At 52.0% G+C, this 57,671-nt stretch carries 52 protein-coding genes (1 of these 52 running past the window's edge); 22 read left to right on the top strand and 30 right to left on the bottom strand.

All coding sequences use genetic code 11. The annotated features are described in order from the left end of the window. Positions 1-759: the 5' portion of a replicative DNA helicase gene (gene dnaB / locus OGX98_RS00305; protein WP_045438554.1), read on the bottom strand. It extends 657 nt beyond the left edge of the window; the window shows 759 of its 1,416 coding nt (coding positions 1-759); it begins with the start codon at positions 757-759; its stop codon lies beyond the left edge, outside the window. An 81-nt stretch (positions 760-840) separates the two neighbouring features. Between dnaB and OGX98_RS00300 the strand changes: the two genes are divergently transcribed. Beyond that, positions 841-1,824 (top strand): quinone oxidoreductase, encoded by a 984-nt coding sequence (locus tag OGX98_RS00300; protein ID WP_045438543.1) that lies wholly within the window; start codon positions 841-843, stop codon positions 1,822-1,824. 284 nt (positions 1,825-2,108) lie between these two features. On the opposite strand, the gene pspG is transcribed toward OGX98_RS00300, so the two are convergent. From pspG to OGX98_RS00285, 3 genes are all read right to left on the bottom strand, one after another. Further along, entirely contained in the window at positions 2,109-2,351 is a 243-nt protein-coding gene (pspG, locus tag OGX98_RS00295; protein ID WP_045438538.1) for an envelope stress response protein PspG, read from the bottom strand. A gap of 132 nt (positions 2,352-2,483) precedes the next feature. Then, positions 2,484-3,482, bottom strand: coding sequence for a tRNA dihydrouridine(20/20a) synthase DusA (dusA, locus tag OGX98_RS00290; RefSeq protein ID WP_286594677.1), 999 nt, complete (start codon positions 3,480-3,482; stop codon positions 2,484-2,486). Between the two features lie 105 nt (positions 3,483-3,587). After that, positions 3,588-4,076 (bottom strand): cupin domain-containing protein, encoded by a 489-nt coding sequence (locus OGX98_RS00285; RefSeq protein ID WP_286492220.1) that lies wholly within the window; start codon positions 4,074-4,076, stop codon positions 3,588-3,590. A gap of 114 nt (positions 4,077-4,190) precedes the next feature. Here OGX98_RS00285 and zur point away from each other — a divergent pair, with 114 nt between their 5' ends. Further along, complete coding sequence (zur, locus tag OGX98_RS00280) at positions 4,191-4,709, top strand: zinc uptake transcriptional repressor Zur (protein ID WP_045438532.1); 519 nt, start codon at positions 4,191-4,193, stop codon at positions 4,707-4,709. A gap of 40 nt (positions 4,710-4,749) precedes the next feature. Here zur and OGX98_RS00275 read toward each other — a convergent pair whose 3' ends face one another. The 4 genes from OGX98_RS00275 to OGX98_RS00260 all read right to left on the bottom strand — a co-directional run bounded on the left by OGX98_RS00275 (position 4,750) and on the right by OGX98_RS00260 (position 7,623). Then, on the bottom strand, positions 4,750-4,959 hold the full coding sequence (locus OGX98_RS00275; RefSeq protein ID WP_045438529.1) for a CsbD family protein: 210 nt from the start codon (positions 4,957-4,959) through the stop codon (positions 4,750-4,752). Positions 4,960-5,095: 136 nt separating this feature from the next. Next, positions 5,096-6,415: an MATE family efflux transporter DinF gene (gene dinF / locus OGX98_RS00270; RefSeq protein ID WP_045438526.1), complete on the bottom strand. Its 1,320-nt coding sequence runs from the start codon at positions 6,413-6,415 to the stop codon at positions 5,096-5,098. A 121-nt stretch (positions 6,416-6,536) separates the two neighbouring features. Beyond that, positions 6,537-7,145 carry a transcriptional repressor LexA gene (gene lexA, locus OGX98_RS00265; RefSeq protein WP_045438524.1) on the bottom strand — a complete coding sequence of 203 codons (609 nt, stop codon included), beginning with the start codon at positions 7,143-7,145 and terminating at the stop codon, positions 6,537-6,539. A gap of 109 nt (positions 7,146-7,254) precedes the next feature. Continuing rightward, on the bottom strand, positions 7,255-7,623 hold the full coding sequence (locus OGX98_RS00260; RefSeq protein ID WP_045438520.1) for a diacylglycerol kinase: 369 nt from the start codon (positions 7,621-7,623) through the stop codon (positions 7,255-7,257). Between the two features lie 171 nt (positions 7,624-7,794). Here OGX98_RS00260 and plsB point away from each other — a divergent pair, with 171 nt between their 5' ends. After that, entirely contained in the window at positions 7,795-10,215 is a 2,421-nt protein-coding gene (gene plsB / locus OGX98_RS00255) for a glycerol-3-phosphate 1-O-acyltransferase PlsB (protein ID WP_286594676.1), read from the top strand. A 57-nt stretch (positions 10,216-10,272) separates the two neighbouring features. On the opposite strand, the gene ubiA is transcribed toward plsB, so the two are convergent. From ubiA to malK, 5 genes are all read right to left on the bottom strand, one after another. After that, the gene (gene ubiA / locus OGX98_RS00250) at positions 10,273-11,145 is read right to left on the bottom strand and encodes a 4-hydroxybenzoate octaprenyltransferase (RefSeq protein ID WP_045438512.1); all 873 of its coding nucleotides are present in this window, start codon (positions 11,143-11,145) and stop codon (positions 10,273-10,275) included. A gap of 12 nt (positions 11,146-11,157) precedes the next feature. Further along, positions 11,158-11,655: a chorismate lyase gene (gene ubiC / locus OGX98_RS00245; RefSeq protein WP_045438508.1), complete on the bottom strand. Its 498-nt coding sequence runs from the start codon at positions 11,653-11,655 to the stop codon at positions 11,158-11,160. Between the two features lie 180 nt (positions 11,656-11,835). After that, positions 11,836-12,786 (bottom strand): maltose operon protein MalM, encoded by a 951-nt coding sequence (gene malM / locus OGX98_RS00240; protein WP_045438502.1) that lies wholly within the window; start codon positions 12,784-12,786, stop codon positions 11,836-11,838. A 113-nt stretch (positions 12,787-12,899) separates the two neighbouring features. After that, positions 12,900-14,258, bottom strand: a complete 1,359-nt coding sequence (locus tag OGX98_RS00235; protein WP_045438497.1) for a maltoporin — start codon at positions 14,256-14,258, stop codon at positions 12,900-12,902. A gap of 176 nt (positions 14,259-14,434) precedes the next feature. Further along, complete coding sequence (gene malK / locus OGX98_RS00230; protein ID WP_045438493.1) at positions 14,435-15,544, bottom strand: maltose/maltodextrin ABC transporter ATP-binding protein MalK; 1,110 nt, start codon at positions 15,542-15,544, stop codon at positions 14,435-14,437. A 360-nt stretch (positions 15,545-15,904) separates the two neighbouring features. Here malK and malE point away from each other — a divergent pair, with 360 nt between their 5' ends. From malE to malG, 3 genes are all read left to right on the top strand, one after another. Continuing rightward, the gene (malE, locus tag OGX98_RS00225; RefSeq protein ID WP_045438487.1) at positions 15,905-17,095 is read left to right on the top strand and encodes a maltose/maltodextrin ABC transporter substrate-binding protein MalE; all 1,191 of its coding nucleotides are present in this window, start codon (positions 15,905-15,907) and stop codon (positions 17,093-17,095) included. Between the two features lie 129 nt (positions 17,096-17,224). After that, positions 17,225-18,769 (top strand): maltose ABC transporter permease MalF, encoded by a 1,545-nt coding sequence (malF, locus tag OGX98_RS00220; RefSeq protein ID WP_045438484.1) that lies wholly within the window; start codon positions 17,225-17,227, stop codon positions 18,767-18,769. Positions 18,770-18,783: 14 nt separating this feature from the next. Then, the gene (malG, locus tag OGX98_RS00215; RefSeq protein ID WP_045438481.1) at positions 18,784-19,674 is read left to right on the top strand and encodes a maltose ABC transporter permease MalG; all 891 of its coding nucleotides are present in this window, start codon (positions 18,784-18,786) and stop codon (positions 19,672-19,674) included. A 111-nt stretch (positions 19,675-19,785) separates the two neighbouring features. Here malG and psiE read toward each other — a convergent pair whose 3' ends face one another. From psiE to pgi, 6 genes are all read right to left on the bottom strand, one after another. Beyond that, positions 19,786-20,196 carry a phosphate-starvation-inducible protein PsiE gene (gene psiE / locus OGX98_RS00210; RefSeq protein WP_003031674.1) on the bottom strand — a complete coding sequence of 137 codons (411 nt, stop codon included), beginning with the start codon at positions 20,194-20,196 and terminating at the stop codon, positions 19,786-19,788. Between the two features lie 158 nt (positions 20,197-20,354). Next, entirely contained in the window at positions 20,355-22,451 is a 2,097-nt protein-coding gene (locus tag OGX98_RS00205; protein ID WP_286594700.1) for a YjbH domain-containing protein, read from the bottom strand. After that, positions 22,451-23,188: a capsule biosynthesis GfcC family protein gene (locus OGX98_RS00200; protein ID WP_048222463.1), complete on the bottom strand. Its 738-nt coding sequence runs from the start codon at positions 23,186-23,188 to the stop codon at positions 22,451-22,453. Before OGX98_RS00200 ends, OGX98_RS00205 begins: the two co-directional genes overlap by 1 nt. Next, positions 23,185-23,823 (bottom strand): YjbF family lipoprotein, encoded by a 639-nt coding sequence (locus OGX98_RS00195; protein ID WP_200012931.1) that lies wholly within the window; start codon positions 23,821-23,823, stop codon positions 23,185-23,187. The genes OGX98_RS00200 and OGX98_RS00195 overlap by 4 nt, the downstream gene beginning before the upstream one ends. A 122-nt stretch (positions 23,824-23,945) precedes the next feature. Then, positions 23,946-24,188, bottom strand: a complete 243-nt coding sequence (gene yjbE, locus OGX98_RS00190) for an exopolysaccharide production protein YjbE (protein WP_045438470.1) — start codon at positions 24,186-24,188, stop codon at positions 23,946-23,948. 373 nt (positions 24,189-24,561) lie between these two features. Beyond that, on the bottom strand, positions 24,562-26,208 hold the full coding sequence (gene pgi, locus OGX98_RS00185) for a glucose-6-phosphate isomerase (protein WP_045438468.1): 1,647 nt from the start codon (positions 26,206-26,208) through the stop codon (positions 24,562-24,564). 310 nt (positions 26,209-26,518) lie between these two features. Here pgi and lysC point away from each other — a divergent pair, with 310 nt between their 5' ends. Next, complete coding sequence (gene lysC / locus OGX98_RS00180; protein ID WP_048222471.1) at positions 26,519-27,868, top strand: lysine-sensitive aspartokinase 3; 1,350 nt, start codon at positions 26,519-26,521, stop codon at positions 27,866-27,868. Positions 27,869-27,973: 105 nt separating this feature from the next. Here lysC and OGX98_RS00175 read toward each other — a convergent pair whose 3' ends face one another. After that, positions 27,974-29,110 (bottom strand): slipin family protein, encoded by a 1,137-nt coding sequence (locus tag OGX98_RS00175; RefSeq protein WP_286594675.1) that lies wholly within the window; start codon positions 29,108-29,110, stop codon positions 27,974-27,976. Between the two features lie 451 nt (positions 29,111-29,561). Here OGX98_RS00175 and rtcR point away from each other — a divergent pair, with 451 nt between their 5' ends. From rtcR to OGX98_RS00160, 3 genes are all read left to right on the top strand, one after another. After that, positions 29,562-31,142 carry an RNA repair transcriptional activator RtcR gene (gene rtcR, locus OGX98_RS00170; protein WP_225760358.1) on the top strand — a complete coding sequence of 527 codons (1,581 nt, stop codon included), beginning with the start codon at positions 29,562-29,564 and terminating at the stop codon, positions 31,140-31,142. 166 nt (positions 31,143-31,308) lie between these two features. Continuing rightward, positions 31,309-32,250, top strand: a complete 942-nt coding sequence (gene panS, locus OGX98_RS00165; RefSeq protein ID WP_048222477.1) for a ketopantoate/pantoate/pantothenate transporter PanS — start codon at positions 31,309-31,311, stop codon at positions 32,248-32,250. A gap of 97 nt (positions 32,251-32,347) precedes the next feature. After that, the gene (locus OGX98_RS00160) at positions 32,348-32,620 is read left to right on the top strand and encodes a YjbD family protein (protein ID WP_045438461.1); all 273 of its coding nucleotides are present in this window, start codon (positions 32,348-32,350) and stop codon (positions 32,618-32,620) included. Here OGX98_RS00160 and rluF read toward each other — a convergent pair. Continuing rightward, positions 32,617-33,492 carry a 23S rRNA pseudouridine(2604) synthase RluF gene (rluF, locus tag OGX98_RS00155; RefSeq protein ID WP_045438459.1) on the bottom strand — a complete coding sequence of 292 codons (876 nt, stop codon included), beginning with the start codon at positions 33,490-33,492 and terminating at the stop codon, positions 32,617-32,619. The genes OGX98_RS00160 and rluF overlap by 4 nt on opposite strands. A gap of 343 nt (positions 33,493-33,835) precedes the next feature. Here rluF and OGX98_RS00150 point away from each other — a divergent pair, with 343 nt between their 5' ends. From OGX98_RS00150 to OGX98_RS00115, 8 genes are all read left to right on the top strand, one after another. Beyond that, positions 33,836-34,789 (top strand): sugar-binding transcriptional regulator, encoded by a 954-nt coding sequence (locus tag OGX98_RS00150; RefSeq protein WP_045438457.1) that lies wholly within the window; start codon positions 33,836-33,838, stop codon positions 34,787-34,789. Positions 34,790-34,859: 70 nt separating this feature from the next. Continuing rightward, positions 34,860-35,666, top strand: a complete 807-nt coding sequence (locus OGX98_RS00145; RefSeq protein ID WP_045438454.1) for an SDR family oxidoreductase — start codon at positions 34,860-34,862, stop codon at positions 35,664-35,666. A gap of 9 nt (positions 35,667-35,675) precedes the next feature. Next, positions 35,676-36,083 (top strand): mannose/fructose/sorbose PTS transporter subunit IIA, encoded by a 408-nt coding sequence (locus tag OGX98_RS00140; protein WP_286594674.1) that lies wholly within the window; start codon positions 35,676-35,678, stop codon positions 36,081-36,083. Next, positions 36,083-36,577, top strand: coding sequence for a PTS sugar transporter subunit IIB (locus tag OGX98_RS00135; RefSeq protein WP_048222486.1), 495 nt, complete (start codon positions 36,083-36,085; stop codon positions 36,575-36,577). The genes OGX98_RS00140 and OGX98_RS00135 overlap by 1 nt, the downstream gene beginning before the upstream one ends. Positions 36,578-36,767: 190 nt before the next feature. After that, on the top strand, positions 36,768-37,565 hold the full coding sequence (locus tag OGX98_RS00130) for a PTS mannose/fructose/sorbose transporter subunit IIC (RefSeq protein WP_045438446.1): 798 nt from the start codon (positions 36,768-36,770) through the stop codon (positions 37,563-37,565). Between the two features lie 11 nt (positions 37,566-37,576). Next, positions 37,577-38,401, top strand: a complete 825-nt coding sequence (locus tag OGX98_RS00125; protein WP_045438444.1) for a PTS system mannose/fructose/sorbose family transporter subunit IID — start codon at positions 37,577-37,579, stop codon at positions 38,399-38,401. A 74-nt stretch (positions 38,402-38,475) separates the two neighbouring features. Next, complete coding sequence (gene sorE, locus OGX98_RS00120; RefSeq protein WP_045438442.1) at positions 38,476-39,696, top strand: L-sorbose 1-phosphate reductase; 1,221 nt, start codon at positions 38,476-38,478, stop codon at positions 39,694-39,696. Position 39,697: 1 nt separating this feature from the next. After that, a complete protein-coding gene (locus OGX98_RS00115; RefSeq protein ID WP_045438439.1) occupies positions 39,698-40,510 on the top strand; it encodes a shikimate 5-dehydrogenase in 813 nt (270 codons plus the stop codon). 50 nt (positions 40,511-40,560) lie between these two features. On the opposite strand, the gene OGX98_RS00110 is transcribed toward OGX98_RS00115, so the two are convergent. Then, the gene (locus tag OGX98_RS00110) at positions 40,561-40,926 is read right to left on the bottom strand and encodes a hypothetical protein (protein ID WP_045438437.1); all 366 of its coding nucleotides are present in this window, start codon (positions 40,924-40,926) and stop codon (positions 40,561-40,563) included. Positions 40,927-41,067: 141 nt separating this feature from the next. Between OGX98_RS00110 and OGX98_RS00105 the strand changes: the two genes are divergently transcribed. Beyond that, complete coding sequence (locus OGX98_RS00105; protein ID WP_048222496.1) at positions 41,068-41,229, top strand: phage protein; 162 nt, start codon at positions 41,068-41,070, stop codon at positions 41,227-41,229. 45 nt (positions 41,230-41,274) lie between these two features. Here OGX98_RS00105 and OGX98_RS00100 read toward each other — a convergent pair whose 3' ends face one another. Both OGX98_RS00100 and OGX98_RS00095 read right to left on the bottom strand, forming a co-directional pair. Beyond that, entirely contained in the window at positions 41,275-42,435 is a 1,161-nt protein-coding gene (locus OGX98_RS00100) for an IS30 family transposase (RefSeq protein ID WP_286594673.1), read from the bottom strand. A gap of 128 nt (positions 42,436-42,563) precedes the next feature. Beyond that, a complete protein-coding gene (locus OGX98_RS00095) occupies positions 42,564-43,307 on the bottom strand; it encodes an LEM-3-like GIY-YIG domain-containing protein (protein WP_286594672.1) in 744 nt (247 codons plus the stop codon). 328 nt (positions 43,308-43,635) lie between these two features. Between OGX98_RS00095 and pepE the strand changes: the two genes are divergently transcribed. After that, positions 43,636-44,325: a dipeptidase PepE gene (gene pepE, locus OGX98_RS00090; protein WP_200013360.1), complete on the top strand. Its 690-nt coding sequence runs from the start codon at positions 43,636-43,638 to the stop codon at positions 44,323-44,325. A 67-nt stretch (positions 44,326-44,392) separates the two neighbouring features. Here pepE and OGX98_RS00085 read toward each other — a convergent pair whose 3' ends face one another. Together OGX98_RS00085 and metH are read right to left on the bottom strand one after the other, a co-directional pair. Continuing rightward, positions 44,393-46,024: a Na/Pi cotransporter family protein gene (locus tag OGX98_RS00085; protein WP_045438428.1), complete on the bottom strand. Its 1,632-nt coding sequence runs from the start codon at positions 46,022-46,024 to the stop codon at positions 44,393-44,395. Positions 46,025-46,175: 151 nt separating this feature from the next. Beyond that, entirely contained in the window at positions 46,176-49,859 is a 3,684-nt protein-coding gene (gene metH, locus OGX98_RS00080) for a methionine synthase (RefSeq protein ID WP_200013358.1), read from the bottom strand. Between the two features lie 195 nt (positions 49,860-50,054). Here metH and iclR point away from each other — a divergent pair, with 195 nt between their 5' ends. Next, positions 50,055-50,879: a glyoxylate bypass operon transcriptional repressor IclR gene (iclR, locus tag OGX98_RS00075; RefSeq protein ID WP_048222507.1), complete on the top strand. Its 825-nt coding sequence runs from the start codon at positions 50,055-50,057 to the stop codon at positions 50,877-50,879. 103 nt (positions 50,880-50,982) lie between these two features. Here the strand turns inward: iclR and aceK are convergent, their stop codons facing one another. From aceK to metA, 4 genes are all read right to left on the bottom strand, one after another. Then, positions 50,983-52,716, bottom strand: coding sequence for a bifunctional isocitrate dehydrogenase kinase/phosphatase (aceK, locus tag OGX98_RS00070; protein ID WP_045438421.1), 1,734 nt, complete (start codon positions 52,714-52,716; stop codon positions 50,983-50,985). 107 nt (positions 52,717-52,823) lie between these two features. Next, positions 52,824-54,128 (bottom strand): isocitrate lyase, encoded by a 1,305-nt coding sequence (gene aceA / locus OGX98_RS00065; protein ID WP_045438418.1) that lies wholly within the window; start codon positions 54,126-54,128, stop codon positions 52,824-52,826. Between the two features lie 31 nt (positions 54,129-54,159). Continuing rightward, positions 54,160-55,761, bottom strand: coding sequence for a malate synthase A (gene aceB / locus OGX98_RS00060; RefSeq protein ID WP_286594671.1), 1,602 nt, complete (start codon positions 55,759-55,761; stop codon positions 54,160-54,162). Positions 55,762-56,029: 268 nt separating this feature from the next. Next, a complete protein-coding gene (gene metA, locus OGX98_RS00055; RefSeq protein WP_045438413.1) occupies positions 56,030-56,959 on the bottom strand; it encodes a homoserine O-acetyltransferase MetA in 930 nt (309 codons plus the stop codon). Positions 56,960-57,116: 157 nt separating this feature from the next. Between metA and OGX98_RS00050 the strand changes: the two genes are divergently transcribed. Then, complete coding sequence (locus tag OGX98_RS00050) at positions 57,117-57,560, top strand: acetyltransferase (protein WP_048222517.1); 444 nt, start codon at positions 57,117-57,119, stop codon at positions 57,558-57,560. Positions 57,561-57,671: the final 111 nt, after the last annotated feature.

Below are 57,671 nucleotides of genomic sequence, written 5' to 3'. Positions count from 1 at the left end.
ATCCTGTAACATCGCTGCGTTTTCGACGAGGTTCATCGCAAATGTCGTTTTACCCATCGATGGACGCGCCGCGACGATGATCAGATCTGACGGCTGCAAACCTGCAGTCTTTTTATTGAGATCGTCATAACCGGTATTCACTCCGGTGACGCCATCATGCGGTTGCTGGAACAACTGTTCTATACGCGCGACGGTCGCATCCAACACATCGGCGATGTTTTTCGGACCTTCGTCTTTATTGGCGCGGCTTTCAGCGATTTTAAAGACGCGAGATTCCGCCAGATCGAGCAGGTCTTCACTGGAGCGCCCCTGCGGATCGAAACCCGCGTCGGCTATTTCATGGGCGACAGAAATCATATCGCGAACTACGGCACGTTCGCGGACAATATCGGCATACGCGCTAATGTTCGCCGCACTTGGCGTATTTTTAGATAACTCAGCCAGGTAAGCAAAACCGCCGACGCTGTCCAGTTGTCCCTGAACTTCCAGCGACTCTGCCAGTGTAATCAGATCGATGGGTTTTCCCATCTCCTGCAGGCGGTGCATTTCTGTGAAGATATGCCGATGTGGTCGGGTGTAAAAATCCTCCGCAACCACGCGCTCGGCCACATCGTCCCAGCGTTCGTTATCCAGCATTAAACCGCCCAACACCGACTGTTCCGCTTCAATCGAGTGCGGCGGCACTTTCAGTCCCGCAACCTGCGGATCGCGGTCACGAGCATCAGTCTGTTGTTTGTTGAAGGGTTTATTTCCTGCCATAGTGAATGGAGTTACCGAGATAAAGAATGGGTCGAAAGATTACCATATAAGTAGACCCTTACGATACGTTCTGGAGGATACATGGCAACACGTATTGAATTTCATAAGCACGGCGGGCCTGATGTTCTGAAGGCTGTGGAGTTTGCGCCCGTTGACCCGGCGGAACATGAAATCCAGGTCGAAAACAAAGCGATTGGCATCAATTATATTGATACTTACATCCGTAGCGGGCTTTATCCGCCGCCATCATTACCCAGTGGTCTGGGCACCGAGGCTGCTGGCGTAGTCAGCAAAGTCGGCAGCGGTGTGAAGCACATTAAAACCGGCGATCGGGTCGTCTATGCTCAGTCCGTACTCGGCGCTTACAGTTCAGTGCATAACGTTCCAGCTGATAAAGTCGCCATTCTGCCCAATGCCATTTCGTTTGAGCAGGCTGCCGCCTCCTTCCTGAAAGGGCTTACCGTTTTTTATCTGTTACGCAAAACCTATGAAATCCAGCCTGGCGAACCGTTTTTGTTCCATGCTGCGGCAGGGGGTGTCGGTCTGATTGCCTGTCAGTGGGCAAAAGCATTGGGTGCAAAACTGATTGGTACCGTCGGCAACGCGCAAAAAGCGCAAATTGCCTTGCAGGCCGGTGCATGGCAGGTGATTAACTACCGTGAAGAAAGCATTGTCGAGCGCGTTAAAGAGATAACTGGCGGTAAAAAAGTTCGGGTGGTTTACGATTCGGTAGGGAAAGATACCTGGGAAGCTTCGCTGGATTGTCTGCAGCGCCGGGGACTGATGGTAAGTTTCGGTAACGCTTCCGGACCAGTGACTGGCGTAAACTTAGGTATTCTGAATCAGAAAGGCTCGTTATATGTGACGCGCCCTTCTCTTCAGGGTTACATCACCAACCACAATGAGTTAGCCGAAGCCAGCAATGAGCTTTTTTCGCTGATTGCCAGCGGGGTTATCAAGGTTGATGTGGCAGAGAGTCAGAAGTATGCCCTGAAAGATGCGCAACGCGCGCATGAAGTCCTGGAAAGCCGGGCGACGCAGGGTTCAAGTCTTCTGATCCCTTAATTTCTACCGTTCCTAATTCATTTCAGTAGCAGGAAAAAAAACGATACGTTACTGAAGCTTGTGTCCGGGGTCAGTGAAAACAGCCAGCACACCAGCGGTTTGAATGATGGCGGGAATACAAAGAAATTGGGCTTCCCGCAGGAAGCCCTTTCTTTTTTTAGTTCGGCTGTATGTAGGGTACAGCTCGATGAATTCGTTAACGGCGTAATAGTGACAGATTTGATTATCAATTCCTATTTGGTTCTAAAGGCAAAGTTGCATGTTGTGACGAACCACTCAATACCTTAGTAAAACCGACGGTTATTGCGCTGATACTGTGGGACTTTTGGCGCTTTTATCGCCTTGATAACCCATACCACAGCAATGGCCAGTAACAACCAGGGCAACAATTTAATCATTAACGCAAACAAGCCACCCAAAAACATCACTGCGGTAGCCACCATCAATGCAGCCAGCACACCCAGCAGTGATACACCGGTGACCATCAGCATGATAAAAAAGCCAACGACAAAAAGTAGTTCCAGCATGGTGCTCTCCCGAAATGAAAACTCTCCAGAGTCTTACAAAAAGCATGCCAAAATTATTTTATTGATTTATAAAGAAAACGCCCCGCGACATAGCGCAGGGCATGGTGAAATTGACTAACTTTTGGCGAGAAATTAACGCTTGTCGGCCACCAGCTTTAACGCATGTTCCAGGACGTTAATATCAGCACCTGCTTTATGCGCATTTTCGCTCAGGTAACGGCGCCACTGACGTGCCCCAGGGATCCCCTGAAACAAGCCGAGCATATGGCGGGTAACATGACCAAGATAGGTTCCCTTGCTCAGTTCACGCTCAATATACGGATACATTGCGCGCACTACGGCAACAGGATCGGCATCGGTGGTAGTTGCAGCAAAAATTTCGCGGTCCACAGAGGCCAGCATACCAGGATTTTGATAGGCTTCACGCCCTACCATCACACCATCCATATGTTGAAGATGCGTTTTTGCATCGAGCAGCGATTTAATACCACCGTTGATCGACATGGTCAGGTGTGGAAAGTCACGCTTCAACTGATAGACACGTTCATAATCCAACGGTGGGATCTCACGGTTTTCTTTCGGGCTTAGCCCGGAAAGCCAGGCCTTACGCGCGTGGATGATAAACATCTCACACTCGCCTTTACCGGAGACCGTATTGATGAAATCACACAGGAATTCGTAGCTGTCCTGGTCATCAATGCCGATACGAGTTTTGATCGTTACCGGAATTGACACCACATCACGCATCGCTTTGACGCAATCGGCAACCAGCTGTGCGTTCCCCATCAAACAGGCACCGAACATGCCATTCTGGACACGATCGGAAGGGCAGCCCACATTGAGGTTAATTTCGTTGTAGCCACGTTCTTCAGCCAGCTTCGCGCATTGCGCCAGCGCTGCCGGGTCGCTCCCCCCTAACTGGAGCGCGACCGGATGCTCCTCTTCGCTATACGCCAGATAGTCGCCTTTCCCATGAATAATTGCCCCGGTGGTCACCATCTCCGTATAGAGCAACGTTTGGCTGGACAGTAAGCGCAAAAAGTAGCGGCAGTGTCTGTCCGTCCAGTCGAGCATCGGCGCGATAGAAAAACGATGAGCAGGAAAAGCAGTAGGCTGAGATTCAGGCAGCATGGCGAATAATTAAGCATCCGGTTAAAAAGGGGCGCTACTATAGCATAGACCGTTACGATAGTGAGCCACATCGTCGCGGGAACTCACGCCCCTGCCGAGACAAGGCTATTTCCGTCCCGGTTTCCCGTCATGCGGGCCAAAAAATTGCGGGGGATGATCAACCCAGCGATCCTCGCGCGTTGCAGCATAGACCGGATTGAGGGGGTAATAGATACGATTAAACTTTTTGTTTGCTTCACCCACCACTAACAGACGCACCTCTTCACTGGTGTTATTGATAAAGGTGTGACACACGCCGGTTCCTGCTGGAAAGCCCACGCTGTCGCCGGGCTCCAGTTTCCATAAATAGCCATTAATCCAGGCCTCAGGGTAACCTTCCAGCACATAGATAAATTCTTCTTCATCACTTTCTGCATGAGGATATGAAGTACGACGTCCTGGTGGCAGTCGTTCATGATGAATACCGAGCCGCCCTAATCCCAGCTTGCGGGCAAGCGGTGCGCCAATAGAAAAAAGTTCATTGCTGCCAGGATAAGTGGAGTCATCAGCTCCCTCTACTTCACGCCAGTGGCGAATACAATCAGGTCTTTTCATTTTTATTTTCCAGTATTGCGATGCGTCAGGTATAGCACACGGTGGGGATCTCGGTGTTTTGAGCAGAATATGATAAAGTAAGGGATTAACCTTCCATGCAAATCGAGGCGTCAAATGGAAAAAACCACCACGCAGGAGTTATTGGCCCAGGCTGAAAAACTCTGTGCGCAACGTAACGTGCGGCTGACACCACAACGCCTCGAAGTGCTGCGCCTGATGAGCCTGCAACAAGGCGCGATTAGCGCTTATGATCTGCTTGATCTGTTACGGGAAACCGAACCACAGGCCAAACCGCCTACCGTTTATCGCGCTCTCGATTTTCTGCTTGAACAAGGTTTCGTGCACAAGGTGGAATCCACCAACAGCTACGTGCTTTGTCATCTGTTCGATCAGCCGACCCACAGCTCAGCAATGTTCATTTGTGACCGCTGTGGTGTGGTTAAAGAAGAGTGTGCTGAAGGCGTGGAAGACATCATGCATACATTGGCCGCCAGGATGGGCTTTGCACTACGTCATAACGTGATTGAAGCCCACGGCCTCTGTCCGGCATGTGTGGAAGTTGAATCGTGCCGCCATCCAGGCGACTGTCAGCATGATCATACGATTCAGGTGAAGAAGAAAGTTGGGCGATAAAAGAGCGTACATCCTTGTACTCTCAGGAGGGAGGGATTAATTACCAGCGGTAATCGTTGCGTTTTTCCCAATCTTTAACTTCTTTCTCCGCCTGATCTTTCGCGTAACCGTAACGTTCCTGGACTTTACCCACCAGTTGGTCGCGTTTACCTTCAATGACCGTCATATCATCATCGGTCAGTTTGCCCCATTGCTCTTTCACTTTACCTTTGAACTGCTTCCAGTTACCGCCGACTTCGTCTTTATTCATCATCAAGTCCTCATCGTTAGGTTGTGAATAGCGAGAGTGCTATATCCAGACATGTTATGTTTTCGCTGGACGTGAGATTAAGTGTAGTCAGTGATTCCAGGAATTATTAACTATTCAGAATTTTTAACCATCTGGGTCAGGCGAACCAGGTACCATTACGCCAGTGACGCCGCCAGATGAAGGCCAGTGAGAGCCCGCGCAGCGCGAGGAAAACGGTTAACGCCAGCCATAAACCGTGGTTTCCCAACAGTGGTAAAGCAAATAACGTTAATGCAAATCCCGCGGCAGCGACGGCCATACTGTTACGCATTTCTGCCGCTCGCGTCGCACCAATAAACATGCCGTCCAGCAGGTAACACCAGACGCCCACCAGCGGCAAAATCACCTGCCAGATAAGATAACGATCGGCCAGTAGTTGAATCTGGGGCAGAGAGGTTAGCAGCGCAATAATCTGTTCACCGAACAGGGCGTATATCAGGGAAAACAGAATTGCCACAATACCCGACTGCCTACATGCCGCCCTCCAGACATCCAGTAACTGACCGCCATCGCGCGCGCCATAAGCCTGACCAGAATGAGCTTCGACGGCGTAGGCAAACCCGTCCAGCGCATAAGCTGTAAACGTCAGCAGAGTCATCAGGACGGCATTTACCGCAATGATGTCACCACCAAGGCGCGCGCCCAGTACCGTAATGGCGCCAAAACAGAGTTGTAGCAACAGCGAACGCAGCATAATGTCGCGGTTAAGCGCCAGCAGACGGCGAAAATTGCCGCGCCATGCAAGCTTCAGCATCGCAAGCGAGACACCACGCAAATGGAGAACCTTGCGCACCATCAGAAGACCAATCAGCAATGTGGCATATTCGGCAATCACAGTTGCCAGTGCAGCGCCTTGCACGTTCATATGCAAGCCCATCACCAGCCATAAATCGAGCACAATGTTGAGAATATTACCAACAATGAGCAGGATAACCGGCGCACGGGCATACTGGACGCCCAGCAACCAGCCCAGCAGCACCAGGTTTGCCAGAGAGGCTGGCGCGCTGAGCCAACGAATTTCAAGGAAGCGCCGGGCTTGCTCCAGTACCGCCTCACTGCCACCAACTATATGCAGCGCCAGATCGATAATTGGCGTCCTGAACAGGGCAATCGCAGCCCCTGCTCCCAGCGCCAGGAGCAACGGTTGCACCAGCGCGCGAGCCAGTGCCTGCGGATCTTTCGCGCCAAATGCCTGGGCCGTCAGCCCAGTGGTGCTCATGCGTAAAAAGAGCAACAGCATAAAGAGAAAACTGGTCGCCGTTGCGCCAACGGCTACGCCGCCAAGATAGACCGGACTCTCCAGATGACCAATCACTGCGGTGTCCACCAGCCCCAGCAGGGGGACAGTGATATTGGAGAAGATCATCGGTAGGGCAAGGAGCCAAAGTGCTTTGTCGGAAGAGGTAAAGAAAGGCATGCAGAAAGCCTGAGAAGGAGTTAAATGGATAATATTGTTTTTCGTAGACCCGGTAAGCGTGGCGCTACCGGACCAGAGTGATGCCGGATGACGGCGTAAACGCCTTATCCGGCCTACTTAATTACAACCACTCACCGTTACGAATGACGCCGACCGCCAGCCCTTCAATAGTGAAGTTTTGCTCGCGCAGGTCAACTACGATAGGCTTGAATTCGCTGTTTTCTGGCAGAAGTTCGACCTTGTTGCCCTGTTTTTTCAGGCGCTTAACCGTAACTTCATCGTCAATGCGTGCAACAACCACCTGGCCATTACGCACATCCTGAGTTTTATGTACGGCCAGTAAATCACCGTCCATAATCCCGATATCTTTCATCGACATTCCGCTGACGCGCAGTAAAAAATCGGCACTGGGTTTAAACAGTGAAGGATCAACCTGATAATGGCCTTCAATATGCTGCTGTGCCAGAAGAGGCTCACCCGCCGCAACACGGCCGACAAGTGGTAATCCCTCTTCTTCTTCCTGCAACAGACGAATTCCACGCGATGCGCCAGAAACAATTTCCAGCACACCTTTACGTGCCAGCGCTTTAAGGTGTTCTTCAGCTGCGTTTGGGGAACGGAACCCCAAACGCTGCGCGATCTCCGCACGCGTCGGTGGCATACCTGTCTGGCTGATGTGATCCCGAATGAGATCAAACACCTCTTGCTGCCTGGCCGTTAACGCTTTCATTCCGCCCCCTGGGTGTATATACAGTTATGCTGTGAGTATATACAGCTAAAGGCGATTTTGGAACCGCAAACTGCACAAAAAACAGGAGATTTATGAAGTTGTGGAATGCTTATCGAAAATGCGACCACAACAAGATGCCCCAGGTGATCAAGGCAACAAAAATAGAAAGTAGTACCGCCGCCGATCCCATATCTTTCGCCCGGCCAGAGAGTTCGTGATACTCAGAGCCGATACGGTCGACCACCGCCTCAATAGCGCTATTAAGAATTTCAACAATCATCACCAGCATCACTGAGCCAATCAGCAGCACACGGGTAATCGCATCAACATCCAGCCAGCAAGCAATCGCGACGCCCAGCAGTACGGCAACACTTTCCTGGCGAAACGCCGCTTCATTAATCCATGCGGCACGAAAACCTTTCCACGAATAGCCTGCTGCCTTGATAATTCGAGTGAACCCAGTGGTATTATTAGCCATCAAAAGAACCTTTTTACATTATTAGCGTCAATGTCATTGTACCGTTACCCTATTTACTTCAGGGCTGATGCAAAGCAGCGCGAAGTATGACGGGATACACCAGAAATTCACTAAACTTTCTGATATCCTTGCAGCGCATTTGCATTATTAACCAGAGGCTTTACATCGTTTATGTCCGGCTGGCCAAGAATTTACTACAAATTACTGAATTTACCATTAAGTGTGCTGGTAAAAAGCAAGTCTATTCCGGCGGATCCTGCTCCGGAATTGGGGCTCGACACTTCGCGTCCCATTATGTACGTCTTGCCGTACAACTCAAAAGCGGACTTGCTAACGCTGCGCGCTCAATGCCTGATTCACGATCTCCCCGACCCCCTGGAGCCGTTGGAAATCGACGGGACTCTCCTGCCGCGCTACGTGTTTATTCACGGCGGCCCGCGTGTCTTCACTTATTACACGCCTAAAGAAGAGTCTATCAAGCTGTTCCATAACTATCTCGACCTTCATCGCAGCAATCCTGACCTGGATGTGCAGATGGTGCCGGTATCGGTGATGTTTGGCCGCGCTCCCGGACGCGAAAAAGGCGAAGTGAATCCGCCTCTGCGCATGCTGAATGGCGTACAGAAATTCTTTGCCGTTTCGTGGCTGGGTCGCGACAGTTTTGTTCGCTTCTCTCCGTCGGTGTCCCTGCGTCGCATGGCTGACGAACACGGCACAGATAAAACCATTGCACAGAAACTGGCGCGCGTGGCGCGTATGCACTTTGCCCGCCAACGTTTAGCTGCAGTTGGTCCGCGTCTTCCTGCCCGCCAGGATCTGTTTAATAAGCTGTTGGCCTCAAAAGCTATCGCCCGCGCGGTAGAAGATGAAGCACGCAGTAAAAAAATCTCCCACGAAAAAGCGCAGCAAAATGCCATAGCGCTGATGGAAGAAATTGCCGCAAACTTCTCCTATGAGATGATCCGCCTGACGGACCGTATTCTGGGGTTCACATGGAACCGGCTGTACCAGGGGATTAACGTTCATAATGCAGAACGTGTGCGCCAGTTGGCGCACGACGGACATGAAATCGTCTATGTGCCATGCCATCGCAGCCATATGGACTACATGCTGCTGTCGTACGTTCTGTATCACCAGGGCTTGGTTCCTCCGCACATTGCAGCTGGAATCAACCTGAACTTCTGGCCGGCAGGCCCGATCTTCCGCCGTCTGGGTGCATTCTTTATTCGCCGCACCTTTAAGGGCAATAAACTTTACTCCACCGTATTCCGCGAATACCTGGGCGAACTGTTCAGCCGTGGCTACTCGGTTGAGTACTTTGTCGAAGGTGGGCGCTCACGTACAGGCCGTCTGCTCGACCCGAAAACCGGCACGCTGTCCATGACCATTCAGGCGATGCTGCGCGGCGGTACGCGTCCGATCACGCTGGTGCCTATCTACATTGGCTACGAGCATGTGATGGAAGTGGGAACATACGCAAAAGAGCTGCGTGGTGCGACGAAAGAGAAAGAGAGCCTGCCACAAATGCTGCGCGGCTTAAGCAAGCTGCGTAACCTGGGCCAGGGCTACGTTAACTTTGGCGAACCGATGCCATTGATGACTTACCTGAACCAACATGTTCCGGAATGGCGCGAATCTATCGATCCTATCGAGTCTATTCGCCCGGCCTGGCTGACGCCGACAGTGAATAACATCGCCGCTGACCTGATGGTTCGTATTAACAACGCAGGCGCGGCCAACGCCATGAACCTGTGTTGTACCGCGCTACTGGCATCCCGCCAGCGATCTCTGACCCGTGAGCAGTTAACCGAACAACTTGATTGCTACCTGAGCTTGCTGCGCAACGTGCCGTATGCTGCGGATTCGACGGTTCCCGCGCAAAGCGCCAGTGAACTGATCGACCACGCTTTGCAGATGAACAAGTTTGAGGTCGAGAAAGATACCATCGGCGACATCATCATTCTGCCGCGCGAGCAGGCTGTACTGATGACTTACTACCGCAACAACATTGCGCACATGCTGGTTCTGCCTTCATTGATGGCGGCGATTGTGACTCAGCATCGTCGTATTTCACGTGAGGCACTACAGCAGCATATTGAAGCACTGTACCCGATGCTGAAAGCTGAGCTGTTCCTGCGCTGGGAACGTGACGAGCTTGCAGGAGTGATCGACGCACTGGCCAGCGAAATGCAGCGTCAGGGTTTAATCACCATGCAGAACGATGAGCTGCATATCAATCCGGCACACTCCCGCACGCTACAGTTGCTGGCGGCAGGTGCTCGTGAAACCCTGCAACGCTATGCCATTACCTTCTGGCTGCTGAGTGCAAACCCATCCATCAACCGCAGCACACTGGAGAAAGAGAGCCGTACCGTGGCTCAGCGTCTTTCCGTACTGCACGGTATTAACGCCCCTGAATTCTTCGATAAGGCGGTGTTCAGCTCTCTGGTGCTGACTCTGCGTGACGAGGGATACATCAGCGATACCGGTGATGCCGAGCCGGAAGAAACGATGAAGATCTATCAGATGCTGGCCGAACTGGTCACGTCCGATGTACGTCTGACCATCGAGAGCGCAACGCAGGGCGAGTAAGCATAAAAAAACCGGTCGAAAAAATGACCGGTTTTTCTTTTGTCGCCTCACCTAAAATCAAAGGTGCCAGTAACTCATTGCCAGCCCCAAAAACAGCACCAGACCGACATAGTTGTTATTCATAAACGCTTTAAAACAGGCATCCCGTTCGCGATTGACGATCAATTTCTGCTGATACACAAACAGCGCGCCCGCCACCAGCAGAGACCAGTAATAGCCCAGACCCAGCCCGTTCAGCCAGCCAATCAACGCCATCAATACCAGTACGCCAACCTGCAGAATACCAATAATCAGCTTATCGTTTTGGCCGAACAGGATCGCGGTCGATTTGATACCAATCTTCAGGTCATCATCCCGGTCAACCATCGCATACTGTGTATCATACGCTACCGCCCAGAGAATATTGGCAAGGAACATCAGCCAGCAACTCAGCGGAACAGATTCGCTCACGGCAGCGAACGCCATTGGGATAGACCAGCCAAATGCAGCGCCCAGAACCACCTGTGGCAAATGCGTATAGCGCTTCATGAAGGGATATACCCACGCCAGTGCTAACGCAGCGACAGACAACAAAATTGTCATCGTGTTTAGCGTCAGTACCAGCAGGAACGCAAGCAACACCAGTACCACAAACAACGTTCGGGCTTCTTTCTCTGTCACCGCACCACTTGGCAGCGGCCGGTTCGCGGTGCGTTTGACATGCCCGTCAAATTTGCGGTCAGCATAATCATTCACCACGCATCCGGCGGCGCGCATTAACCAAACGCCAGCGACAAAAACCGCCAGGATCCATAATTGCGGTACCCCAGGGGTCGCCACCCACAGCGCCCACAGGGTCGGCCAGAGCAGCAGTAAGGCGCCGATTGGCTTATCCGTACGCATCAAGCGGTGAAACGCCAGTAGCTTATTCTGCGTCAGACTCCACTCCATTTTTTCTTCCTCTCAGTACAACGGCGATGCAGGTAAAAAAAGCTCGGTAAGCATCAGCGGCTTACCGCTCAGCCGCAGGCGGGAACGACGCCCCCACAGCGCTGCATCGCGACCTATCTCAATAAAATCTCGGGTCAATGTCGATGATGTAAACAGGTAGCGCCCGAGCGGGGTTTTCCCCAGATTTTGTAAGGCCAGCTCAGGACCACACAGAGTTGATTCAGGCACCACGGTGCGCCCGGCAAGCCAGGGTTCACCATCCGCACATAACAGAATTTCACGCAACCAATAACGGGATTCGCTCGGCAGCAGCGTCAGTTCTTCAGCCACCTCATTTTGCCCAACAAATCCTTCTCGTATCAACGTTACGGTGACCTGTTTTCCCTCCTGCTCAAAGCGTTTGGTCATGGAGTCTTCCAGTAACAACCAGTCAAGCAGTTGAGGGTCAAGCGCGGGGATCGCATCAAAATAACGCAGCGCACGCAGTTGCGTTAACGCAGGGTGTGGCATGCCTTACTCTCCGATTTATAACGTGATGGCATTGTATCGCAGAAAAGGCATTACAGGGTGAGCAAACGTGATTAAGTGATCGGCTAATCAACATTAGTGTAACAAATCGCATTGCACGATAAAAAAAGGTGCGCCAGGAGACGCACCAGTTGTTGCAAAATCAGCAATGTGGGGAGATGGTTACCCCTTGCCTTTTACACTACTGATAAAGGTGGAACGGGCAGATGTGGACCCCAAACGTTCAGCTTCATCAAGCAGCTTCAGCGCTTTATCAACATCACCTTTCGCTACCGCATCTTTAATCGCTTTATTAAAGTAGCTTTCCGTGTCATTCAACATCGGTTCACTTTTCTTCGCAGGCGCTGGAGCGGCGGTCGCTACAGCAGCCGGAGCTGGAGCTGCATAAGCGGCTGCTGGCGCGGCAGTATTCCCAACCGTCACCGGCCCCGGACCGGAGGAGCCAAACAGCGGCCCGACCAATACGCTGGAAGAAGAGCTGGTTTTGACTTTCAGTTTCAACAGGCCATCGGTGGTATGACGGGCGATCGGGTCTGGAATATCCGGAATGGAGTTACCCACACCCTTGGCATACGCTTTCGCCGGGTCAAGCAGAGTTGTGGTCTGCTGAAGATCTTTTTCTGTTGTAAATACCAGCACATAGAGCTTCTGCTGGCCCAGCGCAGGCGTCAGACGCATGACTCCTTCCAGACGATCGGCACTCATCACGCCGGGCTCCTGATAGGTGAAATAGCTGCTGGGGAAGAACGCAGATGGCGTCATGTTCTGATCAAGAATCAATACGTTTGGTGCAAATACACTGGTTTGTTTGTTCACTTCACTGGACAGCGTCAGGGTCAATTCACCAATATTTGCCGGGACGCTATAGGCGGCGACCGGGCCGGTAATCCCGGCAACGTCCAGACGCTGACCGCCAGTAGAGAGCTGAGTAGACTGCGTATTCGATTGATCAACAGGTGTCCAGGTTAACTGTTGCAGTGCAGCAGTGGGGATAGCAGGCGCAGCGGTGGTATTTTGCGGCACAAAATTCACATCGGCCAGGCTGATGCCAGGAGCACTTGCAAATAAACCTGCAGATAAACAAAGGGCAACGAGACTTTTCTTCATTTTCATTGTTATCACCTCAGATAGCATGGGTTCAGCGGTGGCCAGGCAATAGCGCGCTAAACCGTAATCAAGAGGGGCTTACGCCCCTCTTTCGGTCATGACGTCAGATTAATGCTGGATTACCACCAGATTTCCATCTGGGCACCGAAGGACCACTCGTCACTGTCGCCACGGCTGGTGGTGCTGATACCGGAATTAGTCGCCGCAGCGAATTTGGTTACGTCGTTACCATTTTTGACGTAGCCCCACTCTTCATCCCATTTTGCGTAGGTTGCGAAGACGCGGATTGCCGGACGAGACCAGATGCTGTCGCCTGCCTGCCACTGTTGCGCCAGGGTGATTTTGTACTGGCTGTTACGATCGCCGGTCTGTTGGGATTTGACGTTGTCGTAACCGACTTCCATCAGGGTGCTCATGATTGGCGTCCATTTGTACATCGGACGAATACCGACGGTGTACCATTCGGTACCCAGGTCGTTATCCATATCGAGATTCTGGTACATACCGACGTACATCAGGTCCCACTTGTCGCCCAGGGAAATCGCACCGTGATCCAGGACACGCACCAGGCTACCGTTGTTATTGACGACGTTGTTAGCGAAGTTTGTCTTAACGCCAGTAACAGGGTCTTCAATAGTAGTGGTAGAAGAACCGTAAGAGCCCTGGTTCAGGCCTTTACCCTGAGTGGTCATGGAGTCTGTCGCATACTGAACGACAAACTTGTTATAGCCTTTCAACATGCTCTGGGTATGTTCAGCGGTGAACATCCAGCCATCTTTTGATGCACCGTCTGCCAGGCTGTAGTCATCTGTTGTATTTGCGCGACCATAGTCAACGCCCAGTTCCAGCATACCGTCCGGGTTAATGGCCATCTGCGCTAAACGCACGTCGAACACGTCGTTGGCGGTATCTTTGGTACGATCATAAATATTCTGGCTGCTGAACGCGTAAGAGCCGCCCGCTTCCTGAGAACGGGTTGCTGCCAGAGCCAGTTTACCGAAGCCCAGATCGATGTTTTCAATACCGGCACCAGGACCCGAGATATCCCAGTAGTAGAAGTCGATCATGTGAACATCATGACGCTGATAGAAGCGCTTACCGGCCCAGATCGTAGAACCTGGCAGCCATTCAATCAGGTTTTTACCCTGCACGTTTGCTTCACGGAATGCCGGATCTGTTCCTTCCCAGTCATTCTGCTGTGCTACGGAGTAGGCGACGTTAGTGTCGAAATAGAAGCTCTTATCACCTTCTTTCCATACTTCCTGGCCCAGTTTCAGTTCCGCATAGGTTTCACATTCGTTACCGAGACGGTATTTACTTTGAGCACCAGTAGCCTGGAAACATTGTTGTTCGCCGCCACTACCCGTCCAGCCGATACCGGAACGAGCATAACCATGAAAATCTACAGCCATTGCCTGAACAGACATAATGCCTGCTGCTACAGCAACCGCCAGAGGGAGTTTGCGCAGAGTAATCATCGTTCTATCTCCTGAGATCATTGCTTTTCTTTAAACGCGTCCCCTTCGGGCTGCCTCTTTGTTGGCTGCGTTCTTTCACCCCGGTCACGTACTTTTTGTACGCTCCCGGGATTCATTCACTTGCAGCCTCGATGCAGCCTCGAATGGCTTTGCGTTTCGTTTTTTTTATGGGGACCTTAAACGCCCGGCTCTTGGTGCAACCGACGACATGCAGTGCCATCCTCACGGAACAGATGGCAACGCTCTGGCGGCAGACCGATAGCGAATGTGGCACCCTCTTCTACCAACACCACGTCGTTCTGGCGGTAAACCAGGTTTTGACGGATGGCGGGGATCTGGATATGAATTTGTGTTTCGTGACCAAGCTGCTCGACGACCTGTACTTCACCCTCGAGAGTGACATCAGCAATTTCGCTGGGCAGCAGATGTTCCGGGCGAATACCTAAAGACATGTTGGCGCCAACCTGAACGTGTGCGCTATCGACCGGTAGCCAGATTTGCTGGCGGTTAGGCAACTCTACCTGGACCTGATCGATTGCCGTCCCCGTGACTTTCACCGGCAGAAAGTTCATCTTCGGCGAGCCAATAAAGCCCGCGACAAAGCGGTCAGCCGGGTAGTGATACAGCTCCAGTGGTTTACCCACCTGAGCAACGCGACCAGCATCCAGCACCACAATTTTGTCTGCCAGGGTCATCGCTTCGACCTGGTCGTGGGTGACGTAAATCATCGTGCGGCCAAGACGTTTATGCAGGCGGGAGATTTCTATACGCATCTGCACGCGCAGCGCGGCATCAAGGTTGGAAAGCGGTTCATCAAGCAGGAATACGCGCGGCTCTGCCACCAGCGTACGACCAATCGCCACACGCTGACGCTGTCCACCAGAAAGCGCTTTTGGTTTACGCTCCAGCAGGTGTGCCAGTTGCAGAACTTCAGCCACCTGATTAACGCGCTGATTCATTACCTCTTTTTTGGCACCCGCCAGCTTGAGACCAAACGACATGTTTTCTGCGACGGATAAATGGGGATAGAGCGCATAGGACTGGAAGACCATTCCCACACCGCGTTCGGCGGGCGGGATATCGTTCATTCGGGTTTCCCCGATATACAGATCTCCACTGGTGATAGTCTCAAGCCCGGCGATCATACGCAGCAAAGTCGACTTACCGCAGCCTGACGGTCCGACAAACACCACGAACTCCCCTTCGTGAATGTCGAGATTGATATCTTTCGATACCACCACGTCACCCCAGGCTTTCGTTACATTTCGCAACTGTACGCTCGCCATGCCCTTCTCCCTTCGTTACAACCTGTCATCGACAGCAACATTCATGATGGGCTGACTATGCGTTATTCATTAATGGCGGGAATCCTCCACCCCCCAGCTTTTTTATGGGGGAGGAGGCGGGAGGATGAGAGAGCAGTGTCTGAGACCCTGGCTGTACTCCGTGGAGGAATTTCGTGATGGTGCCTGCAAAAATCAGTGGGTTTTTATGTGCGCCAGCACGCATTACTCACATTTATGCAACACAGATCACATAAAGAATGGGTGGGGCGTAGGGGTAAGGAGGATGGAAAGAGGTTGTCGTATAAAGAAACTAGTAACCGTTAAGCCACCTCTGAAAAATCACCAAACAGGATGGGAACTATGAAAATCAAAACTGGCGCACGCATCCTCGCATTGTCCGCACTGACGACGATGATGTTTTCCGCCTCGGCTCTCGCCAAGATTGAAGAAGGTAAGCTGGTTATCTGGATCAACGGCGATAAAGGCTATAACGGCCTCGCTGAAGTGGGTAAAAAATTCGAGAAAGACACCGGCATCAAAGTCACTATTGAGCATCCGGACAAACTGGAAGAAAAATTCCCGCAGGTTGCAGCGACCGGCGACGGCCCGGACATTATCTTCTGGGCGCATGACCGCTTTGGTGGCTACGCACAATCTGGTCTGCTGGCTGAGATCACCCCAGACAAAGCGTTCCAGGACAAGCTCTATCCGTTCACCTGGGATGCAGTGCGTTATAACGGCAAACTGATCGCCTACCCAATCGCCGTTGAAGCGCTGTCTCTGATTTACAACAAAGACCTCGTTCCTCAAGCGCCGAAAACCTGGGAAGAGATCCCTGCGCTGGATAAAGAGCTGAAGGCGAAAGGTAAATCCGCCCTGATGTTCAACCTGCAAGAGCCGTACTTCACCTGGCCGCTGATTGCTGCCGATGGCGGTTACGCATTCAAATTTGAAAACGGCAAATACGACGTCAAAGACGTTGGCGTAGACAGCGCTGGCGCGAAAGCGGGTCTGACCTTCCTGGTTGACCTCATCAAGAACAAACACATGAACGCGGATACCGACTACTCCATCGCCGAAGCGGCCTTTAACAAAGGTGAAACGGCAATGACGATTAACGGTCCGTGGGCATGGTCGAACATCGACAAGAGCAAAATTAACTACGGCGTAACGCTGCTGCCAACCTTCAAAGGCAAAGCCTCTAAACCGTTTGTTGGTGTACTCAGTGCCGGTATTAACGCCGCCAGTCCGAACAAAGAACTGGCAAAAGAGTTCCTCGAAAACTACCTGCTGACCGATCAGGGTCTGGATGAAGTGAACAAGGACAAACCGCTGGGCGCCGTTGCGCTGAAATCCTTCCAGGAACAATTAGCGAAAGATCCGCGTATTGCTGCCACCATGGATAACGCCCAGAAAGGCGAAATCATGCCGAACATTCCGCAGATGTCTGCATTCTGGTATGCCGTTCGTACCGCTGTAATCAACGCCGCCAGTGGCCGTCAGACTGTCGATGCAGCACTGAAAGACGCGCAAGGTCGTATCACCAAGTAGTGCTGTCGATGTACCTGATGGCGCTTCGCTTATCAGGCCTACGGAGGATTGTAGGCCTGATAAGGCATTTATGCCGCTATCCGGCACATCTCCGGCGAGGAAGTTTCACCGTTGTTGAGGAAGATCCCCATGGATGTCATTAAAAAGAAATACTGGTGGCAAAGCGACACGCTGAAATGGTCAGTGATAGGTCTGCTTGGTCTGCTGGTGGGTTACCTTGTTGTTTTGATGTACGCCCAGGGGGAGTACCTTTTTGCCATCATGACGCTGATTTTAAGCTCTGCTGGTCTGTATATTTTTGCTAACCGTAAAACTTATGCCTGGCGCTATGTTTATCCTGGTGTTGCTGGCATGGGGCTGTTTGTTCTGTTTCCGCTCATTTGCACCATTGCCATTGCCTTTACCAACTACAGCAGTACCAACCAACTGACCTTTGAACGCGCCCAGCAAGTCCTGATGGACCGTTCTTATCAGGCGGGTAAAACCTACAACTTTGGTCTGTATCCAGCGGGTACGGAGTGGCAACTGGCCCTCACCGATGGAGAGACGGGCAAGAACTATGTCTCCGATGCCTTTAAATTTGGCGGCGAGCAAAAACTGCAACTGAAAGAAACCGATACGCTGCCAACAGGTGAACGCGCGACGCTGCGCATCATCACGCAAAATCGCCAGGCGCTGACTCAACTGACGGCTATATTGCCTGATGAAAGCAAAGTGATTATGAGCTCGCTGCGTCAGTTCTCTGGCACGCAGCCACTCTACTCCCTGGCGGATGACGGGACGCTCACCAACAACCAGAGCGGCGTAAAATACCGTGCAAACAACGATATCGGTTATTACCAGTCGGTCACGGCTGACGGGAACTGGGGCACTGAAAAACTCAGTCCCGGCTATACCGTCACCATCGGCTGGGAGAACTTCACCCGCGTATTTACCGATGAAGGGATCCAGAAACCGTTCTTCGCTATCTTTGTCTGGACAGTCGTTTTCTCGGTCCTGACCGTGATCCTGACCGTTGCCGTGGGTATGGTTCTGGCTTGCCTGGTGCAATGGGAATCATTAAAAGGTAAAGCGATTTACCGCGTACTGTTGATTCTGCCTTATGCCGTACCGTCGTTTATCTCGATTCTGATTTTCAAAGGGCTGTTCAACCAGAGCTTCGGTGAAATCAACATGATGCTAAGCGCACTGTTTGGCATCAAACCGGCCTGGTTCAGTGACCCAACCACCGCGCGTTCGATGATTATTATCGTCAACACCTGGCTGGGCTATCCGTACATGATGATCCTGTGCATGGGTCTGCTGAAGGCGATTCCTGACGATCTGTATGAGGCTTCTGCGATGGATGGCGCGGGCCCGTTCCAGAACTTCTTTAAGATTACGTTGCCGCTGCTGATTAAGCCGCTGACGCCGCTGATGATCGCCAGTTTTGCCTTTAACTTTAACAACTTCGTGCTGATCCAACTGTTGACGAACGGTGGCCCGGACCGTCTTGGTACCACCACGCCAGCAGGTTATACCGACCTGCTCGTAAGTTACACCTATCGTATCGCCTTTGAAGGCGGCGGCGGTCAGGACTTCGGTCTGGCAGCAGCGATTGCGACGCTGATCTTCCTGTTGGTAGGTGTACTGGCGATAGTGAACCTGAAAGCCACACGAATGAAGTTTGACTAAGGAGGGCATTGAACATGGCTATGGTCCAACCCAAATCTCAAAAAATGCGCCTCTTCGCGACGCACTTAGGCTTGCTGATTTTCATCGCGGCAATTATGTTCCCGCTGCTGATGGTTATCGCGATTTCATTGCGCGAAGGTAACTTTGCTACCGGGAGCCTGATCCCGGAAAATATATCCTGGGAACACTGGCGGCTGGCATTGGGTTTCAGCGTTGAACATGCTGACGGCCGTGTCACACCGCCTCCCTTCCCGGTTCTGTTGTGGCTGTGGAACTCAGTGAAAATCGCCGGAATTACCGCCATCGGCATCGTGGCACTCTCCACTACCTGCGCCTACGCCTTTGCCCGTATGCGCTTTCCGGGTAAAGCCACGTTGCTGAAAGGGATGCTAATTTTCCAGATGTTCCCGGCGGTTCTGTCACTGGTGGCGTTGTATGCCTTGTTTGACCGCCTCGGACAGTACATTCCTTTTATCGGTCTGAACACTCACGGTGGCGTGATCTTCGCTTACCTCGGCGGTATCGCCCTGCATGTATGGACGATTAAAGGCTACTTTGAAACGATTGATGGTTCGCTGGAAGAAGCGGCGGCGCTGGATGGCGCAACACCATGGCAGGCATTCCGTCTGGTGCTATTACCACTTTCGGTACCGATTCTGGCGGTGGTGTTTATTCTGTCGTTTATCGCCGCAATTACTGAAGTTCCGGTCGCTTCACTGCTACTGCGTGATGTGAACAGCTACACCCTGGCGGTAGGTATGCAGCAGTACCTCAATCCACAGAACTATTTGTGGGGCGACTTTGCCGCCGCCGCCGTTCTTTCCGCCATTCCGATCACCCTGGTTTTCCTGCTGGCACAGCGCTGGCTGGTCAACGGTCTGACGGCGGGTGGTGTGAAAGGCTAAGTTTCATCGAAGTACCTGCCCGGCAACGGGCAGTGCAATGCCACTGCAACCCTCAACTTATGTTATCCCAACCTGTGACTGTTTTTCGGCGCTCTACGGAGCGCCATTTTTTTACTCTCGCTTCAGCCGCTTGGAATTACACAGCCACAGCGTAATCACCAACAACAAGATCGCCGCAGAATAGATCAATACATCCATTGGCGCTTTATGATCGACAATGATCAGGCGCACAATCGCAGTGATCCCGATATAGACAAAGTAGCGTAGTGGAAAGTGAAAACCTGACTGAAAGTACTTCACAATCAGTGCGATAAATTCAAAGTAGAGAAAATACACCACCAGCCCTTCCACCAGCTCATACTTGCTGGTTTGTTCCGGCGCGAACAGAACGTCTGCCAGATGCAGCGTCTCTTTCCCAAGAAATACGACCAGAATCAGGCCCAGACTGAGCAGTCCTAGATTCAGGACGGTCTGTAAAATCGTGGAGATAAACTCAACACGTGGACGAGATAGTGACGTCATAACAGCACCTCTTACTCTGTGGCGAAGTTCCTGTATAACGCAAAAATGTGACAGAGATCTATATTTTTTGTTTATTTTTTATTCAGGGATCGTAAGCACCTTATCCGGCCTGCTGCTTGCCCGATGCGCGTAGCGCCACCGGGCAAACAACGCTCACATCAGCGAAATTTCTCACTCCTGTCGCTGGTCATATCGTACAGACCAAACTTACGTCCAAGCTGCTGGCCTCCGTCACGCGTCAACGGTGTCCAGCCGATCGCCGCACGACTGCGGGTTGGGCCGGTGGAGAAGAGATCCAGCGGCACAGAAACATACACGCCTTTGGTAAAATCCCCTTCCCCGTACTCATCTGGTGATGCATCGGTGATGGTCGCATAGCCGCCCACCACGACACCGCTGTCGAAGCGTTTAGCAATCTCCAGCGTCCCACCTTTATCTCCAGCCAGATACTGCCCGACACTGGCTTTCACCAGCACATCCTGGGCGAACGAAGGATTCCAGTAGGCCGTCAGATGCCCGGTCTTCACGCTGTAGTCGGTGAATTTCATCATCTCCTGCGCACTGCGCCAGTCACGTTGTTTCACGTAGTTGGCGTCAATACCAAACGCCCAATTACCATCCAGCGGGCGGTACAGCACTTCAGCCCCCGCGCCGCCGTACATGGTCTCCAGATAGCCGCCGTAAACCTGTCCGTAAAACCCATGACCAAGAGACTGGAAGTAGTTAGCCTGGAGATTATTCACATACACGTCGTTCTGCACATAGTCACGTACGTGGGTACGAACCCGCGGCAAATGCGAATCCTGCGGCGGATTAGTGTAATTAAACTTGTCGTAGTTATTGGCAAGATTGGCAAACAGACTGCCGGTAGTGAGCAGGTGATCCGTGACCCACAGATCCGCCGTCCCCATAACACCCAACTGATACATATAGAAGTTTTCCGGGCCGCCAACCGACTGATTAAGCACCGGATCGATATGAAAATCGAAGCGTGACTTATCGATATACCAGCCCTGCTCGACAGTTTGTGGAACAACGGGTTCGACGCGGTTTTGCACCAGCGAAGTTTCATGTCCCAACGGTTCCCCTTGCAGATGGTTCTTCAGGCTTGATACATCCGTTTCGGTCGTCACCTGCGGTAAATTCAAGCGATTTTCTGTTACGCGGATCGTGCGGATCCCTTCCGGAAGATCGTTCATCACGATCCGATTCGCTCGTTCGATCCCTTCACGAGAGTCACGGTACTTCACCTGTTCGCCGGTGACGTAAAGTGTCTCGCCCTTCACCTGAATCTTCGGATCCGCCAGCCCGGCGTTGTATTTCAGCAACGTTAACTGATTCGCCACTACCGAATGTTGCAGGATGGCATCCTGCGGCTGCGGCTGATATTTCGGTCGGGCATTGTCGTTATAGCTGGGCCGCAGATCGTTGAAGTTGGTACGCAACGTGACCCCAAACATAAAGGTATTGCCGCGTTCGTAGCTGAGGTTAATGTCGGCCCAATCGGTGACGCGGTAAATGGCGCCGACGTTAAACTTGCTCTTCTGCTCCAGCTTACCCGCAAAATCCTGCTGGTAATTGTTCCCTTCATACTCCAGTTTCAGACGCAATGGCTGCCAGGGTGTCTGGTATTCCACGCCGCCAAACAACGATGCCGGACCGTGGAACATCTGGCTGCCATCGATAGATCCGGCCTGTTTATAGCTGTTATCGCGATAACAGAATTTATCGCTGTACGAACACAGCGGATTACTCACATTGCCGCTGGTTCCCAGATATCCCCAGCCAAGGCCGAGCGAGAAATCAAAAGGGCCCCAGGCCTTATTCGCCACAATGTATTCCGCATCAAACAGGCCAGTCCCGCCGATATCCCGCGCACCAACCGCCACCTGCGGCATCCAGTAACTCTCTTCCCACAGCCGTAATTTGAGGTCGAAAGCCTTATCCTTGTATGTTTGATCGCCAGAAAACGACTCAACACTGCTGTATTTTTTAGTACGCACATCGGTGTAGCGCAGTGTGGTTTCCAGCCAGGGAAAAAGCTGCACAGACGCGGAGTAGTAGCGGTACTGATCGTTATCACGATAGTTGAGGCTCATTTCCCCTTCACGCGCCATCCGTGCGGTCGGGGTTTGCAGCAGCCCCACGCCGCCAAAGTCTGACTGAGAAGGGCCAACAGGCGCCGGGAAAGTTTCACCGTGGCACGCCACGCTTACACCCAGCGCCAATAAGCTGAGCAGATAAGTTTTTCTCATCATTCGGGTATCCGCTGGGTCAGAGTGCGAAGGATGTCGGCATTGATTTCATCCGGGGCTGTACTCCAGACGGCATCGGCGAGTCCGACAAAAAGGGTGCTGCCGGGCATCAGCTCTACGTGGCGTTTGTTCCAGTAAGCGACTGGCGCTTTCTGTGTACGTCCGTCGGGATAGACCACCCACGCATAACTGCGATCGGCACCACTGAGCAAACTTTGCCCATCGAGATAGCTGGCAACATCACGCCCGGCCACAAACGGTTGCTTCCCCGGGCGACTTACCAGCCCAAACAACGTAATTTCTGTTGGCTCTGGCCCGACCCAAAGCGTGTAGTTGCCCTGTAATGGCGGGTTACCGCCGTCACTTACCCGCACAACGTCCGGATCGAGATTAATCCGCTGTCTGCCGGTAACCTTCAGCACCTGCACTTGCTGATGTAACGTGTTGATGGCGGCAGCGGCGTCACCACTTTCCTCTGAACTCAGCGCCGCTAAACGTCCTAACAGCACCTGTTGTTGGCGCTGCGCTGTAATGGTCGCCTGTTCTTCGCTGATGATCGCCGCTGGCCACCAGCTATTTGCCAGTTTCGGTTGTCCCACCAGATCGATCAGGTGCTCCACATCGGCCAGCGTTTTCGCCTCCGTGTTGCCTGTCGTCATCACTTTGACAGTGCCTGCTGCAAAAACAGATGACACGCTCAGGCTGACGAGAAGCGCTGTAATAGTCCGTTTCATCATGATTTTGCCGCCTTAATCAGCGTGGTTTTCACCGGGAAGTAATTTGCGCCCAGGTACTGTTTCGACTGACGAATCAGCCCGTCGCTATCGATCCAGTAGCGGTTATGCCAACGGGCCTGATCGGTCGTCACCTCTTCATCCAGCACGCGAACCGAGGTTTCATCGCTGGCAACCCTGATACTGTCAGTGCCATCCCATTTGAAGACCGAGCGGGCGGTGGCGTAGCGCACCTGCTTATGCTCGGTCCAGCCCATCGTACGGCTCCAGGTGACACCGTCGACGATCTGGTTTGGCTTGATAAGCGGGTCTGCCGCCAGATTATTCACCTCGATCAGGTTGTCTCCGCCGAGCCATGTTTTCACCAGACGTCCGTGCTGTGTCACGAGAACGGCCTGATCCTGCGTCACCCATTTCTGCTGGTCGTTTTCTGCGAAAGCGAGCACCACAAACAGCTGAGGGCCGTCATTGAGCTGCATATACTGGCTGGCATAGGGCATGTTTTGGATATCATCGTCCGTCATCTGTACGCCAGGTGTACCGAACACGCTATTCCACAGCGAATGTCCCAGCCCCTCAGTTGAGGCAGAACACGCCTGCAGTAACAGGCAAACCAATATGAGCGCTGGTCGCTTCACGACGCTTCTCCGCATTATTGCCGGGTGGCGCTATGCTTACCCGGCAGGCCGATAAGTCCCGCAGGCTTACGGCAATCCAAAATAACCACACCGAAGTGTGGTTATGGTTAAACGTACCGCGATTACTGGGTACTGGTGGTCGTGGTGGTTGTGGTTCCGGTATTAGAGCCATCTCCACCACCGGTTGCCGCCAGGGCGACCCCCACCGCAGAACTTACGGTGCTCACGCTGGTTGCGGAGGAACTTCCTGCCGAAACCGACGCGGCAGCTGACCCTGCAGCCTCCCCCACCTGGACGGGGGCGGCATGGACAGAAGTCGCCGCAAGCGCAGATATAGCCAAAAGGCCATACAGAACTTTTTTCATCACAAATTCCCTTCATTGTATGAATGGAGATTTACCCAAAAGAATTTCGGGCGAGATCGAGTATACACAACCGAAGTATGCGAATTACGGCACGCGGGAATTTAGGATAATTAGAAAAAAGAACGTACTAATAATAACTTTTAATATATAAACAAATATAAATCAGTTAGTTAAAATAATTATATAAAAATACAATATCCGTAAACTCTGAAAATAATCGAGCAAACATTAAAGTAATAAAATTATTTTAGGATTAAGCTCAATTAAATTTTCACATAAGGTTCAAGAGAAAGGGAATTATCTTATAAAAAAAGCCGATAATAATATCGGCTTTTTAATTTCATTATTGCTGCGGTTCAAAGGAAGACGCAGATTAACGCCAGGACTTATAACGGTTAATCAAACCGTTAGTCGAGCAGTCGTGGCTGTTGATTTCTTTATCATCGTTCAGCTCTGGCAGAATGCGGTTTGCCAGTTGTTTGCCCAGCTCCACGCCCCACTGGTCGAAGGTGAAGATGTTGAGGATTGCGCCCTGAGTAAAGATTTTATGCTCATACAGTGCAATCAGCGCACCCAGACTGAACGGGGTAATTTCACGCAGCAGAATGGAGTTAGTCGGACGGTTGCCTTCAAACACTTTAAACGGCACAACGTGCTCGAGCTGAGCCGGATCTTTACCCTGGTCACGATATTCCTGCTCAACCACTTCGCGAGATTTACCAAACGCCAGCGCTTCAGTCTGAGCGAAGAAGTTGGACAGCAGCTTCGGATGGTGATCCGACAGCGGGTTGTGGGTAATCGCCGGAGCGATAAAGTCACAAGGAACCATTTTGGTGCCCTGATGAATCAACTGATAGAACGCGTGCTGACCGTTAGTGCCCGGCTCACCCCAGATGATTGGGCCAGTCTGGTAATCCACCGCGTTGCCGTTACGGTCAACGTATTTACCGTTGGATTCCATATTTCCCTGCTGGAAGTAGGCCGCGAAACGGTGCATATACTGGTCATACGGCAGGATCGCTTCGGTTTCAGCACCAAAGAAATTGTTGTACCAGATACCGATCAGCGCCAACAGCACCGGCAGGTTTTTCTCTGCAGGCGTGGTGGAGAAATGCTTATCCATTGCGTGCGCACCGGACAGCAGCTCAACGAAATTGTCGTAGCCCACGGACAGGATGATAGACAGGCCGATTGCTGACCACAGGGAATAGCGTCCACCGACCCAGTCCCAGAACTCGAACATGTTGGCGGTATCAATACCGAACTCGCCAACCGCTTTGCCGTTGGTGGACAGTGCCGCGAAGTGTTTGGCAACGTGCTTGTTGTCGCCTGCGGTCGCCAGGAACCAGTCGCGCGCGCTGTGGGCGTTGGTCATGGTTTCCTGAGTAGTGAAGGTTTTAGACGCGACCAGGAACAGCGTGGTTTCCGGGTTCACTTTCTTCAGCACTTCGGCAATATGCGTGCCGTCAACGTTAGACACAAAGTGCATATTCAGGTGATTTTTGTACGGACGCAGCGCTTCGGTCACCATGAACGGGCCAAGGTCAGAGCCGCCGATACCAATGTTCACCACATCAGTGATTGCCTTACCAGTGTAGCCTTTCCAACTGCCGGAGATAATCGCTTCAGAGAAGGATTTCATCTTCTCCAGCACCGCGTTCACTTCCGGCATCACATCTTTGCCGTCAACAATGATTGGCGTATTGCTACGGTTGCGCAGCGCTACGTGCAGCACCGCACGGTCCTCGGTGCGGTTGATCTTTTCACCGGAGAACATGGATTTGATAGCACCTGCGAGATCGGTCTCTTTCGCCAGATCCTGCAGTTTGGCCAACGTCTCTTCAGTGATGCGGTTTTTGGAGAAATCCACCAGCATCAGATCGTCAAACGTCGCGGAAAATTTAGTGAAGCGATCGCTATCTTTCGCGAACAGGTCCGCGATTGTAACGTCTTTCATCTCTTCAAAGTGTTTTTGTAGTGCCTGCCAGGCTGAGGTCTGCGTTGGATTGATGTTTTTCATTAGCAATACTCTTCTGATTTTGAGAATTGTGACTGAGATCGATTGTAACGCCAGTCACAGAAAAGTGTGATTGTTTTAATGCCATTGCACTGGCCTGTATGAATCGAGGATGAAAAGCAGCAAAAGTATAGCTGTTATAAGCGCTGTTACTCATCGCTAACGCAGCATGAAAAATCCGCATAATCCCAGCGTTGACAGTACAGGCTACACATTTTATTTATAAATACGGTATTTGCATTTGCGCCTGCACCGGTTTCCGTTCTGCCTTTGTGCCATGGTCGCTTTTTTCATTCCCTGACACGAGGTCGTTATGACAAATCTAGTTGTCTCCAAGTTTGGCGGTACCAGCGTGGCGGATTTTGACGCCATGAATCGCAGCGCGGATGTGGTACTTTCCGATGCTAACGTCCGTTTAGTGGTACTTTCCGCTTCGGCGGGCATTACCAATCTGCTGGTCGCACTGGCAGAAGGACTGGAGCCAACCGAACGCTTCGAGAAGCTCGATTCCATTCGTCAAATTCAGTTCGATATCCTGGAACGCCTGCGCTATCCGAACGTGATCCGCGAAGAGATAGAACGCCTGCTGGAAAACATCACCACGCTGGCAGAAGCCGCTTCACTGGCCACCTCAACCGCACTGACTGACGAACTGGTCAGCCACGGTGAACTGATGTCTACCCTGCTGTTTGTCGAGATCCTGCGTGAGCGTAACGTGCAGGCGCAGTGGTTTGATGTGCGCAAAGTGATGCGAACCAACGATCGTTTTGGCCGCGCAGAGCCGGATGTTTCGGCGCTGGCTGAACTGGCGACGCTACAGCTGGCCCCGCGTCTGGATGAAGGTCTGGTTATTACCCAGGGTTTTATCGGTAGCGAAAGCAAAGGCCGCACCACCACGCTGGGACGTGGCGGCAGCGACTATACGGCAGCCTTGCTGGCAGAAGCGTTGCACGCAACGCGCGTTGATATCTGGACCGATGTTCCCGGCATCTACACAACCGATCCACGCGTAGTTCCAGCCGCTAAACGTATTGATGAAATCGCCTTTGAAGAGGCTGCTGAGATGGCAACCTTCGGCGCGAAAGTGTTGCATCCGGCGACCCTGTTACCCGCCGTACGTAGCGATATTCCGGTGTTTGTTGGCTCCAGCAAAGATCCAAAAGCGGGCGGCACGCTGGTGTGTAATAAAACCCAGAATCCACCGCTATTTCGCGCACTGGCGCTGCGTCGTAAGCAAACGCTGCTCACGCTGCATAGCCTGAATATGCTGCACTCTCGTGGATTTTTAGCGGAAGTGTTCGGCATTCTGGCACGTCATAATATCTCGGTGGATTTGATTACCACCTCAGAAGTCAGCGTGGCGCTAACCCTGGACACCACAGGTTCCACTTCCACCGGAGATACGTTGCTGACACAGACTCTGCTCATGGAACTGTCTGCACTGTGCCGGGTAGAAGTAGAAGAAGGTCTCGCACTGGTGGCGCTGATTGGTAACGACCTGTCTAAAGCCTGTGGCGTGGGTAAAGAGGTGTTTGGCGTGCTGGAGCCGTTCAACATTCGCATGATTTGCTATGGTGCATCCAGCCATAACCTGTGCTTCCTCGTTCCCGGTACTGAAGCTGAGCAGGTTGTACAGAAGCTGCACCATAATCTGTTTGAGTGACAACGTCCGTAGACCGGATGGCGGTGAATCGTCTTATCCGGCTTACGGTATGGGTGCACGGCCCGACAGGTGTAAACATCATCGGGCTGTACACTCCGTTAACGTTTATAGTTCCTGTCCTTTTATATTCACCAGACCGTGCAGAACCTGGTCCAGTCCACCGAATACCGAGATTTTATCGATACGCTCAGCCACTCTTTCGAGGGTTTCCAGCTCTTTTAAACGCAATGCAACCGGGTTGTTTTCCATAACTTTCGCCGTATTCAACAGCGAACGCGTCGCAGCAGTCTCTTCCCGACGACGAATCACGTTAGCCTGCGCCGATTTCTCAGCTTCAACCAGTTGGGACAATATGGCCTTCATATCCCCCGGCAGCACAATATCTTTTACGCCCAACGAAGCGACCTCGATACCAAACGGCGTCATACGGCTCTTCACCTGCGTACTCACGATTTCGTCAATAATCTGCTTATCTTCCAGCAGTTCATCCAGAGTTCGAGTACCCACCGCTTCACGCAGCGCAAACTGCAGTTCGCGATAGAGATGATCCACCGGTTTGGTGAGCTGGCCAAAAGCCTGTAATACGTCGCTATAGCGCCAGTTAGCGGCCATATTCAGACGCAGGTTGACCTTATCTTTGGTCAGGATCTCCTGCCCGCCAACTTCCAGTACCTGCAAGCGGGTATCAACCACTTCGGCTTCAACCAGATGATTCACTTTCCAGTACGCGGTCAGGCCTGGCGATAACAATGCCTGCGTTTCACCGTCAATTTTCAGCACACCAACGTGCCACACCGGAATCTGTACCGTTAAGATCGCTTCGCGTCCCTTTACCGCACCATTGCGTCGCGGTTGTAACACCGCATTCATAACCTCTGTTGGCACCAGAACCTGACGCGTATCCATGCGTACCAGCTGCAGCGCGTCGTCAGCCCGCCAGTACAAACGGCGTGTCGAGGGCGGCAAAATTTCTTGCAGAATACCGTTGGCATACAGCGCTGCCGCTTCGGTATCGGTTAAATCAGCCGCAAGGCAATACTGATCAACCCATGATGACTGGAAGCGGCGCAGATACTCCGCCAACGCTTCGGGCACTTCACTACCATCCATGTTAACGATCAGCACTTCCGGTGGGTTAAGCCACGGCAAACGGTGTTCGCCTGTTTCCAGCACCTGATAGTAATCCCCCTTACGGGATAAAAGACCTAACTGACCTTTTTTAATTGTGATTTTCTTAGCCATTTTTTATTCCTTAATGAGTGAACCAGGCGCGGGTGCAGAGGCGAAGCGACAGGGGAATTCCCTTTTGCCTGCCACACGGCATCGTTACCGGCAGCCTGTTTTGGGTCCGCTTACTGCGCGAAACCCGTTTTTATTTATATGATTAACAACCAGTTTTCATTTGGAGGATGAAATTGGGAATCGAACCCGTTTTGAGTCATCGACTGACGGAACACTCCCGGAAAACAGCATCAGCCGTTCCTGATGTGCCGGCGGGGTTTAACCCCCTGCGCTTTCAGCGTTATTGACGAAGGGGTTATAGCCAGAAGCGTGCCAGAAAGATAAATTGCCATGATTATTTTTTATTTTATTGATTTTTATGACTTTAATTTTCAACCTTTATACGGGTGGTTGCCGCGCCCATCGATATTTCTTATCTTTTAATATCTAAAATTATCTATCTGGATAAACCATGAAAAAACGTCGGGTGGTGATTGGTGTTCTTGGAACAGTGCTGGACGATCGCGGCAAGCGGGCGAGCCGCTTTAAGAGATGGCGACCCACAGTGGGCCTCTGTCTGCAGACTGATTTTCCCATCGACAGACTGGAACTGCTCCACCAGCCGCGCGATGAGAGCGTGGCGCAAAGGCTAATCAAAGACGTTACGCAACTTTCCCCGCACACCGAGGTGCGCGCACATGTAGTGACGATTAACGATCCGTGGGATTTTGAGGAGGTCTATGCCGCATTTCTCGACTTCGCGACCCATTATCCCTTTGATACTGAAAACGAAGAGTATCTGGTACACATCACTACCGGGACACATGTGGCGCAGATCTGCTGGTTCCTGCTGACGGAAGCCCGCTACCTGCCCGCCAGCCTGCTGCAAACCAGTCCAGCCCCCAAAGGCTCATCAGAAGACGCTGTCACCGCCGGCGTCTGCTCGGTTATCGATCTGGATTTAAGCCGTTATGCCACGCTGACCAGCCGTTTCCTGCGCGAGCAACAGCAGTCAGTCTCCTTTCTGAAAGCAGGGATAGATACGCGCAACGCTACGTTTAACAAACTGATTGACCGCATTGAGCGCGTTGCGTTGCGATCTACCGATCCAATTTTGCTCACGGGTCCTACCGGCGCGGGTAAATCCTTCCTGGCAAAACGTATTTTTCAGTTACGGCAGTCGCGCCATCTGGTGGCAGGCAAATTGGTGGCGGTAAACTGCGCCACCCTGCGCGGCGACAACGCGATGTCCACGCTGTTTGGTCATGTAAAAGGGGCATTTACGGGCGCACTCACTCCACGTACAGGGCTATTACGGGAAGCCGATGGCGGCGTGTTGTTTCTTGATGAAATAGCCGAACTGGGGCTGGATGAGCAGGCCATGCTGTTAAAAGCCATTGAAGAAAAAACCTTTTTCCCGTTTGGCTCGGATAAAGAGGTTTACAGTGATTTCCAGCTGATTGCGGGGACACATCGTGATATGCAGCAATGGGTAGCCGAGGGACGTTTCCGCGAGGATCTCTATGCGCGTATTAATATGTGGCGCTTTGCCCTGCCGGGTCTGGCACAGCGACGGGAAGATATCGCACCGAATGTAGAGTATGAACTACAGCGTTTTTCCGATAAGAAACAGATGCAGATCCGTTTCGACAAAGAGGCACGAGAACGTTATCTGGCGTTTGCCTGTTCATCACAGGCGGAATGGCGCGGCAATTTTCGCGAACTGAGTTCATCCGTTGCCCGAATGGCGACACTGGCCGAACAGGGGCGCATCACGTTATCTCTTGTCGAAGAAGAGATTGTGCTGTTACAGGAGAGCTGGCAGCTAACGACCTCGCAGCCTGAAATCAATATGGAGATCGACCTGTTTGATAAGCGTCAGTTAGAAACGGTCCTCGACGTTTGCCGCCGCAGCGCATCATTGTCCGAAGCTGGACGCGAGCTGTTTGCCGTATCCCGCCAGAAAAAAACCAATCCTAACGATGCAGACCGCCTGCGAAAATATCTGGCCCGTTTTGGGTTGAACTGGGAGAGTGTCCGCAGCGGAACATGAACATAATTTGTTTGAATAAAATTCCTGCACGCGATAAACAATAGCTATGGTCGGGCTCGATCCCGGCCTGTTTATAACAAGCAAACACAACCGACTCTTAATAATTCTGGTGACAGCGACATCGCTGTTGCCTGAAATATGACGAGTAAAGTGCAAGGAAAACAACATGCTCGCCACTCTCACCCGGCTGTTCCCGTTATGGGCGCTGCTACTCTCTGTTATCGCGTATTATACGCCATCCACCTTTACCCCTGTTGGCCCATGGGTCACCACGCTGTTAATGCTGATTATGCTCGGGATGGGCGTACATCTTAAAGTTGATGACTTTAAGCGCGTACTCTCACGTCCTGCACCGGTCGCCGCAGGTATTTTCCTGCACTATCTGGTGATGCCGCTCGCGGCCTGGATTCTGGCACTGGCTTTCCATATGCCACCGGAACTGTCCGCTGGCATGGTACTGGTCGGTAGTGTCGCCAGCGGCACTGCATCCAATGTAATGATCTACCTGGCAAAGGGTGACGTGGCGCTGTCTGTCACTATTTCATCTGTTTCAACGCTGGTAGGCGTCGTCGCCACCCCGCTGCTGACACGACTGTATGTCGATGCGCATATTCAGGTGGATGTGATGGGAATGCTGCTCAGCATTCTACAAATTGTCGTAATCCCAATCGCTCTGGGTCTGGTCATTCACCATCTGTTCCCACGGGTAGTCAAAGCCGTGGAGCCGTATCTACCTGCTTTCTCAATGGTGTGCATTCTGGCGATCATCAGCGCAGTCGTGGCGGGTTCCGCGTCACACATCGCATCCGTCGGCTTTGTGGTGATTATCGCCGTGATTTTGCACAACACTATCGGTCTGCTCGGTGGTTACTGGGGCGGAAAACTGTTTGGCTTCGATGAATCCACCTGCCGCACGCTGGCGATCGAGGTGGGAATGCAGAACTCAGGACTTGCTGCCGCGCTGGGAAAAATCTACTTCGGCCCGCTGGCCGCGCTTCCAGGCGCACTGTTCTCTGTCTGGCATAACCTTTCCGGCTCACTGCTGGCAGGCTACTGGTCCGGTAAACCAATTGATGAGAAACACCATCAGGCGGTGAAGGAAAACTAAAAAAGTGCCGGGAGGCGCAAGCTTACCCGGCCTATATGCTATCAGACAGCCCGAGATTACCGTACACTGAGCTAACAGGCTAACTGAGGGCAACCGTATGGCACTCCCCCGCATTACCCAAAAAGAGATGACCGAGCGCGAACAGCGTGAGCTGAAAACGCTGCTTGACCGCGCCCGCATTGCACATGGCCGCCTGCTGACCAACGCAGAGACCAACAGTATTAAGAAGGAATACATCGATAAGCTGATGGTTCAGCGCGAAGCAGAGGCAAAAAAAGCCCGCCAGTTGAAGAAAAAGCAGGCTTATAAACCAGATGCGGAAGCATCGTTTTCCTGGTCAGCGAATACGCCAACGCGCGGCAGACGTTAACGTCCTTTCTTCTTACGCCCCGGCGAGGTAAAACGTTTACCGTTTGCAGCCGGGCGCGCTTTCTCTTTCTCAGCGGATTTTTCGATCTTCACGACCGGGCGCTTAATACCTGCCGTTTTTGGCTTCGCTTTCGCCTTCGGTTTCGCTTCTGAAGAAGAGTTTTCAATCAATTTGAACAGTTCGATCAGTTCATCATCCGTCAGATCACGCCATTCCCCCAGCGGTAAGCCGGAGAGACCGACGTTCATGATACGCGTACGTTCAAGCTTCGTGACTTCATAGCCAAAGTGTTCGCACATACGACGGATCTGGCGATTTAGCCCCTGAACAAGCGTGATGCGAAAAACAAACGGCGCCTCTTTCCGGACCTTACATTTTTTGGTGACAGTGCCAAGAATAGGCACACCAGCCCCCATTCCACGAATGAACTCGTCCGTGACCGGCTTATCAACCGTCACCAGATACTCTTTTTCGTGATCGTTACCGGCACGCAGGATCTTATTGACCAGGTCGCCATGGTTGGTCAGAAAAATCAGCCCCTGAGAGTCTTTATCCAGGCGGCCAATCGGGAACACGCGCTTACTGTGGTTCACAAAATCAACAATGTTGTCGCGTTCGCTGTCTTCGGTAGTGCTCACGATCCCCACCGGCTTATTCAGCGCGATAAAAACCAGATCTTCCGCTTCACGCGGCTCAATCAACCGACCATTCACTTTGACGACGTCGCCAGGCATCACCTGATCGCCAATGGTGGCGCGTTTGCCATTAATGAAGACATTTCCTTGTTCGATAAAGCGATCCGCCTCGCGACGCGAGCAGATTCCGCTTTCACTGATGTATTTATTTAATCGGATGGATGAGTCGGGCAGCATAAGTTCTCCTTTGGCAGAGAAATATACCCTACCTTGCGGGCGATAAAAAATAATCGTGTTCGAATGCCCAAGCGCTATATGTGATCAATCACACCTTTCTACACAAAAGTGTCAGCAATCCGCGCCTGCAATTTTGTTGGGCGAAAATAAACAGAATCAACGCATTACAGCAACAAGCACATTTGTGCCAGCAACGCGCTATCAGCACATCAAATGTGCAACATAATCAGCCAGTTCATGGCGATGAAATAAGTGAAAATAGCTTTGAGATGTGGAACGGATGGGGTTATATCAGATCAAGAAGTCAATTTCGTGATTTGCACAAATGTGCAGGAGCCCAAAGATGGCGACGGAAAACAGCGATGATATCCGCCTGATCGTAAAAATAGCGCAGCTTTATTACGAACAGGATATGACACAAGCGCAAATCGCCCGGGAGCTGGGAATCTATCGCACCACGATCAGCCGCTTGCTAAAGCGTGGTCGCGAGCAAGGCATCGTCACCATCGCCATTAATTACGACTACAACGAGAACCTGTGGCTGGAACAGCAGCTAAAACAGAAATTTGGCCTGAAAGAAGCGGTCGTGGTCTCCTGCGATAGCGAACAGGAAGATGAACAGCTCAAGATGATGGGCGTGCACGGCGCGCAGTTACTGGAACGCTTGCTGGAACCTGGCGATATTATCGGTTTCTCATGGGGGCGCGCGGTAAGGGGACTGGTTGAAGGATTATCCCCCGCCAGCCAGTCACGTCAGCTTATCTGCGTGCCTATCATCGGCGGGCCTTCCGGCAAACTTGAAAGTCGCTACCACGTCAACACGCTGACTTACAGCGCAGCGGCAAAGCTCAAGGGTGAATCTCACCTGGCAGATTTCCCGGCGCTTCTGGAAAATCCGCTGATCCGTAACGGGATTATGCAGTCACGACATTTTAAATCGATTTCCGCCTACTGGGATAATCTGGATGTCGCGCTGGTGGGAATTGGTTCCCCGGCGATACGAGATGGTGCTAACTGGCATGCATTTTACGGCAGCGAAGAGAGTGATGACCTGCATGCCCGTCAGGTTGCCGGGGACATTTGTTCACGCTTTTATGATATCAACGGTGTGACGGTAGAGACCAATATGAGTGAAAAGACGCTCTCCATCGAAACCAATAAATTAAAGCAGGCGCGTTACTCCATCGGCATCGCCATGGGGGAAGAAAAACTGAGCGGTATTCTCGGTGCTTTACGCGGAAATTATATTAACGGTTTAGTCACTAACAGCCATACTGCTGAATTATTGTTGAAATAAATATATTCAAATTGATCCTGACGTAATTAATTTTATGAGGGATCCCCTTATCTGAAATTGGGAGTCTATTATGAAAACGTGGTTAAATCTGCAAGATAAAGTCATTATTGTTACCGGTGGCGCATCCGGAATTGGCCTGGCCATTGTCGAAGAATTATTAGCACAAGGCGCTAATGTGCAAATGGCAGATATTCATGGCGGAGAAGGTAAATATGAAGGCCATAGCGGATATCACTTCTGGCCAACGGATATTTCCAGCGCCAAAGAAGTTAATCATACTGTTGCTGAAATTATTCAACGCTACGGACGTATTGACGGACTGGTGAATAATGCAGGGGTTAATTTCCCACGCCTGCTTGTCGATGAAAAAGCACCCGCCGGACAATATGAACTCAACGAAGCTGCTTTTGAAAAAATGGTCAACATCAACCAGAAAGGTGTGTTCTTAATGTCGCAAGCAGTGGCACGCCAGATGGTGAAACAGCATGACGGCGTAATTGTGAATGTCTCTTCCGAAAGCGGACTGGAAGGCTCAGAGGGTCAAAGTTGCTATGCCGCCACCAAAGCCGCACTGAATAGCTTTACCCGTTCCTGGTCAAAGGAATTGGGCAAACACGGTATTCGTGTAGTCGGAATTGCACCTGGCATTCTGGAAAAAACCGGACTGCGCACCCCCGAGTATGAAGAAGCGCTGGCCTGGACCCGCAACATCACCGTCGAGCAGTTGCGCGAGGGCTATACCAAAAACTCAATTCCTATTGGCCGTTCGGGACGCCTGAGCGAAGTTGCTGATTTTGTTTGTTATCTTCTGTCAGAACGCGCCAGCTATATTACCGGAGTAACCACTAACATTGCGGGCGGAAAAACGCGCGGCTAAGGAGATTTTATGGTCAATGCAATCTTCTGCGCCCACGGCAAACTGGCCTGCGCCATGCTGGAATCGGTGCAGATGGTCTACGGCGATGCCAACGTGGAAGCGGTGGAATTTGTCCCCGGTGAAAACGCCAGTGACATCGTGGTAAAACTGGAAAAGTTAGTGAGCGCCCACACTAGAGATGAGTGGCTGATAGCCGTCGATTTACAGTGTGGCAGCCCCTGGAATGCCGCCGCCACACTGGCGATGCGTAACCCGGCAATACGGGTCATTAGTGGGTTGTCACTGCCGTTGGCGCTGGAACTGGTGGACAACCAGAGCAGTATGAACGTGGATGAACTGTGTGAACACCTGACGAGCATTGCGCTACAAACTTGCGTCGTCTGGAAGCCACTGGAAACGATCGATGAGGATTTCTGATGAACATTACCCTTGCTCGTATTGATGACCGCCTGATCCACGGTCAGGTCACCACCGTCTGGTCGAAGGTGGCGAATGCCCAACGGATTATTATCTGTAACGATGACGTCTATAACGATGAAGTACGCCGGACATTATTGCGCCAGGCTGCCCCGCCAGGGATGAAAGTTAACGTAGTCAATATCGAAAAGGCGGTCGCGGTATATCACAATCCGCAATATAAAGACGAAACCGTATTTTATTTATTTACCCGCCCACAGGATGCCTTGGCAATGGTAAAACAAGGCGTGCAAATCGCCACCTTAAATATTGGTGGCATGGCCTGGCGACCGGGTAAAAAACAATTAACCAAAGCGGTCTCGCTAGATGACGATGATATTAATGCGTTCCGTGAGTTGGATCAATTAGGCGTCACTCTGGATTTACGCGTCGTGGCTTCCGACCCATCGATTAGTATTCTCGAAAAAATAAAAGAACAATCTTTCGCTGAATAAATATACACAAAATCATTCAAGTTGCATCAAGGCTGAAAATGAGTGAATCCCGATGAGCTCACTCTGGCAAGTGATTCGGGTGAACGAACGTAGCCAACGCCGAGGCAGCCTGAAGGATGCCATGTATAAAAGCGCCTGTGTATTAAGGCTGTAACAGGCAGGGATGATCACACTCTGAAGGTGCCATATTATGGAAATAAGTACCCTACAAATTATCGCCATATTTCTATTTTCCTGTATTGCCGGAATGGGCAGCGTGCTGGATGAATTCCAGACCCACCGCCCGCTCATCGCCTGTACCGTTATTGGCTTAATTCTTGGTGATTTAAAAACCGGGATTATGCTCGGCGGCACGCTGGAGCTGATCGCGCTCGGCTGGATGAACGTTGGTGCAGCGCAGTCCCCCGATTCGGCACTCGCCAGTATTATTTCCGCCATTCTGGTGATCGTCGGCCAGCAGAGCATCGCAACCGGTATCGCGATTGCGCTTCCCGTAGCTGCCGCAGGCCAGGTGCTCACCGTCTTTGCCCGTACTATCACCGTGGTGTTCCAGCACGCGGCAGATAAAGCAGCGGAAGACGCGCGCTTTCGTACCATCGATATCCTTCACGTCTCCGCGCTGGGTGTGCAGGCGCTACGCGTCGCTATTCCGGCGTTGATTGTTTCGCTGTTTGTTAGCGCCGACATGGTCAGCAATATGCTGAATGCTATCCCGGAATTCGTCACTCGCGGCCTGCAGATTGCTGGTGGCTTTATCGTGGTGGTCGGTTACGCCATGGTGCTGCGCATGATGGGCGTGAAGTATTTGATGCCGTTCTTCTTCCTCGGCTTTATCGCCGGGGGCTATCTCGACCTGAGCCTGCTGGCCTTTGGCGGTGTGGGCGTAATTATCGCGCTGGTTTATATCCAGTTGAACCCGCAATGGCGTAAAGCCGAACCGCAGGCGCAAGCCACCACATCTACCGCCCTTGACCAACTTGACGACTAACGGAGCCCATCATGGAACAGAAAAAACTGACCAAATCGGACCTGTTTAGCATGTTTGTTCGCTCCAACCTGCAACAGGCATCATTCAACTTTGAACGCATTCATGGGCTGGGTTTTTGCTACGACATGATCCCCGCCATTAAACGCCTGTATCCACTGAAGGAGGATCAGGTCGCGGCGCTTAAGCGTCATCTGGTGTTCTTCAACACTACTCCGGCGGTGTGCGGACCGGTGATCGGCGTCACCGCCGCAATGGAAGAAGCACGCGCCAACGGTGCAGAAATTGACGACGGTGCGATCAATGGCATCAAAGTCGGCCTGATGGGTCCGCTTGCCGGCGTCGGCGACCCGCTGGTCTGGGGCACGTTACGGCCGATTACCGCCGCGCTCGGTGCATCTTTAGCGCTCTCCGGCAACATTCTCGGTCCGTTATTGTTCTTCTTTATTTTCAACGCGGTGCGTCTGGCGATGAAGTGGTACGGCTTACAGCTTGGCTTTCGTAAAGGAGTCAACATCGTCAGCGATATGGGCGGCAATCTGCTGCAAAAACTAACCGAAGGCGCATCGATTCTCGGCCTGTTTGTGATGGGGGTTCTGGTCACCAAATGGACCAGCATCAACGTACCGCTGGTGGTATCGCAAACGCCTGGCGCAGACGGCACCACTGTCACCATGACCGTACAAAACATTCTCGATCAGCTTTGCCCTGGCCTGCTGGCGCTGGCGCTGACACTGCTGATGGTACGGCTGCTTAACAAGAAAATTAATCCGGTATGGCTGATCTTTGCCCTGTTTGGTTTGGGGATTATCGGTCATGCGCTGGGCTTCCTGTCCTGATTATTCGCCCCGGTCTCTACCGGGGCACCTTCAAATAACTATTCCCAGAAGATACAGGGAAAGAGGTGGTATATATGTTAACGACAGCTTTACGCCTTTATGGCAAACGCGATCTGCGCCTGGAAACTTTCGATCTTCCGGAAATGCAGGACGATGAAATTCTGGCTTCGGTCGTCACCGACAGCCTGTGCCTCTCTTCCTGGAAAGAAGCGAATCAGGGCGAGAACCACAAAAAAGTACCGGACGATGTGGCCATCAACCCGATCATCATCGGCCACGAGTTTTGCGGCGATATTCTCGCCGTGGGGAAAAAATGGCAGCATAAGTTTCAACCCGGCCAGCGCTATGTGATTCAGGCTAACCTGCAACTCCCGGATCGCCCGGACTGCCCCGGCTACTCCTTTCCCTGGGTTGGCGGTGAGGCGACGCGCGTTGTCATTCCCAATGAAGTAATGGAGCAGGACTGCCTGCTCGCCTACGAAGGAGAGACCTATTTTGAAGGCTCCCTGGTTGAACCACTGTCCTGCGTGATTGGCGCATTCAACGCCAACTATCACCTGCAGGAAGGCACCTATAACCACAAGATGGGCATTCGTCCGCAGGGGCGCACGCTAATCCTCGGCGGCACCGGTCCAATGGGGCTGCTGGCGATTGATTATGCGTTGCACGGCCCGGTTAATCCGGCACTGCTGGTGGTAACCGATACCAACAAAGACAAACTAAGCTACGCCCGCAAACACTATCCGTCGGAGCCACAAACACAGATCCACTATCTTCACGCCCAGGAAGCGTCTTATGACACGCTGATGGCGCTGAGCGGCGGTCACGGATTTGACGACATCTTTGTGTTTGTGCCGAACGAGCAGCTGGTCACGCTGGCCTCTTCCCTGCTGGCAGCCGATGGCTGTATGAACTTCTTTGCCGGTCCGCAGGATAAGCAGTTCACCGCGCCGATTAACTTCTACGATGTCCACTACGCTTTCACCCATTACGTCGGGACGTCTGGCGGTAATACTGACGATATGCGCGCGGCAGTAAAACTGATTGAAGAGAAAAAAGTACAGGCTGCAAAAGTGGTGACGCACATTCTCGGGCTGAATGCGGCAGGTGAAACAACGCTGGAGCTTCCGGCTGTAGGCGGCGGAAAAAAACTGGTGTACACCGGCAAAGCGTTGCCATTAACCGCGCTGACGCAGATAGACGATCCGGCTTTGCGCGATATCCTGGAACGCCATCATGGGATCTGGTCACAGGAAGCCGAGCAATACGTATTGGCGCACGCCAGGGAGATTTAACATGATTAATCGCAACACCCAGCTGTGTATGTCGCTTGCCGGTCGGCCCGGCAACTTCGGCACGCGATTTCACAACTATCTGTATGAAAAGTTGGGGTTAAACTTTATCTACAAAGCCTTCAGCACTCAGGATATCGAGGCTGCGGTGAAAGGCGTGCGAGCGTTAGGTATTCGCGGCTGCGCGATATCGATGCCGTTTAAAGAGAGCTGCATGCCGTTTCTGGATGTCATCGATCCCTCTGCGCAAGCTATTGATTCCGTGAACACTATCGTCAACGACAACGGTACGCTAACGGGTTTTAACACCGACTATATTGCAGTAAAAAGCCTGATTGCCAGCCACCAGCTTGATAACGGCGCTCGCGTCATGATTCGCGGCAGCGGTGGGATGGGCAAGGCGGTCATCGCCGCGTTTCGCGATGCCGGTTTTCACGATGTGATCGTTGCTGCCCGCAACCGGGAAAGCGGCCCGGTGCTTGCAAGACAGTACGGTTTTCAATGGCAGCCACAGCCGGAAGGGATTGCCTGTGACATTCTGGTCAACGTCACCCCCGTCGGTATGGCCGGAGGTAAAGAAAGCGATGAACTGGCGTACAGCAAAGTGATGGTCGCTAACGCCCACGTGGTGTTTGATGTCGTCGCCCTGCCACCAGAAACGCCGGTGATAAAACTGGCGCAGCAGTTGGGTAAAAAGACTATCAGCGGTGCAGAAGTGATTGCCTTACAGGCCGTGGAGCAGTTCGCCATGTACACCGGCATGCGCCCGGACGACGCACTGATTGCCGAAGCTGCTGAATTTGCGCGAGCGGGGTAAGAGAGCAGGAGTAGAGCGCCGGGGATGGGCGCTCTTATTTGTCTTTGCCACTACGCAATTCGAGGCATAGCGAACAGTTGCTGATCCGCTTTCGCTTCTAACTCAGCCAGTGCAGGAATCAATTGGCTGATGTTCATCAGGCTGTGCCCCAACTGGCATACGCTCTCATTGGACATACGTTCCTGTTTTTCACCCGCCATTGTCAGCAGGCTTTCACCCATAACATTCAGCGTGTGATACAGACCGGCCAGCATCTCTTCGCAGCCAAATGACAGTGCCAGGTTTTCTTCAGTGGAGAGTTGACTACAGTCGAGATGGCGAAAGGCCTCAGCGAGTGGAAAGTGGAATAGATCAGCTTCAGGCAGGAGAGAAAAAGACGCCGAACGGGCGTTAGTGGTACGATTAGCATCAGCCATAGCATTACCTCGTATAATGTTGTGGTTAAACGCCCTGATCGTGTTGCTGCACTTTCGGGGCGTTGTCATTTTTAATGTGTGAGAGTAATGTGTCATCACACATGCTCACACCACTCTTGTGTAATTAAGGTGTCAACACACATGAATGAAAGAAGAGGCAATCCCCCGTTTCAATTCCGTCTGGATCCAGAACTGCGAAAAGCAATGGAAGAAGCACAAAAACAGGACGGCGATGAATCGCTTGCTGCCTGGATTAAACGTATTATCAGGAAAGAGCTGAAGCAAAAAGGGATTGAGGTTTAAGGGGATTTATGTCGGTTGGCTGAAAGTCCGCTGAGAGCTGTGAGTTCAACCGATGGATGCAACACATTGATTGAACCGCTCTGCGGGTGATTCATAGTCTAGCGTTTTTCTCGGCCTTTCGTTGAGCAGTCTGGCAACACTGTTAAGTCTTTGCTGGCTGTGAACCGATAAGTCAGTTCCTTTGGGAAAATATTGCCTGAGCAATCTGTTCGTATTTTCATTTGAGCCGCGTTGCCAGGGAGATTGAGGATCACAGAAATAAATCTGAATGTCTGTCGCTACAGTAAATCGGGTGTGGCTGGTCATTTCAGCCCCCCGATCCCATGTTAGTGTTTTATAAAGCTCAACAGGTAATTCCCGGGCTTGTCTGATGAGTGCAGATATAACCGTTATGGTCTTGTTGTCTCTGATTTTGGCCAGCATAACAAAGCGGGAATGGCGTTCTACGAGAGTGACGATATAGGAGTTTTTCGAGCCCTGGATCAGATCACCTTCCCAGTGACCCGGTATGGCTCTGTCTGCGACTTCAGGTGGCCTTTCGCTTATCGATATCGCATCCGGGATTGATCCTAATCCTTTCCCTTTAAGCGATGACGTCCTGGATCTACGCACTGCTCTTCCGCTTCTGAGGCATTGCTGCAGCTCTTTTTTTAATGCTCCCCGGGTTTGTATAAAAAGCGTTTTATAAATCGTTTCGTGTGACACATGCATTTCCTGATTATCCGGATAACAGCGTTTCAGCCAACCGGCGATCTGTTCCGGCGACCAGTCCTGATGCATCTTCTCTGCAATAATTTTACACAATGCGGGGCTTTCAATTAGCTTGCAAGGTTTTGGTCTCAGCGCATTTTCCCACGCAGTAGCATCGGCTTTTGCTGCACGGTATTGTTTTGCGCCACCGTGCCTCCTGACCTCGCGGCTAATCGTTGAGGGCGCTCTTGATAATTTGGCGGCGATGTCCCTGATACTGAGCTTTGCTACCAGCCCTCTGGATATCTCCTCTCTTTCATCAAGCGAAAGCGCTAATCGGTGCCGTTTTCGCACGGGGGGACGGTAGCCGCCTGTCTGGTGGATAGTGGGCATAATGGAAGAATGGTATCTGTCGAACATTCTGGCGATATCATGTAGAGAATCACCTTGCTTATATCTGTCCCAGATAATTGCCTTCTGCTCTGGCGTGTAGTTAATCCGAGTTCTTCGTTTCATGGCAACGTCCCCCTTGATTAAGGATAGCGTTGCATCGACCCATTGAACTCACAGCGAAAAGCGGACATTGGTAGCCTCAACAACATGACTAGTATTGAGGTGTATTAATCAACGGGAAGCAGGTCAGTTTATTGCGCCAGCCCGACTTTTACGAAAGGGCTACCATGACTACGCGATTTTTTGATTAGCTTGCCTACGTATAATTCTCTGATTTTTGGTGATGCGATTCGTCCAACAAACTCTGAACGGTTGGTTTCGGGGGGGATGACCAGTTCCCGGGTAAAGTACTGCTGAGAGCCTGCCTTTAACCAGCACTGTATCTCGTAAACTTCCATCACCAAACCGCCGTAGGTGGCGTATGCAAATTGTAGGTTTTCATCTTTTGGTACTTTTGCCCAGACGCCACGCGTAGCTTCATATAATGCAAGTGCACTCATGCCAGACTTGTAGGTGCTGTTTAGCAAAAAAGCGAGCCCGGCATGTTCAGGTGCGATTTCCGTCTCTTGCTTAAGAAGGAGATGGTTGAGCTCATCCAGCGTGATTCGCCCCATAAGGGAGCTGCTTCCTCGTACTTTGTTGGTCAGTTCTCCAACACCTAAGAGATCAATACATGTTGCTTCAACAAGCTTCGCGGTTGCCTCATCCATGCCATGGCGTAGTATGTCGATACCCAGATTTCCTGTTTTTAACAGATGATTAATTCGTTCTGATTTCGGAGAGTCATCATTATACTTTATATGATCAAGGCAGCGTTCTGACTTGCCTTTGCCTATATAAAACGGCTTTTTAGCTGCATCTTCAATGTCATAAAATGCATAAACATAGAACTTAGCCATCCCTAACGCTTTTGAGTATTTTGAAAAATCTTTCAAACCTTGCTTCCTTAAGGCAAAAGTACTTAATTTTAATATCGGCACTAGAGTTCCGAACTTAAGCGCAAAACAATTAGCGTACAGATTGACCTGCGCCCATTGATGAATATGGGCCAAAGTTAGCAACGACTGCTATTGGCACACAGCTGCCTCCCCTCTCCACCGTTATCGTTTCTCGTATCAATCGCAGCATCCTGAAAAATTACGCATTATTGCGAGGCGCTTTCCACAACCTCATCTCCAACATCGTGAGCCATATCAGTAAGGTGTTACACTGACGGTGGTAGCATTACTGTGGTTTGTAATTTACTGATTATCTGGAGAAATGATGGAACTGCTTTTATTGAGTAACTCGACACTGCCAGGCAAAGGCTGGATGGAACACGCGCTGCCACTGATCGCTGAGCAGTTGAACGGTCGCCGCTCTGCGGTGTTTATTCCGTTTGCTGGTGTCACGCAAACCTGGGACGACTATACAGCGAAAACGGCAGCCATCTTTGCGCCAATGGGCGTCGATGTCACAGGCATTCATACCGTTGCCGATCCGGTCGCAGCCATTGAGAACGCTGAAGTGGTGATTGTCGGCGGAGGTAACACTTTCCAGTTGCTGAAAGAGAGCCGTGAGCGTGGCTTGCTGGCACCAATTGTTGACGTGGTCAAACGCGGCGCGCTGTACATCGGCTGGAGTGCGGGTGCGAACCTCGCCTGCCAGACTATCCGTACCACGAATGACATGCCAATTGTCGATCCAAAAGGTTTTGACGCCCTGGGTCTGTTCCCACTACAAATCAACCCGCACTTCACCAACGCGCTGCCGGAAGGCCACAAAGGCGAAACGCGTGAACAGCGTATTCGCGAGCTACTGGTTGTCGCGCCGGAACTGACAGTGATTGGTTTGCCGGAGGGGAACTGGATCAAAGTAAGTAACGATAAAGCCATTCTTGGCGGCCCGAACACCACTTACGTATTCAAAGCGGGTGAAGAAGCGGTAGCCCTTGAAGCAGGTCACTGCTTTTAATTAACGCCTGATGGCGCTACGCAGTCCGGTAGGCTGGAAGTGCAGCGTCATCAGGTATCACCGTCAGTTAATGATCATCCCGCTCATCGTCTTCATCCGGCTGTTCCAGCACGCTGTAGGCAACAGAACAGAACAATGAGTTCAGACGCTGCATGTCGCCAAGTAATGCAAGATGCAGTGAACTGGTCTCGATACTCTGGACGTTCTGCTGATGCAGTCGATCGACGTGCGCATGCGAGTAACGACGGTTAAGAATGCGAAAACGGTGCTTGCTGCGACGCAGACGACGGGCACTGGTCACATCACCGGAGAAGAACACTGACATAGCCAGTTGCAGGTTGCTTAGTAACTGATCGTAGAGCGCATCCAGTTCTTTCAACCCTTCCAGAGAAAATGCCCGACGCGCGGCCAGCGACTTATCGGCAATTTCACTGCCCATTCGTTCAACAATATCGGAAGCCTGTTCCAGGTTGAGCGACATTTCGATAATCTCCGCCCAGCGCCGGGACTCCTCTTCCGCCAGCTCATCTTTTGGCATCCGCGCCAGATAGAGTTTGATCGCCGTGTACAACACGTTGATGTCGTCGGCCATCTTGCGCAGCTCTTTTTCTTCGCGCGGCTCGCCGTGCATTACCTTTTTCAGACCCTCCATCATCTGCTCCATTGCATCACCAATACGCAGGGCTTCACGGGCAGCATTGGCCAACGCCAGCGTCGGCGTATCCAGCGCGCTGACATCCAGATGCTTGGGTTTCAGATGGGCGTCTAATTCGGGTTCATCACGGATAATACGTTTGCAAAAGCGCGCCATCGGCTCGGCAAACGGCACCATCGCTACGCAGCGCACCAGGTTGTAGAAGACGTGAAAATAGATCACTAATTCAGATTTCGGCAGTGGCAATTCATCCATCAGATTGGCCAGCGGATGAACGAACGGCAGAATAATCAGGCTGCCCACCAGCTTAAACAGCAGACTGCCAAGCGCCACACGGCGTGCTGCTGCATTGGCTGCGCTATTGTTCAGCATCGCCAGTAAACCGGAGCCCAGGTTCGCGCCAATCACCAGACACAAGGCGACCGGGAACGAGATAATACCCGCTGCGGTCAACGTTGCCGTCAGCAGAACCGCCGCCAGGCTGGAGTAGCTGATAATCGCGAACATTGCGCCAATCAGCGCATCAAGCATGATATCGCCGGTTAGCGAGGCGAAAATAACCTGCACTCCATTTGCCTGAGTGATCGGTGTCACCGCCTGCACAATCAGCTCCAGCGCCAGTAAGATCAGCCCCAGCCCGATGCCTACGCGCCCCAACTGTCCGACGCGGGACTGCTTACGCCCCAGAAAGAAGATCACACCAATAAAAATCAGCAGTGGCGACAGCCAGGAGAGATCAAAAGTCAGGATACGCGCCATCAGCGCGGTCCCCACATCGGCACCAAGCACAATGACCAGCGCAGGCGTGAGCGCCACCAGATCCTGGGCGACAAACGACGTCACCAGCATAGTGGTCGCGTTACTGCTTTGCACCAGTGCAGTGACGCCAATCCCCGCGCAAAAGGCGAGCGGCTTCTTTTCAACACTTCGGCTAAGCACAGTGCGTAAACGGGCACCGAAGACACGCATCACACCAGTACGCACAATGTGAGTGCCCCAAACCAGCATAGCGACAGCAGAAAGCAGGTGTAGCAGAGTTAACACGGAATCAGGTTCTCCTTATATTTATATGTTCCTGAACTCATGCCTACAATGCGCACAAGTTCCCTTCAGTATAAGGGTTTAAATGTAATAAAGAGACAGGGCACTCATTGAGTGCCCTGTTTGTTGTAAAGAAAGATGACAGTTTTGTGAATCAGTCGGCGTCATAGCCCAGATTAGGCGCTAACCAACGCTCGACTTCCGCCACACTCATCCCTTTACGGAAGGCGTAATCTTCAACCTGGTCGCGCTGAATTTGTGCCACCGCGTAGTACTTACTGTCCGGATGACTGAAATACCAGCCGGAGACCGATGCGCCAGGCCACATGGCGAAAGACTCCGTGAGTTTCATACCGGTATGCGTTTCCACATCCAATAGCTCCCAGATAGTGGCTTTCTCGGTATGTTCCGGACACGCCGGATAACCTGGTGCCGGACGAATACCCTGATAGTTCTCACGGATCAGTTCGTCATTGCTGAGATTCTCGTTCGCCGCGTAGCCCCAGTAAACTTTACGGACACGCTCATGCAGATATTCTGCAAAGGCTTCTGCCAGACGGTCGGCAATCGCTTTCACCATGATCTTGTTGTAGTCATCGTGCTGCGCCTCGAAAGCTTCAGCCAGCGCGTCCTCTTCCAGACCACCAGTGACCGCAAAGGCACCGATGTAATCCGCCTTGCCGCTCAGTTTTGGTGCCACAAAGTCAGACAGGCAGTAGTTGGCAAAGCCGACTTTTTCCGTTTGCTGACGCAGATGATGACTCACATTCAGCACATGTGTGCGCGTTTCATCACGATAGATCTCAATGTCATCGCCGACACGGTTAGCCGGGAACAGGCCAACCACACCGCGCGGATTCAACGTTTTCTCGGCGCTGAGTTTATCCAGCATATCGTTGGCGTCTTTAAACAGACGTTTCGCCTCTTCACCCACCACTTCATCTTCCAGAATGCGTGGATATTTCCCGGCTAGCGACCAGGTCATAAAAAACGGCGTCCAGTCGATGTAATTACGCAGCGTTTCGATGCTGGCTTCAACGCTCTGCACACCGAGACGATGAGCCACCGGCGGTGTGTAGCTTGCCCAGTCGAACGCCAGATCGTTCTCACGCGCGGCAGCCAGTGTCACTGGCGGAGTACGCGGTTTCTTACGCGCATGCTGGATACGCACCGTTTCATACTCTTTACGCGTACGGGCGACAAAATCATCGCGCTGTGTATCGGACAGCAAAGCGGCAACCACGCCAACGGTGCGAGAGGCGTTCTGTACATAGACCGTTGGCCCACTGTAGTTTTGCTCGATCTTCACCGCTGTGTGCGCTTTTGACGTCGTTGCACCACCAATCAGCAGCGGGATAGTAAAGCCCTGACGTTCCATCTCTTTCGCCACATTGACCATTTCGTCCAGCGACGGGGTAATCAGCCCGGAGAGGCCAATCAGATCGGCATTCACTTCACGCGCGGTTCTGAGGATTTTCTCCGCTGGCACCATCACGCCAAGGTCGACGATTTCGTAGTTGTTGCATTGCAACACCACGCCGACAATGTTCTTGCCAATATCGTGCACATCGCCCTTCACGGTAGCGATAACCATCTTGCCGTTGCTGGAGCCTTTTTCTTTGCTGGCTTCAATGTAGGGTTCGAGGTATGCCACCGCCTGTTTCATCACTCGGGCAGATTTCACCACCTGCGGCAGGAACATTTTACCCTCACCGAACAGGTCACCAACGACGTTCATACCGTCCATCAGCGGCCCTTCGATGACCTCAATCGGGCGTGCTGCCTGCTGGCGAGCCTCTTCGGTGTCCAGTTCGATAAACTCAGTAATGCCTTTCACCAGCGAATATTCGAGACGTTTTTTCACATCCCAACTACGCCACTCCGCCTGCTGGGCGTTGGCGGTATCATCGGTTTTGCTGCCACGGTATTTTTCGGCCAGATCCAGCAGACGCTCGGTGCCGTCATCGCGGCGGTTGAGGATCACATCTTCTACCGCATCGCGTAACTCGGCCGGCAGGTCGTCATAGATCGCCAGTTGTCCGGCATTGACGATCCCCATGTCCATACCGTTACGAATGGCGTAGTACAGGAACACCGCGTGAATGGCTTCGCGCACTGGATCGTTGCCACGGAACGAGAACGAGACGTTAGAGACGCCGCCAGAGATTAGCGCATGCGGCAGTTCGCGTTTGATATCTTCACACGCGCCGATAAAGTCCTGCGCGTAGTTGTTATGTTCGTCAATACCGGTCGCAACCGCAAAGATGTTTGGATCGAAGATAATGTCTTCCGGCGGGAAGCCCACCTCTTCGGTAAGAATTTTGTACGCCCGGCGACAAATCTCAATTTTACGGGCACGGGTATCGGCCTGACCCTGTTCATCAAAGGCCATAACCACCACCGCCGCACCGTAACGTCGCAGCAACTTCGCGTGATGGATAAAGGTTTCTACACCCTCTTTCATCGAAATAGAGTTAACGATGCCTTTACCCTGAATGCACTTCAGACCTTTTTCGATGACATCCCATTTCGAGGAGTCAATCATAATCGGCACGCGGGCGATGTCCGGCTCACCGGCGATCAGGTTGAGGAAACGCACCATCGCCGCTTCGGCATCGAGCATCCCTTCATCCATGTTGATATCGATAATTTGCGCGCCACTTTCCACCTGCTGGCGGGCAACGTCCAGCGCTTCGCTGTATTTTTCTTCTTTGATCAGGCGCTTAAATTTGGCCGAGCCGGTGACGTTGGTACGCTCACCAACGTTGACGAACAGACTGTCGTCGCCAATATTCAGAGGTTCAAGCCCGGCTAAACGGCAGGCAACCGGGATTTCCGGCAACTGGCGCGGGGCCAGGCCATCAACCGCGCGGCTCATTGCTGCGATGTGTTCCGGCGTGGTGCCGCAGCAACCACCAACCACGTTCAGGAAACCCGCTTGTGCCCATTCGCGGATTTGCTTCGCCATGGTATCAGCGTCAAGATCGTACTCACCGAAGGCGTTCGGCAGACCAGCATTCGGGTGCGCGGTTACGTAGCATTCAGCAATACGTGACAGTTCCTGCACATACTGGCGCAACTCATCCGGACCTAAAGCACAGTTAAGGCCGAAGGTGAGCGCGTCGGCGTGGCGCAGTGAATTATAAAATGCTTCGGTCGTCTGACCAGAAAGCGTACGTCCTGAGGCGTCAGTGATGGTGCCGGAGATCATGATCGGCAACTCAACGCCCAGTGCTTCAAACTCTGTTTTCACTGCAAATATGGCCGCTTTCGCGTTAAGCGTGTCAAAAACGGTTTCAATCAGGATCAGATCGCTACCACCTTCCACCAGCGCTTTGGTAGATTCACGGTAAGCCGCCACCAGTCCGTCAAAGGTGATATTACGGTAGGCGGGATCGTTAACATCCGGTGAGATAGACGCGGTGCGGTTAGTCGGGCCGAGGACACCCGCGACATAGCGCGGTTTGTTCGGCGTGCGTGCCGTCCATTCGTCCGCACAGGCACGTGCCAGTTTTGCCGCTTCAAAGTTGATTTCCGCCGACAGGGATTCCATCTGGTAATCCGCCATGGCGATGGTCGTGGAGTTGAAGGTGTTGGTTTCGATGATATCTGCGCCCGCTTCAAAGTAGGCGTTATGGATCGCGGTTATCACCTCCGGCTTACTGAGCACCAACAGGTCATTGTTGCCTTTCAGATCGCTCGGCCAGTCGGCAAAGCGCTCGCCGCGGAAATCCTCTTCACTCAGACGATAACTCTGGATCATGGTGCCCATACCGCCGTCCAGCACCAGAATACGTTCTTTTAACTGCTGACGTAATTGTTCAACTTTGCTACTCACACTGACTCCCGACAACGCTCAACCAGACCGAAAAAAGCTCAACGAACCATACTCGCACAAAGATTAATGACGGAAAAGCAAACAACAGCCAACATGAGACATGTTCAGCTTCACTCATCCGATCAGTACAGGAATTCTTGCATTATAATTGAATAAAACGAAAATGATTTCCACGATACAGAAAAGGAGTCTGCCATGGTTGCCACTGTCCCCGCGAAACGCGGTAGAAAACCTGCCGCCACTACTACGCCTGCAACCGGGCAGGTTCAGTCTCTGACCCGAGGCCTGAAATTACTGGAGTGGATTGCTGAGTCCAACGGCAGCGTAGCGCTGACCGAACTGGCGCAACAAGCTGGTTTGCCCAATTCCACCACGCACCGTTTGCTGACCACGATGCAGCAACAGGGTTTTGTCCGCCAGGTTGGCGAGCTGGGACACTGGGCCGTGGGCGCACATGCGTTTATCGTCGGCAGCAGCTTTTTGCAAAGCCGCAACCTGCTGGCGATTGTCCATCCGATTCTGCGTAAGCTGATGGAAGACTCCGGCGAAACAGTGAACCTGGCGGTGCTGGATCAGAGCGACCATCAGGCCATTATTATCGACCAGGTGCAGTGCACACAGCTGATGCGTATGTCTGCCCCCATTGGCGGCAAGCTGCCAATGCACGCTTCCGGCGCGGGAAAAGCATTCCTGGCACAATTAAGCGAAGAACAGGTTACCGGCCTGCTGCACCGTAAAGGCCTGCATGCTTATACTCACGCCACACTAGTCTCGCCAGTACATCTGAAAGAAGACCTCGCCCAGACGCGTAAACGTGGCTATTCGTTTGATGACGAGGAGCATGCGCTTGGCCTGCGCTGCGTGGCATCGTGCATTTACGATGAGCATCGTGAGCCATTTGCCGCCATCTCTATCTCCGGACCGATTTCCCGTATCACCGACGATCGCGTTACTGAGTTTGGCGCGATGGCGATTAAAGCGGCGAAAGAGGTAACGCTGGCATACGGCGGGATTCGTTAAGGCATGTTTGTCGGGTAACGGCTACGCCTTACCCGGCCTACAAACCGGAGATCGCCGGAGCCTGATAGGCACAGCGACGTCAGGCAATTAACGCAAAATTACGCTAGTCCTGCTGATTGTAACGCACACTAAATCGTTGCTTGCGGCGGTAAGCGTAGACATCTTCCACATGTCCTTCCCGAATTCGGGTCTGCAACGCCCGCCAGTAGTCGGCACGAAACAGATCAGCGTGCATCTCTTCAAACAACGGTCCAATACGCGGATCGGCACACAGCCAGTGACGGAACTCCTCCGGGAAAACGTCACCTGGAGAAACGCTGTACCATGGCTCACTTGCCAGCTCATCCTCCGGGTAACGCGGCGGTGGGATATGGCGAAAATTCACTTCCGTCATGTAACAAATTTCATCATAGTCGTAGAACACCACACGCCCGTGGCGGGTGACACCAAAATTTTTAAATAACATGTCACCAGGGAAAATATTGGCAGCGGCTAACTGACGAATAGCGTTGCCATACTCTTCAATTGCATCCCGCAGTTGCTGCCCTTCCACCTGCTCCAGCCAGATATTCAACGGTACCATCCGGCGTTCGATATACAGATGTCGAATAACGATCTGCTCACCAAGATCGGTTATCTTTTCAGGGACTTCCTGTAGCAGCAGTGCCATCAGCGCCGGGGCGATTTGCCGCTTATCCAATACAAAGTTCTCGAACTCCTGGGTGTCCGCCATGCGTCCGACACGATCGTGCTCTTTCACCAGTTGATAACAGGCACGGACATGGGCAGCAGACATCTCTTTCTGCGGCGCAAATTTATCTTTAATAATTTTGAATACCCGATCGAATCCCGGCAGCGTAAAAACCAGCATGACCATGCCGCGTATTCCCGGCGCCTCAATAAACTGCTCGTCGCTCCCGGCAAGATAGAGCAGATATTCGCGATAGCTTTCTGTTTTCGCATGCTTCTGACAGCCAATCGCCATATACAACTCGGCGGTGGTTTTACCGGGCAGGATCTCGCGCAGCCACTCCACTAACGCCGCAGGCAACGGGGCATAAACCATAAAATAAGAGCGGGCAAAGCCAAACACGATACTGGCTTCCGCAGCGGTTGTCAGACAGGTATCAACAAATAACTCACCTTCGTCGGTGCGGTGTATCGGCAGTAAAAATGGCAAAGTACCGGAAGGCGTTATGAGTTTCCCAACCAGCCAGGCGGCTTTATTGCGGTAAAAAAGTTCATTCGCCACCTGCAAATGGCAGCGCTGCAACACATCCGCACCAAAAGTTTCCGTCAGGTGTCCGATGATGTAATGGATATCACGAATTTTGTTCTGCCACGGCAGACGCAGAGGCAGATCGCTGAGTACCCGCGCGAGCATCGATTCCCATCCTGAATCAGGGAAAAAGTCTTTCGCCAGCGGACGTGGGATGGTTCGAAAGCGGCGTTCTGGCTGGGAGCTAAAAATAAACAGACGCTCGGGAGTCAGCGAACGATGGTCAAATAACCGACAGTAAACAGAGTTAAAAAAGCTCTCCGCAATCTCGAAGCGCGGATAGTCCGGCAATAGCCGGGTGTAATGCTCTTTGACGCGAAGTAAAAACTCCGCATTGGTACTTTTGCCGTCGGTAATACAGCGTAACTGTTCCACCACCAGGCCCACATGATGATCGTAGAGGTGGATACGGCTTTTCATCGCCTGCTGAACCGCATGCCAGTCGGCCTGTTCAAAACGCTGCTGCGCACCGGACGTCACTTCCAGAAATCGGCCATACTGCGCATCAAAGCCTTGCAGGATGGTTTGAGCAATCAGTAATTCCAGGCCACGCGACATCTTTTGCCCTCATCCAGAACCGGAGATTGCCGGATAGCGCATTCACTTATCCGGCCTACGAAGATCCGTAGGCCCGGTAAGCACAGTGCCACCGGGCATCAGGACAATCAGAACTGTGATTCTTCCGTCGACCCCGTCAGCGCAGTAACGGATGACGCGCCGCCCTGAATAATGGTCGTCACTTTGTCGAAGTAACCGGTACCCACTTCCTGCTGATGGGATACGAAAGTGTAACCGTCTTTCGCCGCCGCAAATTCTGGCTGCTGGACTTTCTCGACGTAGTGGCGCATGCCTTCGCCCTGCGCATAGGAATGTGCAAGATCGAACATGTTGAACCACATGCTGTGGATACCCGCCAGAGTAATGAACTGATATTTATAGCCCATGTCCGACAGCTGCTGCTGGAAGCTGGCAATGGTTTTGTCGTCCAGGTTCTTCTGCCAGTTAAACGATGGTGAACAGTTGTAGGCCAACAGTTTACCTGGATATTTAGCGTGGATCGCATCGGCAAAGCGGCGAGCCAGCTCGAGATCCGGGGTGGAAGTTTCACACCACACCAGATCAGCATACGGTGCATAGGCCAGACCGCGACTGATTGCCTGTTCAATGCCCGCATGGGTACGGTAGAACCCTTCACTGGTACGCTCACCGGTAATGAACTCGCTGTCGTATGGATCGCAGTCAGAGGTGATCAAATCTGCCGCGTCAGCATCGGTACGGGCAATAACCAGCGTCGGTACGCCCATCACGTCAGCCGCCAGACGTGCCGCCACCAGTTTCTGGATAGCTTCCTGAGTCGGTACCAGCACTTTGCCGCCCATATGACCACATTTTTTCACGGAGGCGAGCTGATCTTCGAAGTGAACAGCCGCTGCACCAGCCTCAATCATCGATTTCATCAGTTCGAAAGCGTTGAGTACGCCGCCAAAACCGGCTTCAGCATCAGCGACGATCGGCAGGAAGTAGTCCACATAGCGCGGATCGTTCGGTTCAATACCGGTAGACCACTGGATCTGATCCGCGCGGCGGAAGGTGTTGTTGATCCGATCCACCACTGCCGGCACCGAGTTCGCCGGGTACAGCGATTGATCCGGGTACATGCTGGAAGCCAGGTTAGCATCTGCCGCGACCTGCCAGCCAGAAAGATAGACCGCTTCAATACCGGCTTTCGCTTGCTGCAGCGCCTGACCACCGGTCAGCGCACCGAGACTGTTGATGTAGCCTTTCTTCGATTCGCCGTGCAACAGACGCCACATTTTCGCCGCTCCAAGCTGCGCCAGCGTACATTCCGGGTTGACTGAGCCACGTAATTTCACCACTTCCTCCGCGCTATATGGGCGGGTAATGCCTTCCCAGCGCGGTTGTGTCCATTCTTTTTGTAATTCTTCGATTTGTTGAGTACGGGTTTTCATGTGCAGATGCTCCATATTATGATGTGGTGAGTTAAGCCAGCAGGCGGTAACCCGGCAGGGTCAGGAAGTCGATCAGTTCGTCAGAGGTGGTGATTTGCTCCATCAGGCGCGCGGCATCGTCAAAACGCCCGCTGCTGTAGCGGTGTTCGCCCAGTTCGTCCTGAATAACCAGCATTTCTTCTGCCAGCATCTGACGGAACAGGGATTTAGTGACAGGTTTGCCGTTGCTCAGCGTTTTTTCATGGTGGATCCACTGCCAGATAGAGGTTCGGGAGATTTCGGCGGTCGCCGCGTCTTCCATCAGACCATAAATCGGCACACAGCCATTGCCGGAGATCCACGCTTCGATGTACTGCACAGCAACGCGGATATTGGCACGCATCCCTTCTTCAGTGCGCTCACCCTCACATGGAGCCAGAAGCTGTTCTGCGGTGATCGGCGCATCTTCATCACGGGCCACGAATAACTGGTTTTTGTTTTCCCCCAGCACATCGTTGAAAATCGCCATTGCAGTATCTGCAAGCCCCGGGTGAGCAACCCAGGTCCCGTCATGACCGTTATTGGCTTCCAGCGCTTTATCCGCTTTAACTTTGTTCAGTACCTGGTTGTTACGTTCGGCGTCTTTGCTGGGGATGAATGCCGCCATACCGCCCATCGCAAATGCGCCGCGTTTGTGACAAGTTTTAATCAGCAGACGCGAGTACGCGCTGAGGAAAGGTTTATCCATCGTCACGACCTGACGATCCGGCAGAACACGATCCGGGTGATTTTTCAGCGTTTTGATATAGCTGAAAATGTAATCCCAGCGGCCGCAGTTCAGGCCCACAATATGGTCACGCAGTGCGTGCAGGATCTCATCCATCTGGAAGACAGCTGGCAGCGTTTCAATCAGTAACGTAGCTTTGATAGTTCCGCGCGGCAGGTTAAATCTGTCTTCGGCATAGCTGAAGACTTCACTCCACCAGGCAGCTTCTTGCCAGGATTGAGTCTTCGGCAGATAGAAATAGGGACCGCTGCCTTTTGCCAGCAACGCTTTATAGTTGTGGAAGAAATAGAGAGCAAAGTCGAACAGGCTGCCGGGAATCGCTTCTTCGCGCCAGGTCACATGTTTTTCCGGCAAGTGCAGGCCACGCACACGGCAAATCAATAACGCCGGATTGGGTTTCAACTGGTAAATCTTACCGGCTTCATTGGTGTAGCTGATGGTACCGTTTACCGCATCACGCAGGTTAATTTGCCCGTCGATGACTTTGCTCCATTCGGGGGCCAGTGAATCCTCAAAATCAGCCATGAAGACTTTGACGTTCGCATTCAGCGCGTTGATCACCATCTTGCGTTCAACAGGCCCGGTGATCTCTACACGACGATCCTGCAAGTCATCAGGAATACCACGAATTTTCCAGTTACCTTCACGAATGGAAGCTGTTTCCGAAATAAAATCAGGCAACTTACCGTCATCAATATCCTGCTGCTGTTGAATACGTGCAGCGAGAAGCTTATTCCGTTTTGGTGTAAATCGTGTCACCAGTTCGGTCAGAAACTCCACCGCTTCTTCAGTCAGAATTTGCTGTTCTTGCTCGCCATGCGGTCTGGTAAACACCAGCTCATTGGTTGTTGTTGCCTGTTGATTCATTGCGTAGTTCCTCGTCATTGATCCAAAACCATCCCCAATGCGAACGAAGGATCGTTGTGCGGTTTTCGTTCAGCACAACTAAGACTACTCAATTAAATTTCAAAATCAAAAACAATTTCCATTTTTAATTTAATTATCAATTAACTTATTGATAACATTAAAAATAAAAATTAATTACATGATGAGGTGCGTTTCGGAAATAAAAAAGGCACCCGAAGGTGCCTGATTCAATATGCTGAAACGCTTAAGGATCGCTGGCTACAGAAGATTAATCCAGCGTTGGATTCATGTGACGCAGATCGTATGGCGTTATCTGGTAGACGTAATAGTTGAGCCAGTTGGTAAACAGCAAATTACCATGGCTGCGCCAGGTTGCCCGCGGTTTGTTTTGCGGGTCGTCTTTCGGGAAATAGTTGTATGGAACATCCGGAGTTAAACCCGCTTCGACGTCACGAAAATATTCACTGGCCAGAGTATGGGCATCATATTCTGGATGGCCCGTCACGAATGCAATACGCTTATCTTTGCTGGCAAACAGATAGGCATCACCCTCTTCCGTCTCCGCAAAGATCTCAAGATCGGTGTAATCCCTGATAAGTGCTGCTGGAAAATCAGCATAACGTGAATGCGGCGCCAGAAATGCGTCATCAAAACCACGCGTCAGCAAGGCATGAGGATGCAGAATATGGTGTTCATAGACGCCCGAGAGTTTGTCCGTGCGGGTTTGTTTGGGAATGCCATACAAAATATTAAGTGCAGCCTGTACCGCCCAACAGACAAACAGTGTCGACGTGACGTGGTCTTTTGCCCATTCCAGAACCTGTTTTATCTGCGGCCAGTAAGCCACATCGTTAAATTCAACCAGACCCAGCGGCGCGCCGGTCACGATCAGTCCGTCGAAGTTCTGGTCGCAGATATCCTCGAAATTACAGTAAAAGTTATTTAGATGCTCGGTAGGAGTGTTACGTGACTCACGTGCATCAATGCGTAATAGTTGAACATCCACCTGTAGCGGTGAGTTCGACAGTAAACGCAGAAACTGGTTTTCCGTTTCAATCTTCTTCGGCATCAGGTTGAGGATAAGTACCTTTAGTGGACGAATTTCCTGACCGGAAGCGCGAGATGTCGTCATGACAAAGACATTTTCCTCACGCAAGAAATTGACGGCGGGTAGCTCGTCCAGCACGCGAATTGGCATAACCTGATAACCTCACTACATACGCTTAAACGTTTAGACATCCAGATAGCTGAAGATACCCAGGAATCATACGAATGTCGAGTCTGTATGCCCAAGGTGAGAAAGTTTCACATCCCCTTGCTGTAGAATAGTGCAGTAAAGATAAAAGGAGAATGCTATGGCTCTGACCATTCGTCGTTCACGCACGGACGAAAGCGATAAGTTAGTTTCTATCTGGTGTCGTTCAGTCGATGCCACTCACCATTTTCTCTCATCTGATTACCGTATTGAGCTGGAAGAACTGGTCCGTTCGTTTTTGCCAGAAGCTCCACTATGGGTTGCGGTAACGGAACAGGATGAACCCATCGCCTTTATGCTGCTCACAGATGAACATATGGATGCCTTATTCGTCGATCCTGATGTTCGCGGATGTGGTGTGGGGAAATGGCTGGTTGAGCATGCACTGATGCTGGCCCCCAGGTTAACGACCAACGTTAATGAGCAAAATGAACAAGCCGTTGGATTCTATAAGAAGATGGGATTTAAGGTGACGGGACGTTCAGAGGTTGATGACCTTGGAAAGCCGTATCCGTTATTGCATCTCGCGTATACCGGAGAATAAGGGATTCAGTACGGTTTGTATTGCCGGACGACAGTATTTCCTGCAGTCCGCAGACGCAAAAAAGCCCATCCGGCAGGATGGGCTTCTTCACTGGTTTGATGCCTGGCAGTT

Origin of the sequence: Citrobacter sp. Cm046 (assembly GCF_030333065.1) — a bacterium.
Lineage (GTDB): Bacteria > Pseudomonadota > Gammaproteobacteria > Enterobacterales > Enterobacteriaceae > Citrobacter > Citrobacter murliniae.
Note: the sequence above shows the minus strand (reverse complement) of the source record. Positions and strands in the feature narration are given on the sequence as shown.

Coding starts and splice junctions, on each gene's coding strand:
- OGX98_RS00300 (WP_045438543.1), top strand. CDS start 841: ATGGCAACACGTATTGAATTTCATAAGCACGGCGGGCCTGATGTTCTG.
- pspG (WP_045438538.1), bottom strand. CDS start 2,351: ATGCTGGAACTACTTTTTGTCGTTGGCTTTTTTATCATGCTGATGGTC.
- dusA (WP_286594677.1), bottom strand. CDS start 3,482: ATGCTGCCTGAATCTCAGCCTACTGCTTTTCCTGCTCATCGTTTTTCT.
- OGX98_RS00285 (WP_286492220.1), bottom strand. CDS start 4,076: ATGAAAAGACCTGATTGTATTCGCCACTGGCGTGAAGTAGAGGGAGCT.
- zur (WP_045438532.1), top strand. CDS start 4,191: ATGGAAAAAACCACCACGCAGGAGTTATTGGCCCAGGCTGAAAAACTC.
- OGX98_RS00275 (WP_045438529.1), bottom strand. CDS start 4,959: ATGAATAAAGACGAAGTCGGCGGTAACTGGAAGCAGTTCAAAGGTAAA.
- dinF (WP_045438526.1), bottom strand. CDS start 6,415: ATGCCTTTCTTTACCTCTTCCGACAAAGCACTTTGGCTCCTTGCCCTA.
- lexA (WP_045438524.1), bottom strand. CDS start 7,145: ATGAAAGCGTTAACGGCCAGGCAGCAAGAGGTGTTTGATCTCATTCGG.
- OGX98_RS00260 (WP_045438520.1), bottom strand. CDS start 7,623: ATGGCTAATAATACCACTGGGTTCACTCGAATTATCAAGGCAGCAGGC.
- plsB (WP_286594676.1), top strand. CDS start 7,795: ATGTCCGGCTGGCCAAGAATTTACTACAAATTACTGAATTTACCATTA.
- ubiA (WP_045438512.1), bottom strand. CDS start 11,145: ATGGAGTGGAGTCTGACGCAGAATAAGCTACTGGCGTTTCACCGCTTG.
- ubiC (WP_045438508.1), bottom strand. CDS start 11,655: ATGCCACACCCTGCGTTAACGCAACTGCGTGCGCTGCGTTATTTTGAT.
- malM (WP_045438502.1), bottom strand. CDS start 12,786: ATGAAAATGAAGAAAAGTCTCGTTGCCCTTTGTTTATCTGCAGGTTTA.
- OGX98_RS00235 (WP_045438497.1), bottom strand. CDS start 14,258: ATGATTACTCTGCGCAAACTCCCTCTGGCGGTTGCTGTAGCAGCAGGC.
- malK (WP_045438493.1), bottom strand. CDS start 15,544: ATGGCGAGCGTACAGTTGCGAAATGTAACGAAAGCCTGGGGTGACGTG.
- malE (WP_045438487.1), top strand. CDS start 15,905: ATGAAAATCAAAACTGGCGCACGCATCCTCGCATTGTCCGCACTGACG.
- malF (WP_045438484.1), top strand. CDS start 17,225: ATGGATGTCATTAAAAAGAAATACTGGTGGCAAAGCGACACGCTGAAA.
- malG (WP_045438481.1), top strand. CDS start 18,784: ATGGCTATGGTCCAACCCAAATCTCAAAAAATGCGCCTCTTCGCGACG.
- psiE (WP_003031674.1), bottom strand. CDS start 20,196: ATGACGTCACTATCTCGTCCACGTGTTGAGTTTATCTCCACGATTTTA.
- OGX98_RS00205 (WP_286594700.1), bottom strand. CDS start 22,451: ATGAGAAAAACTTATCTGCTCAGCTTATTGGCGCTGGGTGTAAGCGTG.
- OGX98_RS00200 (WP_048222463.1), bottom strand. CDS start 23,188: ATGATGAAACGGACTATTACAGCGCTTCTCGTCAGCCTGAGCGTGTCA.
- yjbE (WP_045438470.1), bottom strand. CDS start 24,188: ATGAAAAAAGTTCTGTATGGCCTTTTGGCTATATCTGCGCTTGCGGCG.
- pgi (WP_045438468.1), bottom strand. CDS start 26,208: ATGAAAAACATCAATCCAACGCAGACCTCAGCCTGGCAGGCACTACAA.
- lysC (WP_048222471.1), top strand. CDS start 26,519: ATGACAAATCTAGTTGTCTCCAAGTTTGGCGGTACCAGCGTGGCGGAT.
- OGX98_RS00175 (WP_286594675.1), bottom strand. CDS start 29,110: ATGGCTAAGAAAATCACAATTAAAAAAGGTCAGTTAGGTCTTTTATCC.
- rtcR (WP_225760358.1), top strand. CDS start 29,562: ATGAAAAAACGTCGGGTGGTGATTGGTGTTCTTGGAACAGTGCTGGAC.
- panS (WP_048222477.1), top strand. CDS start 31,309: ATGCTCGCCACTCTCACCCGGCTGTTCCCGTTATGGGCGCTGCTACTC.
- OGX98_RS00160 (WP_045438461.1), top strand. CDS start 32,348: ATGGCACTCCCCCGCATTACCCAAAAAGAGATGACCGAGCGCGAACAG.
- rluF (WP_045438459.1), bottom strand. CDS start 33,492: ATGCTGCCCGACTCATCCATCCGATTAAATAAATACATCAGTGAAAGC.
- OGX98_RS00150 (WP_045438457.1), top strand. CDS start 33,836: ATGGCGACGGAAAACAGCGATGATATCCGCCTGATCGTAAAAATAGCG.
- OGX98_RS00145 (WP_045438454.1), top strand. CDS start 34,860: ATGAAAACGTGGTTAAATCTGCAAGATAAAGTCATTATTGTTACCGGT.
- OGX98_RS00140 (WP_286594674.1), top strand. CDS start 35,676: ATGGTCAATGCAATCTTCTGCGCCCACGGCAAACTGGCCTGCGCCATG.
- OGX98_RS00135 (WP_048222486.1), top strand. CDS start 36,083: ATGAACATTACCCTTGCTCGTATTGATGACCGCCTGATCCACGGTCAG.
- OGX98_RS00130 (WP_045438446.1), top strand. CDS start 36,768: ATGGAAATAAGTACCCTACAAATTATCGCCATATTTCTATTTTCCTGT.
- OGX98_RS00125 (WP_045438444.1), top strand. CDS start 37,577: ATGGAACAGAAAAAACTGACCAAATCGGACCTGTTTAGCATGTTTGTT.
- sorE (WP_045438442.1), top strand. CDS start 38,476: ATGTTAACGACAGCTTTACGCCTTTATGGCAAACGCGATCTGCGCCTG.
- OGX98_RS00115 (WP_045438439.1), top strand. CDS start 39,698: ATGATTAATCGCAACACCCAGCTGTGTATGTCGCTTGCCGGTCGGCCC.
- OGX98_RS00110 (WP_045438437.1), bottom strand. CDS start 40,926: ATGGCTGATGCTAATCGTACCACTAACGCCCGTTCGGCGTCTTTTTCT.
- OGX98_RS00105 (WP_048222496.1), top strand. CDS start 41,068: ATGAATGAAAGAAGAGGCAATCCCCCGTTTCAATTCCGTCTGGATCCA.
- OGX98_RS00100 (WP_286594673.1), bottom strand. CDS start 42,435: ATGAAACGAAGAACTCGGATTAACTACACGCCAGAGCAGAAGGCAATT.
- pepE (WP_200013360.1), top strand. CDS start 43,636: ATGGAACTGCTTTTATTGAGTAACTCGACACTGCCAGGCAAAGGCTGG.
- iclR (WP_048222507.1), top strand. CDS start 50,055: ATGGTTGCCACTGTCCCCGCGAAACGCGGTAGAAAACCTGCCGCCACT.
- aceK (WP_045438421.1), bottom strand. CDS start 52,716: ATGTCGCGTGGCCTGGAATTACTGATTGCTCAAACCATCCTGCAAGGC.
- aceA (WP_045438418.1), bottom strand. CDS start 54,128: ATGAAAACCCGTACTCAACAAATCGAAGAATTACAAAAAGAATGGACA.
- aceB (WP_286594671.1), bottom strand. CDS start 55,761: ATGAATCAACAGGCAACAACAACCAATGAGCTGGTGTTTACCAGACCG.
- metA (WP_045438413.1), bottom strand. CDS start 56,959: ATGCCAATTCGCGTGCTGGACGAGCTACCCGCCGTCAATTTCTTGCGT.
- OGX98_RS00050 (WP_048222517.1), top strand. CDS start 57,117: ATGGCTCTGACCATTCGTCGTTCACGCACGGACGAAAGCGATAAGTTA.